Origin of the sequence: Cupriavidus sp. WGlv3, assembly GCF_023952475.1 — a bacterium.
GTDB lineage: Bacteria > Pseudomonadota > Gammaproteobacteria > Burkholderiales > Burkholderiaceae > Cupriavidus > Cupriavidus phytorum.
On the sequence record NZ_JALHRX010000011.1, the window covers coordinates 169,447 to 225,378 of the forward strand.

General features: G+C 65.1%; 53 protein-coding genes (2 of these 53 cut by a window edge). 36 read left to right on the forward strand and 17 right to left on the reverse strand.

The genetic code is table 11. From position 1 onward, the window contains the following. Positions 1–719 carry the 5' portion of a tetratricopeptide repeat protein gene (locus tag MKD38_RS19125; protein ID WP_252678963.1) on the reverse strand. Its footprint begins 607 nt before the window's first position, so 719 of the gene's 1,326 nt are visible here — the first part of the coding sequence; the start codon lies at positions 717–719; its stop codon lies beyond the left edge, outside the window. 218 nt (positions 720–937) lie between these two features. Between MKD38_RS19125 and MKD38_RS19130 the strand changes: the two genes are divergently transcribed. The 3 genes from MKD38_RS19130 (at position 938) to MKD38_RS19140 (ending at position 3,897) form a co-directional block, all read left to right on the forward strand. Further along, positions 938–1,741, forward strand: a complete 804-nt coding sequence (locus MKD38_RS19130) for an AraC family transcriptional regulator (protein WP_252678965.1) — start codon at positions 938–940, stop codon at positions 1,739–1,741. Between the two features lie 23 nt (positions 1,742–1,764). Next, a complete protein-coding gene (locus MKD38_RS19135; RefSeq protein ID WP_252679067.1) occupies positions 1,765–2,427 on the forward strand; it encodes a GntR family transcriptional regulator in 663 nt (220 codons plus the stop codon). Positions 2,428–2,694: 267 nt separating this feature from the next. Next, the gene (locus MKD38_RS19140) at positions 2,695–3,897 is read left to right on the forward strand and encodes a mandelate racemase/muconate lactonizing enzyme family protein (RefSeq protein WP_252678966.1); all 1,203 of its coding nucleotides are present in this window, start codon (positions 2,695–2,697) and stop codon (positions 3,895–3,897) included. Positions 3,898–3,931: 34 nt separating this feature from the next. Here MKD38_RS19140 and gcvA read toward each other — a convergent pair whose 3' ends face one another. Continuing rightward, positions 3,932–4,852 carry a transcriptional regulator GcvA gene (gcvA, locus tag MKD38_RS19145; protein ID WP_252678967.1) on the reverse strand — a complete coding sequence of 307 codons (921 nt, stop codon included), beginning with the start codon at positions 4,850–4,852 and terminating at the stop codon, positions 3,932–3,934. Positions 4,853–5,154: 302 nt separating this feature from the next. On the opposite strand from gcvA, the gene MKD38_RS19150 reads away from it, so the two are divergent. The 7 genes from MKD38_RS19150 (at position 5,155) to MKD38_RS19180 (ending at position 10,908) form a co-directional block, all read left to right on the forward strand. Continuing rightward, complete coding sequence (locus tag MKD38_RS19150) at positions 5,155–5,928, forward strand: SDR family NAD(P)-dependent oxidoreductase (protein ID WP_252678969.1); 774 nt, start codon at positions 5,155–5,157, stop codon at positions 5,926–5,928. Between the two features lie 67 nt (positions 5,929–5,995). After that, positions 5,996–6,277, forward strand: coding sequence for a hypothetical protein (locus MKD38_RS19155; protein ID WP_240071532.1), 282 nt, complete (start codon positions 5,996–5,998; stop codon positions 6,275–6,277). 47 nt (positions 6,278–6,324) lie between these two features. Next, entirely contained in the window at positions 6,325–6,666 is a 342-nt protein-coding gene (locus MKD38_RS19160; RefSeq protein ID WP_252678970.1) for a carboxymuconolactone decarboxylase family protein, read from the forward strand. Positions 6,667–6,737: 71 nt separating this feature from the next. Further along, positions 6,738–7,418: a cupin domain-containing protein gene (locus MKD38_RS19165; protein ID WP_252678971.1), complete on the forward strand. Its 681-nt coding sequence runs from the start codon at positions 6,738–6,740 to the stop codon at positions 7,416–7,418. Further along, positions 7,412–8,545: a flavin monoamine oxidase family protein gene (locus MKD38_RS19170; RefSeq protein WP_252678972.1), complete on the forward strand. Its 1,134-nt coding sequence runs from the start codon at positions 7,412–7,414 to the stop codon at positions 8,543–8,545. The genes MKD38_RS19165 and MKD38_RS19170 overlap by 7 nt, the downstream gene beginning before the upstream one ends. A gap of 49 nt (positions 8,546–8,594) precedes the next feature. Continuing rightward, positions 8,595–9,623, forward strand: coding sequence for an alcohol dehydrogenase (locus MKD38_RS19175; RefSeq protein ID WP_252678973.1), 1,029 nt, complete (start codon positions 8,595–8,597; stop codon positions 9,621–9,623). 40 nt (positions 9,624–9,663) lie between these two features. Then, positions 9,664–10,908, forward strand: a complete 1,245-nt coding sequence (locus MKD38_RS19180; RefSeq protein ID WP_252678974.1) for an MFS transporter — start codon at positions 9,664–9,666, stop codon at positions 10,906–10,908. A 40-nt stretch (positions 10,909–10,948) separates the two neighbouring features. Here the strand turns inward: MKD38_RS19180 and MKD38_RS19185 are convergent, their stop codons facing one another. Next, positions 10,949–11,854, reverse strand: coding sequence for a LysR family transcriptional regulator (locus MKD38_RS19185; RefSeq protein ID WP_252678976.1), 906 nt, complete (start codon positions 11,852–11,854; stop codon positions 10,949–10,951). A gap of 105 nt (positions 11,855–11,959) precedes the next feature. Between MKD38_RS19185 and MKD38_RS19190 the strand changes: the two genes are divergently transcribed. Both MKD38_RS19190 and MKD38_RS19195 read left to right on the forward strand, forming a co-directional pair. Then, a complete protein-coding gene (locus tag MKD38_RS19190; RefSeq protein ID WP_252678978.1) occupies positions 11,960–13,159 on the forward strand; it encodes an amidohydrolase in 1,200 nt (399 codons plus the stop codon). Positions 13,160–13,247: 88 nt separating this feature from the next. Continuing rightward, the gene (locus tag MKD38_RS19195) at positions 13,248–14,558 is read left to right on the forward strand and encodes an MFS transporter (RefSeq protein WP_252678980.1); all 1,311 of its coding nucleotides are present in this window, start codon (positions 13,248–13,250) and stop codon (positions 14,556–14,558) included. Between the two features lie 19 nt (positions 14,559–14,577). Here MKD38_RS19195 and MKD38_RS19200 read toward each other — a convergent pair whose 3' ends face one another. Next, a complete protein-coding gene (locus tag MKD38_RS19200; RefSeq protein ID WP_252678982.1) occupies positions 14,578–15,465 on the reverse strand; it encodes a LysR family transcriptional regulator in 888 nt (295 codons plus the stop codon). 127 nt (positions 15,466–15,592) lie between these two features. Here MKD38_RS19200 and MKD38_RS19205 point away from each other — a divergent pair, with 127 nt between their 5' ends. From MKD38_RS19205 to MKD38_RS19225, 5 genes are all read left to right on the forward strand, one after another. Then, positions 15,593–16,840, forward strand: a complete 1,248-nt coding sequence (locus MKD38_RS19205; RefSeq protein WP_252678984.1) for a MalY/PatB family protein — start codon at positions 15,593–15,595, stop codon at positions 16,838–16,840. A gap of 139 nt (positions 16,841–16,979) precedes the next feature. Then, positions 16,980–18,404: an amino acid permease gene (locus MKD38_RS19210; RefSeq protein WP_252678986.1), complete on the forward strand. Its 1,425-nt coding sequence runs from the start codon at positions 16,980–16,982 to the stop codon at positions 18,402–18,404. A gap of 7 nt (positions 18,405–18,411) precedes the next feature. Beyond that, complete coding sequence (locus MKD38_RS19215) at positions 18,412–18,624, forward strand: DUF7706 family protein (RefSeq protein WP_252678988.1); 213 nt, start codon at positions 18,412–18,414, stop codon at positions 18,622–18,624. A 187-nt stretch (positions 18,625–18,811) separates the two neighbouring features. Beyond that, the gene (locus tag MKD38_RS19220) at positions 18,812–20,083 is read left to right on the forward strand and encodes a Zn-dependent hydrolase (protein ID WP_252678990.1); all 1,272 of its coding nucleotides are present in this window, start codon (positions 18,812–18,814) and stop codon (positions 20,081–20,083) included. A 29-nt stretch (positions 20,084–20,112) separates the two neighbouring features. Then, positions 20,113–21,336, forward strand: coding sequence for a diaminopropionate ammonia-lyase (locus MKD38_RS19225; protein WP_252678991.1), 1,224 nt, complete (start codon positions 20,113–20,115; stop codon positions 21,334–21,336). A 40-nt stretch (positions 21,337–21,376) separates the two neighbouring features. Here the strand turns inward: MKD38_RS19225 and MKD38_RS19230 are convergent, their stop codons facing one another. Together MKD38_RS19230 and MKD38_RS19235 are read right to left on the reverse strand one after the other, a co-directional pair. Then, complete coding sequence (locus MKD38_RS19230; protein WP_252678992.1) at positions 21,377–21,841, reverse strand: Lrp/AsnC family transcriptional regulator; 465 nt, start codon at positions 21,839–21,841, stop codon at positions 21,377–21,379. 271 nt (positions 21,842–22,112) lie between these two features. Beyond that, a complete protein-coding gene (locus MKD38_RS19235; RefSeq protein WP_252678993.1) occupies positions 22,113–22,649 on the reverse strand; it encodes a dihydrofolate reductase family protein in 537 nt (178 codons plus the stop codon). Between the two features lie 226 nt (positions 22,650–22,875). Here MKD38_RS19235 and MKD38_RS19240 point away from each other — a divergent pair, with 226 nt between their 5' ends. The 6 genes from MKD38_RS19240 (at position 22,876) to MKD38_RS19265 (ending at position 28,218) form a co-directional block, all read left to right on the forward strand. Next, positions 22,876–23,790, forward strand: coding sequence for a LysR substrate-binding domain-containing protein (locus MKD38_RS19240; RefSeq protein WP_252678994.1), 915 nt, complete (start codon positions 22,876–22,878; stop codon positions 23,788–23,790). Between the two features lie 82 nt (positions 23,791–23,872). Beyond that, entirely contained in the window at positions 23,873–24,856 is a 984-nt protein-coding gene (locus MKD38_RS19245) for a Bug family tripartite tricarboxylate transporter substrate binding protein (protein WP_252678995.1), read from the forward strand. 73 nt (positions 24,857–24,929) lie between these two features. Further along, a complete protein-coding gene (locus MKD38_RS19250; RefSeq protein WP_252678996.1) occupies positions 24,930–26,063 on the forward strand; it encodes an NAD(P)/FAD-dependent oxidoreductase in 1,134 nt (377 codons plus the stop codon). After that, positions 26,053–26,400 (forward strand): (2Fe-2S)-binding protein, encoded by a 348-nt coding sequence (locus tag MKD38_RS19255; RefSeq protein WP_371925716.1) that lies wholly within the window; start codon positions 26,053–26,055, stop codon positions 26,398–26,400. Before MKD38_RS19250 ends, MKD38_RS19255 begins: the two co-directional genes overlap by 11 nt. Further along, the gene (locus MKD38_RS19260; RefSeq protein WP_252678997.1) at positions 26,397–27,773 is read left to right on the forward strand and encodes an NAD(P)/FAD-dependent oxidoreductase; all 1,377 of its coding nucleotides are present in this window, start codon (positions 26,397–26,399) and stop codon (positions 27,771–27,773) included. The genes MKD38_RS19255 and MKD38_RS19260 overlap by 4 nt, the downstream gene beginning before the upstream one ends. 85 nt (positions 27,774–27,858) lie before the next feature. Continuing rightward, positions 27,859–28,218, forward strand: coding sequence for a RidA family protein (locus MKD38_RS19265; RefSeq protein WP_240071558.1), 360 nt, complete (start codon positions 27,859–27,861; stop codon positions 28,216–28,218). Between the two features lie 108 nt (positions 28,219–28,326). Here MKD38_RS19265 and MKD38_RS19270 read toward each other — a convergent pair whose 3' ends face one another. From MKD38_RS19270 to MKD38_RS19280, 3 genes are read right to left on the reverse strand one after another with little or no spacing between them, the layout of a single operon-like run. Continuing rightward, entirely contained in the window at positions 28,327–29,349 is a 1,023-nt protein-coding gene (locus tag MKD38_RS19270; RefSeq protein WP_252678999.1) for a porin, read from the reverse strand. 16 nt (positions 29,350–29,365) lie between these two features. Beyond that, a complete protein-coding gene (locus MKD38_RS19275) occupies positions 29,366–30,340 on the reverse strand; it encodes a LysR family transcriptional regulator (protein WP_252679000.1) in 975 nt (324 codons plus the stop codon). A gap of 25 nt (positions 30,341–30,365) precedes the next feature. Then, on the reverse strand, positions 30,366–31,703 hold the full coding sequence (locus MKD38_RS19280; RefSeq protein ID WP_252679001.1) for a nucleobase:cation symporter-2 family protein: 1,338 nt from the start codon (positions 31,701–31,703) through the stop codon (positions 30,366–30,368). A gap of 432 nt (positions 31,704–32,135) precedes the next feature. Here MKD38_RS19280 and MKD38_RS19285 point away from each other — a divergent pair, with 432 nt between their 5' ends. The 11 genes from MKD38_RS19285 (at position 32,136) to MKD38_RS19335 (ending at position 44,222) form a co-directional block, all read left to right on the forward strand. Continuing rightward, positions 32,136–33,101 (forward strand): PDR/VanB family oxidoreductase, encoded by a 966-nt coding sequence (locus tag MKD38_RS19285; RefSeq protein WP_252679002.1) that lies wholly within the window; start codon positions 32,136–32,138, stop codon positions 33,099–33,101. An 8-nt stretch (positions 33,102–33,109) separates the two neighbouring features. Beyond that, positions 33,110–34,189 carry an aromatic ring-hydroxylating dioxygenase subunit alpha gene (locus tag MKD38_RS19290; RefSeq protein ID WP_252679003.1) on the forward strand — a complete coding sequence of 360 codons (1,080 nt, stop codon included), beginning with the start codon at positions 33,110–33,112 and terminating at the stop codon, positions 34,187–34,189. Then, a complete protein-coding gene (locus tag MKD38_RS19295; protein WP_252679004.1) occupies positions 34,174–35,172 on the forward strand; it encodes a xylose isomerase in 999 nt (332 codons plus the stop codon). Before MKD38_RS19290 ends, MKD38_RS19295 begins: the two co-directional genes overlap by 16 nt. A 168-nt stretch (positions 35,173–35,340) precedes the next feature. Next, positions 35,341–36,195: an aromatic ring-hydroxylating oxygenase subunit alpha gene (locus MKD38_RS19300; RefSeq protein ID WP_252679005.1), complete on the forward strand. Its 855-nt coding sequence runs from the start codon at positions 35,341–35,343 to the stop codon at positions 36,193–36,195. A gap of 24 nt (positions 36,196–36,219) precedes the next feature. Continuing rightward, positions 36,220–37,911 carry a Rieske 2Fe-2S domain-containing protein gene (locus tag MKD38_RS19305; RefSeq protein WP_252679006.1) on the forward strand — a complete coding sequence of 564 codons (1,692 nt, stop codon included), beginning with the start codon at positions 36,220–36,222 and terminating at the stop codon, positions 37,909–37,911. A gap of 11 nt (positions 37,912–37,922) precedes the next feature. After that, positions 37,923–38,546, forward strand: a complete 624-nt coding sequence (locus tag MKD38_RS19310; RefSeq protein ID WP_252679009.1) for a glutathione S-transferase family protein — start codon at positions 37,923–37,925, stop codon at positions 38,544–38,546. Positions 38,547–38,657: 111 nt separating this feature from the next. Continuing rightward, a complete protein-coding gene (locus MKD38_RS19315) occupies positions 38,658–40,013 on the forward strand; it encodes a nucleobase:cation symporter-2 family protein (RefSeq protein WP_256505488.1) in 1,356 nt (451 codons plus the stop codon). Positions 40,014–40,109: 96 nt separating this feature from the next. Then, positions 40,110–41,195 carry a porin gene (locus tag MKD38_RS19320; RefSeq protein WP_252679013.1) on the forward strand — a complete coding sequence of 362 codons (1,086 nt, stop codon included), beginning with the start codon at positions 40,110–40,112 and terminating at the stop codon, positions 41,193–41,195. Positions 41,196–41,243: 48 nt separating this feature from the next. Further along, positions 41,244–42,350: an S-(hydroxymethyl)glutathione dehydrogenase/class III alcohol dehydrogenase gene (locus MKD38_RS19325; RefSeq protein WP_252679016.1), complete on the forward strand. Its 1,107-nt coding sequence runs from the start codon at positions 41,244–41,246 to the stop codon at positions 42,348–42,350. Positions 42,351–42,405: 55 nt separating this feature from the next. After that, positions 42,406–43,251: an S-formylglutathione hydrolase gene (gene fghA / locus MKD38_RS19330; RefSeq protein WP_252679019.1), complete on the forward strand. Its 846-nt coding sequence runs from the start codon at positions 42,406–42,408 to the stop codon at positions 43,249–43,251. A gap of 2 nt (positions 43,252–43,253) precedes the next feature. Next, positions 43,254–44,222 (forward strand): LysR family transcriptional regulator, encoded by a 969-nt coding sequence (locus tag MKD38_RS19335; protein ID WP_252679021.1) that lies wholly within the window; start codon positions 43,254–43,256, stop codon positions 44,220–44,222. Here MKD38_RS19335 and MKD38_RS19340 read toward each other — a convergent pair. Together MKD38_RS19340 and MKD38_RS19345 are read right to left on the reverse strand one after the other, a co-directional pair. Beyond that, complete coding sequence (locus tag MKD38_RS19340; protein WP_252679024.1) at positions 44,219–45,664, reverse strand: amidohydrolase; 1,446 nt, start codon at positions 45,662–45,664, stop codon at positions 44,219–44,221. The two genes, MKD38_RS19335 and MKD38_RS19340, sit on opposite strands and share 4 nt — an antisense overlap. A 6-nt stretch (positions 45,665–45,670) precedes the next feature. After that, the gene (locus tag MKD38_RS19345) at positions 45,671–46,660 is read right to left on the reverse strand and encodes a Bug family tripartite tricarboxylate transporter substrate binding protein (protein ID WP_252679026.1); all 990 of its coding nucleotides are present in this window, start codon (positions 46,658–46,660) and stop codon (positions 45,671–45,673) included. 164 nt (positions 46,661–46,824) lie between these two features. Here MKD38_RS19345 and MKD38_RS19350 point away from each other — a divergent pair, with 164 nt between their 5' ends. After that, positions 46,825–47,847, forward strand: coding sequence for a LysR family transcriptional regulator (locus tag MKD38_RS19350; RefSeq protein WP_252679029.1), 1,023 nt, complete (start codon positions 46,825–46,827; stop codon positions 47,845–47,847). Between the two features lie 40 nt (positions 47,848–47,887). Here the strand turns inward: MKD38_RS19350 and MKD38_RS19355 are convergent, their stop codons facing one another. From MKD38_RS19355 to MKD38_RS19380, 6 genes are all read right to left on the reverse strand, one after another. Beyond that, positions 47,888–48,982: a porin gene (locus MKD38_RS19355; RefSeq protein WP_252679031.1), complete on the reverse strand. Its 1,095-nt coding sequence runs from the start codon at positions 48,980–48,982 to the stop codon at positions 47,888–47,890. A gap of 53 nt (positions 48,983–49,035) precedes the next feature. Beyond that, positions 49,036–50,013, reverse strand: a complete 978-nt coding sequence (locus MKD38_RS19360) for a PDR/VanB family oxidoreductase (protein ID WP_252679033.1) — start codon at positions 50,011–50,013, stop codon at positions 49,036–49,038. A gap of 30 nt (positions 50,014–50,043) precedes the next feature. Beyond that, positions 50,044–51,492 (reverse strand): NAD-dependent succinate-semialdehyde dehydrogenase, encoded by a 1,449-nt coding sequence (locus tag MKD38_RS19365; protein WP_252679035.1) that lies wholly within the window; start codon positions 51,490–51,492, stop codon positions 50,044–50,046. Positions 51,493–51,530: 38 nt separating this feature from the next. After that, entirely contained in the window at positions 51,531–52,667 is a 1,137-nt protein-coding gene (locus MKD38_RS19370; protein ID WP_252679036.1) for an aromatic ring-hydroxylating oxygenase subunit alpha, read from the reverse strand. A 133-nt stretch (positions 52,668–52,800) separates the two neighbouring features. Beyond that, the gene (locus tag MKD38_RS19375) at positions 52,801–54,396 is read right to left on the reverse strand and encodes a BCCT family transporter (protein ID WP_305882529.1); all 1,596 of its coding nucleotides are present in this window, start codon (positions 54,394–54,396) and stop codon (positions 52,801–52,803) included. Between the two features lie 273 nt (positions 54,397–54,669). Further along, positions 54,670–55,770, reverse strand: a complete 1,101-nt coding sequence (locus tag MKD38_RS19380; protein ID WP_252679038.1) for a tartrate dehydrogenase — start codon at positions 55,768–55,770, stop codon at positions 54,670–54,672. Positions 55,771–55,870: 100 nt separating this feature from the next. Between MKD38_RS19380 and MKD38_RS19385 the strand changes: the two genes are divergently transcribed. Further along, positions 55,871–55,932 carry the 5' end (the start) of a LysR substrate-binding domain-containing protein gene (locus MKD38_RS19385; protein ID WP_252679039.1) on the forward strand. The gene runs 853 nt beyond the window's last position, so the window shows 62 of its 915 coding nt (coding positions 1–62); it begins with the start codon at positions 55,871–55,873; its stop codon lies off the right edge, out of view.

The window sequence follows — 55,932 nt, forward strand, 5'->3', positions numbered from 1 at the left end:
CAGGCGATGTGGCTGTGAAGGACGCCGCTGCGGTCGTAGCCGGGCAGCCAGTCCTCGATCAGCGCTTCCGCCTCGGTGCCAGCGCCGGCTTCATACAACACGTGTGTGAGCGCATGAACCGCGTTGACATTGTTCCGTCGCAATTGCAGCGCGCGCTCGGCGAAGGCGCGACCGCGGACGACATCCCCATTCTCTCCATGCGCCCAGCCGCGATAGGTCAGGAACCACCAGTCATCCGCGTCGAAATGCGCAGCATGATGCTCGCACAGGTCCACGCGTGCCTGGTCGTGGTCGGCCATGCCGGAGAATGCAAGCAAGCCGAAGGCGCCCAGCGGCAGAGAGAGGATCAGGATGTCCCGCGGCCAGCGGTCGGCGTGCTCGAGGGCGCCGGCCAGCGCCGTGGCCGACTGGCCGTGGATGGCCCGCCTCAGGACTTCGACATGGCTGCGCTCGCGCTCGGTGCCATGGCGCGCCGCCAGCTCCTCGGCGACGGCAATCTTCCCCTTGGCGTCGGCCGCCTCGGCGCGGATGGCGTGCAAGCGTGCGCGCGCAGCGTAGGCGAGCGCGAAATCCGGATCGGCCGCAATGGCGGCGTCGAGCGTCGCTGCCGCGTCCGGCCACAGGGACAGCAGCAGGTCGATGCCGGTCCGGTACCGGTCCGCGGCGACGTCAGAGGTCGTGGAGAGTTGCAGACCGTACCGGTCTTCGAAGCGCGCCATAAAACTATTCACTCCTGTGAGATCAAGGCCTGGGGCAAGCGGCAGCCTCCGGGTGCGCGGTGCATGCCGGAGGATCGCCATGCCAACTATTAAAGCCGAAGCCGTGCTGGCCGTCTTTCGACTAACGGTCAATCTATATAGAATAACTGCCAAGGGAGGGCAGGACCATGAGATGGGACACCATTGAGGCACCACACGGCGTAGCGCCGCCGCGGCCAATGACCGTGCGAGCGCAGTCGATTCCGCCACGCCATGCTTTTCCGGATCACGCCCATGCATGGCACCAGGTGGTCTATGCGATATCAGGTGCCTTGACCGTCACCATGCCCGGCGGCTCCTTTGTCATTTCTCCCGAACAGGCAGCTTGGCTGCCCACGGGGCTCCGGCACCGCGTCGGCTCGCTGCTGGGAGCGGAGTTTCGAAGTCTCTGGATCAGTGATGGCGTGGGCGGCGAGTTGCCGTTTGCCCAGGCGACTGTCTTCCGGGTCTCGGCCCTGCTGAAGGCGCTGATCGTCGAGGCGGCCGCGATCGATGGCACAGAAGACGTCGACGGCTACACCGGACGCGTCACGCATCTGATCATTGACCAGCTGCGCAGGGCCGAGGCGATTCCCGCCGCGCTGCCGTGGCCGCGCAGCGCGCCGTTGACGGCGCTGTGCGAGGCGCTGTACGCCGATCCTGCGGACGCCCGCGGACCGGAAGATTGGGGCCAGGTGCTTGGAATGTCGGCGAGGACGCTTTCCAGGCGCTTTGTCGGCGAGACCGGCATATCGCTACGTTCGTGGCGCCGCCGCATGCGCCTGTTCCGGGCGATTGAACTGTTGTGCGGCGGGATGAGCGTGACGCGCACGGCGATGGAGCTGGGCTACGGTTCCACCTCCGCGTTCGTCTACGCCTTCCGCCTCGACATGGGTTGCGGTCCGCAGGCGTTCATGCGCGGACGCGGTGACGAGGGCGACCGCCCTGTCGTGCTCGCGCCTGCGGCGATATCATCTGGCGCGCGCCGGTCATTGCCGGTTTGAGACTCGGGGAGACAGCCGTGCCAATGCATCTGGAAGAGGCCAGCCACGAACTTGAGATACAGGAGCGGATCAAGTCGCTGATCGTCCAGGGCGAGTTCGAGATGGGCCAGAAGGTCAGCGAGGAACAGCTGGCCCAGCGCCTGGGCATCGGCAAGGCGCCGGTTCGCCGTGCCATTGCATCGCTCGCCGCGATCGGCATCATTCAGGTCAGGCCGCGCATCGGCACCTTTATCTTCTCGCTGGACGAAGCGGAATTCGATCAGCTGAACCTGGTCAGGGCGTTGCTCGAATGCGCAGCCATCAGGCTGGCAATGGCCGCGGATGCGCGCGGATTTGCACAGGCCATGCGCCTGAACGTTGCCCGCGCGCAGGCGCTGGATTTCAAGGACAACTACCGGCGCGCCTACCGCGAGCTGGACCGGGAATTCCACAAGCTGTCCTTCGTCTATGCCGCCAACCCATACCTGACGGACGCCTACGAGACCCTGGACATCAAGATCTGGGCCATGAGGAGTCTGCTGACGTTCCCCGACTCCCACTTTCAATCCTCGCTCGCCGCGCACACGGCCATCGTCGCGTCGCTGGAAGCTGGCGACGTGCAAGGCGCCTGCGACCGGCTGCAGGAACATATCCGCAAGAGCTTCTCGGAGCGCGAACGCAATCTGCTGAGCCAGATCGATTCGTAGCCTTCGCAGCGCGCTGCGCCTTCAGCCCCTGCGCTCGTCAATCAGGGGAAACGTCAGGCCTGACATGTCAGGTCGCGTGCCGGTCAATTGACCATGCGCTCGCCCGATTTCTACACTCGCTCGCGACGAGTCGTGATCGGTGGCGAGTACGGATCCCTGCCCTTGCCACGACATCAGCGACTCGCTTTCCCGGTCCGTAACGCGCAGGCCAGCGCTTCGGCGCACGCACAGAGCGTTGTTGGATAAGCGATCACTCGTGGAGTAGACATGAAGATTACGAAAGTGGAGATTTTCGATTGCGAAGTCAATCGGAAGGATGCATCGATGGCGAAGTTCAACCCGGTCCTGCTCCGGGTGCACACGGATGCCGGTATCAGTGGCATCGGTGAGGTGGGTCTTGCCTATGGCGCCGGCGCCAAGGCGGCCGTTGGCATCCTGCGGGATTTCGCCTCGTTCATTATCGGCAGGGATCCCATGAAGGTCGAAGCCATCTGGGAGCTGCTGTTCCGCACCACCTACTGGGGCGCCGGCGGCGGGCCCGTGATCTACGGCGGCATGAGTGCCATCGATATCGCGCTGTGGGACATCCGCGGGCAGGTAATGGGGCAGCCGATCTATCAGCTGTTAGGCGGCAAGACCAATGATGATCTGCGCACGTACGCCAGCCAGCTCCAGTTCGGCTGGGGCGATGTGTACTCGCAAAACGTCACGCCCGACCAGTACGCGGCCAGCGCCCGCGCTGCCATCGAGGAGGGCTACGATGCGGTCAAGGTGGATCCGCTCCAGATCGGACGGGATGGCGTGAAGACGGGCGTCACCAGGATCAACCAGAAGCACTATGGCCTGTTGAGCCATGCCGAGCTTGAGATGGGCGTCGAACGCATCGCGGCGATTCGCGAAGCGGTCGGTCCCGGTGTGGATATCATCTGCGAGATTCATTCGCTACTGGGAACAAACTCCGCGATCCAGTTTGCCAACGCGATCGAGCCGTACAACATCTTCTACTACGAAGAGCCGGTGAACCCGCTGAACGCGAAGAACTTCGAGAAGATCGCCAGCAAGACGTCGATTCCGCTGGCGACGGGCGAGCGCTCCTATACCCGTTGGGGTTATCGCGAACTGCTCGAGAAGCAGGCGCTGGCGGTCGTCCAGCCCGACCTGTGCCTGGCAGGGGGCATCACGGAAGGCAAGAAGATCTGCGACATGGCCAATGTCTATGACGCCACGGTCCAGATCCACATCTGCGGCGGGCCGGTGTCGACGGCTGCGGCCCTGCATGTCGAAGCCGTTGTGCCGAACTTCGTGATTCATGAACATCATACCTATGCCTTGAAGTCATGCGTGCGCGAACTGTGCGTGCATGACTATCAGCCGGAAAGGGGGCGTTTCACGGTGCCTGATGCGCCAGGCCTCGGTCAGGCATTGAACGATGAAGTCGTGAAGGACTACCTCGCTTATTCGATCGAATAAAGTTTCGAGCCGGCGCCGCTGCAACGGGATAGGGCTATTCGCTGGGTAAGGCCGCTTCACTCAGCAGCCAGTTCCGGAATGCCTGCAACCGCGGCAAGCCGGCGCTCTCCGGCCGATAAACGACGTAGTAGGCCAACTCGGAAGGGAATTTCAACTTTGGGAAAAGCCGAACCACGCGCCCGGCCGCCAAATCGTCGCGAGCCATGACGCTGCGCGCCAGCGCCACGCCGCGTCCTTCGCTTGCTGCCTGCAACACGGCTGCGGAGTTGTTGATCTTCATGCCGCGCGAAGTCGCTACACCGGAGACGCCCATTTTCTGAAACCACTGGCTCCATGTGGGGAAGCCCGCATGGCCATCCATGGAGAGATCGTGAATAAGGGTGACGCCATCCAGATCACCGGGGCGGCGCAGCTTTCGATGCTGCCGCAGCAGCTCGGGCGAGCAAACCGGGTACACCTCCTCCTCCATGAGCTTTTCCGCAGTCAGTCCGGGCCACGTGCCGGTACCGTACCGCACGCCGATGTCCACCCGCTGCGCCACGAAGTCCACAGGCTTGAGGTTGGTTTCCAGCCGAATATCAGTATCAGGGCAGATGGCCTGGAAGCGCTCAAAGCGTGGCAGCAGCCATTTGGCAGCGAAAGCGGGGCTGACCGTGACGGTCAGTACTCCACGGACGGAACCCTCCTGCAGCCGTTCCAGGCCCAGGGATAGCCTGTCAAATCCGGCTCGGATGTCCGGCAATGCGCGCAGTGCGGCATCCGTGGCAGAAAGCCGTGCCCGACCACTGTTGCCCCGGACGAACAGCGGGGAGCCAAGCCAATCCTCCAGGCCCCGAACCAACTGACCAACGGCGGCAGGCGTGACGTTGAGCTCCTCCGCTGCTGCGGAGAAGCTCTCGTGTCGTGCGCTGGCTTCAAAGGCGCGCAGCGCGTTCAGATGGACCGGAAGCTTCATCTCGGTAAATTTTTTCTTTCAATCGCGGAAATTTTATCTCGTTTGCCGGGGGGTTGGGTTTAGCGAAGAATTGGCGGTTATGGAGCACAGATGATGATCGGATGGTCACGCATCCCGAGAGCCGATGACGCATCCATGGGCGGATAGTTTCCCTTCCAGATGGCATTGGGCCATCGATGATGGCGGCACGCTGACTCGACGCATGTCGGTCGCTCAGGTCAGGACATCAAGTTGCATGACCTGCCTCGCCGTGCTCCTTTTTTAAACCCGATTTCGTTATCGGACAGGCAGAGGGATTTCATATGAGCAATCAGTTCAAGGGCAAGAAGCTGCTGGTCGTCGGCGGCACCAGCGGAATGGGGCTGGAGACCGCTCGCATGGTGCTCGCCGAAGGCGGCAGCGTGGTGATCGTGGGCAATCGCCCCGAAAAGACCGAGGCGGCGCGCAGCGAGTTAGCCGCGCTGGGGCGGGTCTGGGCACTGACGGTAAACCTCGCCAGCGATGAGGGCGTCCGCGCACTGCTTGAAGCCGTCGACGGGCAGCATGCCGACATCGACCTGCTGGTGAACGCCGCCGGCGTGTTCTTTCCAAAGCCATTCCTGGAACATTCGGAGGCTGACTACGACCATTACATGAAGATCAACAAGGCGTTCTTCTTCATTACCCAACGCGTCGCAGGCAACCTGGTCGCGCAAGGCAAAACCGGCGCCATCGTCAACATCGGCTCGATGTGGGCCAGGCAGGCGATTGCAGCCACGCCATCTTCGGCGTATTCGATGGCCAAAGCCGGCCTGCATTCGCTGACGCAGCATGTGGCGATGGAGCTGGCCTCCAAAAACATCCGCGTCAACGCGGTGTCGCCTGCCGTGGTCGAGACGCCGATCTACGAGGGCTTTATTCCCAAGGCTGAAGTACATGGCGCCCTGCAAGGCTTCAACAACTTCCATCCCATCGGCCGCGTCGGCACCCCGCGGGACGTTGCCGAAGCGGTCGTTTTCCTGCTCTCCGACAAGGCGCGCTGGGTGACGGGCGCCATCTGGGACGTGGATGGCGGCGTGATGGCTGGCCGCAACTGATGCGTGGGGCGAGCGCTTGCCGTTTGCCTCCCTTGTTTTCCTAACCACCTGACTCGGAGAGCAACGTATGGTCTATCTGCAAATTACCCTCAAGATCGCCAGCGCCAACCGCGCGGCCGCGGCTGGCGTCTACCAAAGGTACAAGGCGCCGTTCCTCAGCACCGTGGCCGGCGCGAAGTCGAAGGAACTGCTGGTGCGCGAGGAAGACGTGCAAGTGCTGCATGGCTTCGACAGCAGGGAGAACGCCGCAGCCTATCTGCAAAGCGAGCTGTTCACGGCAGATGTGGTGGCCGGTCTCGAGCCATTGCTCGGTGCCGCGCCCGACGTGCGGATCTACGAGGTCGCGTGATCTCGCCGCAACCGCCCGCCCACTCATTGACAGCAGGAGCTCAAGACATGATGCAGGACTGGAATGCCTACCGGAATGAATTGAAGACGCGCGTCGGCGAGTTCGCCTCGTTGAACCCGGAGGTAATGGCCGGGCTCGCGAAGCTGAACGAATTCGTTGCCAGGCCCGGACATCTGCAACCCAAGATGCACGAGCTGATTGCCCTGGCCGTCGCCGTTACCACGCGCTGCGACGGCTGCATTTCCGTGCACACGCAGAAGGCAGCGGAGTATGGTGCCACGCGCGAAGAAATTGCCGAGGCGCTCGGGGTTGCCATTGCCCTCAACGCCGGCGCCGCTCTCGTCTATTCGGCGCGCGTGCTCGATACCCACGCACATCTGCCCAGGTAAAGGGTATGGGGTCATCGGGCCGCCGCGGAACGCCGCGGTCCTGTACCCCGTTTGTCTTTGAAGAAGTCTCCATGCTAGTTAATGCGGATCTTGCGCTGCGCGCAGCCGTCACGCCCCCTCAGTACCAGTGGATCGCCTCGCCCCAGCCCGGCGTCGAGCGCGTGATGCTGGATCGAATGGGGGGAGAAAAAGGACGCGCCACCAGCATCGTGCGTTACGCGCCCGAATCCTGGTTTCCCCACCACCCACATCCGGGGGGCGAGGAAATTCTCGTGCTGTCGGGCACCTTCTCCGAAGGAGACATTCACTATCCGGCCGGCTGGTATTTGCGCAGCCCGCCGGGCTCCTGCCACCAGCCCTCCAGCGCCGAGGGGGCGGTCATCTTTGTGAAACTCAGGCAGATGCAGCAGGACGAATCCCGTCCGGTTCGTGTCGACACGCGTGATGTGTCGCGCTGGACGGTCAGGAATGGTCGTGAATGCTGCCCGCTGTTCTCGGACGACATCGAACATGTCTCCCTCGAGCGCATACCGGCGGGCGCCACCGTGTTCGGCGCTCCGGTAGAGGGTGCCGAGATGCTGGTCGTGGAGGGGAGCTTGCAGGAGCGTGCACAGGAATACGAGCGGGGCAGTTGGGTGCGGCTGCCGCCGGGGGCGTATCCGGAACTCGTCGCAGGCAGATTCGGGGCCTGCCTGTACCTCAAGACCGGGCATCTCGCGAACCCTGTCAGTCTGGAAGGCGCGTCATGCTGACCGCGCGCATTGCCATCATCGGCGGCGGCCTGAGTGGCCTGTACGCGGCCTACTTGCTGGAGCAACGTGGCATCCGGGATTACGTGTTGCTGGAAGCGCGCGACGCCTTGGGGGGGCGGATCGTTTCTGTCTCGCCGACGGCCCGTACCGAGGAACAGCGGCCCAGAGAACGGTATGACCTTGGCGCAACCTGGTTCTGGCCCGCTTTGCAACCGGACCTTCAGGCGCTGATGGACGAGCTGGACCTGCAAACCTTTGCGCAGCGAGAAGAGGGAGACATGCTGCTGGAGCGTTCCCCGACGCACACCCCCGTACGCGTCGATGGCTATCGCTCCACGCCTGCAGCGAAGCGGCTGGTGGGCGGCATGGGCGCGCTCGTCGATGCTCTGCATCAGCGCCTGACAGCAAACCGGCTGATGACCCATTGCCATGTGAAGCGGGTGCGCTATCTGGATGACTGTGTCGAAGTGGAGGCTGACGGCCCGCAGGGGCGTGAACTCATGCATCGCGTGGCCCACGTTCTGTTGGCGGTGCCGCCGCGTCTTGCAGCCGGCACCATTGTGTTCGAGCCAGCGTTGCCCGACGCATTGGCCGGGCCGTGGAAGCACTGCGCGACATGGATGGCGTCACATGCCAAGTATCTGGCGGTCTTCGATCGACCCTTCTGGCGCGAGCAGGGGTTATCCGGCGAGGCGCGCAGCGCTGTCGGGCCGATGACGGAGATTCACGACGCCTCGGCGCTGGCTTGCGATGGTGCCCTGTTCGGTTTCCTGGGCGTCCCCGCCCCCGTGCGCCGCCGGATTCCGGAGCAGGAATTGCGGGCGCTCTGCCGTGCTCAGCTGGTTCGCTTGTTCGGCCGCTGCGCTGCATCACCCCGCATCGAATACCTGAAAGACTGGGCGCGCGACCCTTACACAGCGCTGGAGGCCGACAACAAGGTGGGCGCGCACCAGGTGTTGCCATTACCTTCGTGCGCGGCGTCCGGCGTCTGGTGCAACCGGCTCACCGGTATTGCCAGCGAATGGTCGCCGGAGTTTGGCGGGTATGTCGCGGGCGCATTGGACGCTGCCCGGCGGGCTGTGGCCGCTTTGATGGCCGGCAATACCGCAGATTCCCTTTTGCATTGATTTGCCTTTGCGCGCAACGCGGGACCAGAGGAGACATTGGAGTGTCGAGATGAAGCCTACCTATCGAGCCATGCAGATCAGCAGGCCTGGCGTCTTGGAGCTTGTGGAGCGGACTGTGCCACAGCCTGGCGTCGCCGAGGTGCTGATCCGGGTGGAAGCCTGCGGCATCTGCGGGGCAGATGCGGCCGACATCGAAAGAACTGGCCCTGCTACGCAGCCGCCGCGTGTGCCCGGTCACGAGGTGGTTGGCCGGATCCTGGCGGTGGGCCCAGGGACGCCATCGATCTGGACGATAGGACAGCGTGTGGGCGTGGGCCGGCTGGGTGGACACTGTGGCGAATGCGTGCAATGCCGGCAGGGGCGGTTCCAGCTTTGCCTGAACCAGCCTGTGGTCGGTGCCACCGTCGATGGTGGCTACGCCGAGATGATGCTGGCGCGCAGCACCGGTCTCGTAGCCATTCCAGACGGGCTTGGCTCGGAAGAGGCCGCCCCTATCCTGTGCGCGGGTATCGCTACCTTCAACGCCTTGAAGAAGTGCGGCGCGCAAGCCGGCGACACGGTGGCTGTCCTTGGCATCGGCGGCCTGGGGCACATGGCGCTGCAATATGCACGAAACATGGGTTTCCGGGTCGTGGCGATCGGGCGAGGTAACGAAATCGCCGGCGACGCGCTGGCGCTGGGCGCACATGTCTATATCGATAACAGCCAGGAAGATGCCGCTGCGCGGCTCAAGGCCACGGGCGGCGCGCAGGCCATCGTGACCATGATCGATCATGCCGAGGCAATTTCGGCGCTGCTGCCCGGCCTGGCACCCGAGGGGCGGCTGGTGGTCCTCAACCCCGCCAGAAGCCCGCTACACATTGCCCCAGGTCTGCTTGTCGGCGGACAGCGCAGCATCCTCGGATCGCTCACGGGTACGCCTTACGACAACGAAAAAACGTTGAACTTCAGTATGCTAGCGAATGTGCGACCTCGGATAGAGACCATGCCGCTGGAGCAAGCAGCTCAGGCCTACGAGACGATGAAATCCGGTAGCGCGAAATACCGCATGGTGCTGACGATGGATAATCCGCGTTGAACGCGCTACCGCTCTGTGCAAGGGGCGACCAAATACTAATATGACCAAGTACAACACCCAACCAGCCCTCGACGCATCCGATCTTCTCCCCGACCGCGTCCAGAGCGGCAACATCTGGCGCTTGTCCATCGCCCAGGCACTGGCTGGCGCCAACTCGGTGGTGGTCTATGCCACCGGCGCCATCGTCGGCGACATGCTGGCGCCGATCCCCATGCTGGCTACGTTGCCCATTTCCATCTTTGTGGTGGGCATGGCGGCGTGCATTTTGCCCATCGGTGCGGTCTCCCGCAGATATGGCCGGCGCGCTGCCTTTCTGGTGGGCACCGGGGCCGGTGTATTGACCGGCCTGCTGGCCATGCTTGCTGTCATCCTGGGCTGGTTCTGGCTGTTCTGCCTGGCGACCTTCTTTGGCGGCAGCTACGCCGCCGTGGTGCTGTCCTTTCGCTTTGCGGCAGCCGATGGTGTGGCACCGGCCCGGCGCGCACGGGCACTATCGCTGGTCATGGCAGGTGGCGTGGCTGCGGGCGTGGTGGGGCCGCAATTGGTGACCTGGACCATGGATCTGTGGCCGCGGCATACGTTTGCCATCACCTTCCTGGTGCAGGCCTTCGTGGCAGTGCTCTCGGCGTTCGTCCTGCTCGGGGTAAAGCTACCCCAACCCAGCGTTGCGGAAATGGCCAGCGGCCGTCCGCTCATCGAAATCGCACGGCAGCCGCGTTTCATTGCCGCCGCGATCTGTGGCGCGGTGTCCTATATGTTGATGAACTTCCTGATGACTGCCGCACCGCTGGCCATGCATATCTGCGGGCATCCGCAGGCCTCCGCCAATCTGGGGATGCAATGGCATGTCATCGCGATGTACGCGCCGAGTTTCTTTACGGGTTCCCTGATTGCGCGATTCGGAGCAAGTCGCGTGGCGATCGTGGGCCTGGCGCTCACCGGGCTGTCTGCCGCCGTCGGACTCGGCGGCGTTGACGTGGCACACTTCTGGGCCACGCTGATCCTGCTCGGCCTTGGGTGGAATTTGGGGTTCCTCGGCGCATCGGCGCTGGTGCTGGAGTGCCACCGTCCCGAGGAGAAGACGCGCGTACAGTCCCTCAACGACTTCATTGTCTTTGGCCTGATGGCGATCGGATCTTTCTCGTCCGGCGGCCTGTTGTCCGCCTATGGCTGGAACACAGTGCTGTGGGTCTCCTTCGTCCCGCTGGCGCTGGCCTTGGTGGCGCTCGCCGTGGCGATGAGAAGGAACAAGGCCCATGCCGCCGAGCACCAAAGCATGGCGTGAGTTGCATTGACCGGGCAGCATGCTGCCCGGTCAATGCTCACTAGCCCTGTCTCAATTCCGATCGAGAAGACGAGACTACGCTGATAAAGCGCTGAAGCACGGAGGAGCAACGGTCGCGGCGCCATACCAGTTCCCAATCCTGACGAATCGTCAGGTCTGCCAATGGCATGAAAGCAACGCTCTCGGGAGCAATGCGGCGGGCACCTTCCGGCAAGATTGTGCATCCCATGCCGGCTGCTACCAGGGTCAGCATCGAGGCGGCGTCCACGCCGTGAACCGCGGTGCGCGGGATAAAGCCCGCGTCGAAGAAGCAATGAATCAGCCGGTCATGCCATGCCGGGGCAGCCGTGCGCGGCAGCCAGACGAACTCCAGATCCTGTAGATCCTTCAACACCTTAGGCCGCTTGCCCCTGGGCCATTTCCAATCCGAGGGATAGGCCAACAACATCCGATCCGAGAAGACAGGAATCCCCTCGAAATCCGGGTCGCCGGGTGGACGGAATAGCAGGAAGCCTGCGTCCAGCCTCCCTTCGGCGATCTGCCCAAGCTGAACATCGGAAAGCAGATGGTGCAGGGTGATTCCGACCCCTGGCACTTCCCTTCGATACTTCTTCAGCACTTCGGCGATCTTGGGCGCCAGGTTCTGCATCACGGGCAGCGCGATGGACAAGTGCCCGGATTCTCCGCGCCCGGCACGCTGCGCTCGGTCTTTCGCGGCGATCGCATCGTCAAGCAGCTTGCCTGCATCCTCCAGCAGCTGGTTGCCGGCATCCGTCAACTTCACGCCGCGCGTTGTTCGCTCGAACAAGCGTGTGCCCAATTCGTCTTCGAGAGACTGAATCTGGCGTGTCAGCGCCGGTTGAGCAATGTGCACCGCCTGGGCCGCAATGCTGATGCTCCCATGCTTGGCCACCGCGGAGAAGTAGCGCAACTGACGGAGATCCATGGCTATACCTTTTCGGCATTGGTTGGATGTTGAAAAGGTATTTTACGGCATGACGGCTCGTTTCTACCATTCACCGAAACGCCTCCCCGTTCCACCATCCAGCTTATGCGCTCCAATACTGACACTGCCCCAAATATCGCTCGGCTTACCGCGTTTCGTCATGACCTGCACATGCATCCCGAGTTGAAGTACGAGGAATGCCGCACCGCAGACAAGGTTGCGGCCTACCTCGCGGCGTTGGACATTCCCATGGTGCGCGGCCTGGGTACCACGGGTATCGTAGCCAGCATCCACGGCGAGGGCCGCAGCGCAGACAATCCAGGCCCGGCCGTGGGGATTCGCGCCGACATGGACGCGCTACCGCTGCAGGAAATCAACCAGTTCCGTCATGCGAGCAAGGTCGACGGCCGCATGCATGCCTGCGGACATGACGGCCATACCACCATGCTGCTAGGCGCGGCCGAACTGCTGGCAGCCAAGCGCGACTTTGACGGCACGGTGCATCTGATCTTCCAGCCGGCCGAGGAAGGCGGTGCTGGGGCGCGCGTAATGATGGAAGAGGGCTTGTTTGACCAGTTCCCTTGCCAGGCTGTCTTTGCCCTGCACAACTGGCCCGCGCTGCCGCAGGGACAAATGGGCGTGCGTGCAGGCCCTATCATGGCCGCCGCGCAGCAGTTCCAGATCATCGTGCGAGGCAAGGGAGGCCATGCAGCACTCCCGCACACGACGATTGACTCGATCCTGGCAGCCTGTTTCATCGTCGCCCAATTGCAGACGCTGGTGTCGCGCGGCACGGATCCACTGGACTCTGCCGTGCTTACCGTGGGCAAGATCGAGTCCGGCACGTCAGCGAACATCATCCCGGATGAAGCACGCATCCATGGCACTTGCCGCACCCTGACCGAGGCATCGCAACAGTTCCTGATCGACGGCATACATCGCATTGCGCGCGATGTTGCCGCAGCCCATCTTGCAACGGCCGAAGTCGTCCTCAAGCCAGGCGGCTATCCCAACACCGCCAACCACAAGCAAGCAGCGGTGTTCATGGGCGAGATCATGCGCGAAATGGTGGGCAACGAACACGCGCACACCGACGTGCTGCCCGCAATGACCGCCGAGGACTTCGGATTCATGCTGCAGCAGATTCCTGGCGCCTATGGCTGGATCGGCAATGGCGCGGATGGCAATTCCGGTGTGGGTCTGCACAACCCCGGCTACGACTTCAACGACCACAACCTGGATCTGGGGGCTCGGTTCTGGGACCGCCTCGCGCGGCGCTGGTTCGAAACCCAGGCACGGCGCTGACGCGTACCTTGCGGCAACCCATATCGGCCCGGGCCATCGGGCTTGCCTGTGACACCCCGCAAAAAAATACAGTTTTCAGGAGACAACAATGAGCCAGAACTCTTATATGTGCGACGCAAGTATGCACGCGCTCGATCGGAAGCGACCGACCAGACAACGGTTTTTTCTGGTGGTGATTCTTTTTATCGGGATTTCCATTGCCTACCTGGACCGCGTCAATATCGCAGTCATTGCGGCAAATGCAGGGTTCCTTGCTGATATGGGTATTGCGGGGCAGCCGGTAAAAGTCGGACTCATGATGAGCCTGTTCCTGGGGGCCTATGGCATCTCCAATGTCGTCCTGAGTCCGTTGGGGGATTATCTCGGGCCGCGTAAAGCCATGGTGGTTGCGTATGTGATCATCTGCGTCTCGCTATTGGCGGGCGGCATGGCGCGTACTTTTGGCGTCCTCCTCGCTACGCGCGTCTTGTTGGGAGTCGGCGAGGGACTCTACTATCCTATGCAGAACACCTTCGTCAAGAACTGGTTTCCCCCGAAAGAGCGTGGCAGAGCAAATACCGCCTGGCTTATTGGCCAATCGCTCGCTCCGGCAGCTGCCATGCCCGTGTTCACCTATCTTGTTGCAGCGTTCTCCTGGGAATCGACCTTCCATTTTTCATTTGCTGTCAGTCTTGTTCCACTGGTACTGCTGTGGTTCTTCACGGCCGACTCACCCCACGCGCATAAGCGCGTGAACAAGGAAGAGCTGGAATACATCGAAGCAAATTTGGCCAAAGAAAAAGGGGGTAGCCAAGACCACGCTGTGAAAGAGCCTTTCCTTCGGCTGGCGAGAACCTTTGCTTCCAACTATCGCTTTTGGATGCTGCTGCTAATTCTTGCATCCAATTCAATCTTGTCCTGGGGGGTGGCAACCTGGCTGCCGACATATCTCAACCAGGAGCGAGGATTTTCCTGGGAAGCCATGGGCTGGATATCGTCGCTGCCGTTCATCCTTGGCTTCGTGTTCAAGCTCGCCGCTGGGGTGATCATCGATCGGACCGGAAGAAATGCGCCCGTCATGGCTTTGTCGTCACTGTTGTGTGCAGCGGGCGTGTATCTTGGGGTGACCCTGGAGGATAACTACACGGCTGCCATCGTCATCGCCTTCGGCATCGGTGCCTCGTCCGCGCAGATTCCGGGAATTTTCACGCTGCTGCAAAGATTGGTTCCAAAGGCGGCAATGTCTTCCGCGGCGGGAACCATGAATGGTATCGCCGTCGGTTTTGGAGCGTTATCGCCGGTATTGATAGGCCTGTCCATCAGCGTGACGGGGAACTTTGGCTCGGCCTTGTATTTTATTATGGCAATCGTCTTGTCTGGAGGCGTGCTGGCCACCATTCTGTCTGCGCAAAAGCTATAAGAACATGTCGGGCACACGCCTAGCGGCGCGCTTGCCGCGCCATCTCGACAAAGCCTGCAATGTAGGCGGTGTCTTCGTCGCCGCGCCGGATGCCGAGATTGATATGCTTGCGGATACCGTGCTTGCCCAGCGGCACCGCGCGCAATGGCATGCCCGCGCCTTCTTCTTCCACCAGCCAGTCAGGCAACACGGAAACGCCGCGCCCGGCGGCGACGAGCTGCAGCATCAGGTCTGTCACTTCGGCAGTGCGGTGCCGTCTCGGCTGGCAATGCGCCGGGACCAGGAACCGGGTATAGATGTCGAGACGCTCGATGCTGACCGGGACCGTGATCAGCGTCTCGTCAAGCAGATCCTGCGGCCGTATGTAGGGCTGCGCGGCCAGCGGGTGCGATTCATGAACGACCAGCACCAGTTCGTAATCGATCACCGGGGTGAAAGCCAGCTCCGGCAGCTTGACCGGGTCCGGTGTGATCAGCAGGTCGATCTCATGCCCGAGCAGCGCGGCGACGCCGTCGAACCGGAATGACGTCCTGACATCGAAGTCCACGTCCGGCCACGCGGCAAGGTAATGCGGTGTCAGTCGCGCCAGCCATTTCTGGCAGGGATGGCATTCCATGCCGACACGCAGCGCGCCGCGTCGCCCTGCGGCGAAGTCCGCCAGGACGCGCTCGGCGTGTTCGAGCTGGGGCAGCAGCCGGTCGGCTAGCGCGAGCAGGTATTCGCCAGCCTGCGTGAAGCGCAGGCCGCGGCCGCTCTTGGTCCAGATCTTTACGCCATGGTGGTCTTCCAGCTTCTTCACCATGTGCGAGAGCGCGGATTGCGTGACGTTCAGCTTTTCCGCGGCGGCGGTGACGCTTCCGGTACGGCTTACCGCAACCAGTGCCGCAAGATGTTGGCGATCCAGCACGCATGACTCCTGTTCATTGGTTCATGAAAAGATACCATTTTTTTTCATGCAATGGCGTTGCTATGCTGGCCTCGGTCGAATCCATCTGGCGCCCTTCGGCGCCTTTCCATAGCGAGAAAAGGAAGTCATGAAGGTCAATGCAACGGCAGTGCAAGGCGAGATGTCGGCTGGGGCGGCCGGCCACGCAGGCAGCGTTTTCGACGAAGTCATCGACCGCGCGAACTCGCACTCCATGAAATGGGCCATCCCCGAAAAACTCCTCGCGCCGGACGAGGCTGCCGCCAAGCCGCTGCCGATGTGGGTCGCCGACATGGATTTCCGCTCGCCGCAAGCCGTCATCGATGCGCTGCACGAGGCGGTGGCGCACGGCGTCTTCGGCTATCCCGGCGGCGCGACCGACAGCTATGTCGATGCCGTCGTCGCGTGGCAGGGCAGGCGCTTCGGCTGGGAGGTGGCAAAGGAATGGGTGGTGCAGACCTCCGGGATCATCACCACGCTGAAGACCGCCATCCAGGCGTTCTCCGCACCGGGCGATTCGGTGCTGATTCAGCCGCCGGTCTATGCGCACTTCCATAACGACGTGCTGATGAACGGCCGCCATCTCGCCTTCGCGCCGCTGGGGCGCACCGATGCCGGCTACCGCTTCGACCCGGCGGTCTTTGAAGCGGCGATCCGCGACGATACTAGGCTCTTCATCCTTAGCAATCCGCACAACCCCACCGGCAACGTCTGGTCCGAGGACGAATTGCGTACCATGGGCGAGATCTGCCTGCGCCGCGGGGTGCTGGTCATCTCGGACGAGATCCACCAGGACCTGATCATCAATCCGGAGAAAACGCACATTCCCTTTGCCTCGCTCTGCGAGGATTTTGCCCAGCACAGCATCACCTGCACCGCACCCAGCAAGACCTTCAACCTGCCGGGGTTGCAAAGCGCGAACGTGTTCGTGCCGAACCGGCGCCTGCGCGACGCACTGCGCCGCCAGTACGACCGCAATATGTTCCCGCTGGTCAATACGCTGGGCATGGTTGCCGCAGAAGCGGCCTACGCTCATGGCGAACCATGGCTGGAACAGATGCTGGCATACCTGCGCGCCAATCACGACCATTTCCGCGAGTCGGTGCATCGCGCGACGTCACGGATCCAGGTGCTGCCGGCCGACTCGCTTTACCTGGCATGGATGGACTGCCGCGGCCTCGGCATGGACGCACCGTCGCTGGACAAGTTCATGCTTACCAAGGCACGCCTGTGGCTCGACAAAGGCCAGAAGTTCGGCATCGAGGGCCACGGCTACATGCGCGTCAACCTGGGATGTCCGCGCGCGACCGTGGATAAAGCCATCGGCAGATTGACTGCCGCCGTCGCCGGACTCTGATCCGGCTCAGCGAACGCAAGACGAAACCAACCGGCAGTCGATGGAAAAGGAGCCATCGGCTGCGGACGGCGCTCGCCCGTCGCAACAGCCACCCACAATGACAAGCATCACAAAGAGATGTACCAAAGGAGACAATGTAATGCGCAGGAAAACAGACGTTCAGTCCTATGAGCAGGAAGAGCTCAAACGAGATCTGAAAAGCCGCCATATCCAGATGATCGCCATTGGTGGAGCGATCGGTACCGGCCTGTTCTACGGGTCATCGTGGGCCATCAAGACCGCGGGCCCGGCGATCATCCTGACGTACCTGGTCGCCGCCGTGGCGATCTACTTTGTCATGCGGGCGCTGGGCGAGATGGCGGTCGAGGAGCCGGTCTCCGGGTCCTACATTTCCTATTCGAACCGCTATATCCACCGGTTTGCCGGCTTCCTGAACGGCTGGAACGCATTCATCTTCCTGCTGGCAACCAGCGCGGCCGAGCTGAACGCGCTGGGCAACTACGTGCATTTCTGGTTCCCGGCCATGCCGATCTGGGTGACCGCGCTGATAGCCGTGTCTGTGATGTTCTGCGTCAATATGATCGGCGTGAAGTTTTACGGCGAGGCCGAATTCTGGTTCGCGCTGATCAAGGTGACCGCGATCGTTGCCATGATCGTGTTCGGCGTCGGCATGATCTTCTTCGGCCTGGGCAACAATGGCGAGCCCATCGGCCATCACAACCTGGTGGACCATGGCGGCTTCTTCGCCAAGGGCATCGGCGGCATGGTGCTGTCGATCGTCATGGTGGCGTTCTCGTTTGGCGGCATCGAGAACCTCGGTCTGGCTGCAGGCGAAGCCAGGGATGTCAAGACCACCATGCCCAAGGCCGTCAGCGCAACGTTCTGGCGCCTGCTGATTTTCTACGTCGGCGCCATCGCGGTGCTGCTGATGATCTTCCCGTGGACCTCGCTGACCGCGAAGGGCAGCCCGTTTGTCGATGTATTCACCCGCATCGGCGTGCCCGCCGCGGCCGGGATCATGAACCTGGTGGTCATCACCGCGGTACTCTCGGCCGTGAACGCCAGCGTGTTCACCAACAGCCGCACCTTCTACAACCTGGCCTTGCAGAAGAATGCACCGGCGTTCCTGGGGACCGTCAACCGCCGCAATGTGCCGTCGCGCGCCATCATGCTGGTGTTCGCGACGATGTTCGCGGGCGTCTTGCTGAACTACCTGATGCCGGAGAAGGCGTTCGAACTGTTCTCGTCAATCACCGTGTTCGCCCTGGTGTGTGCCTGGACCTCCATCGTGGTCAGCCACCTGCGGTTCCGCAAGCTCCGGATCCAAACCGGGCAAGTGGACAGCCTGTCCTACAAGATGCCGTTCTTCCCGTATGGCAACTACATTGCCCTGGCGTTCATTGCCGCGGTGCTGGTCTGCATCGCGATCCTGCCGGATATGCGGATGTCGCTGATCGTCTCCGCATCGTGGGTCGCCATCGTCTTTGCCGCCTACAAGTTCTACACCAGGGAAGGGCAGCCGGGCCTGGCCGAGATGCCCAGTGCGGGACCGGGGATGCAATAGGACGGCGATGGCATTAACTTTCCAACTGGCGCTCGACGAGCGGCGCGCAGCCGCTCTGTCGAGGTTGCTCTGCCATGTGACCTGGTCGGATTTAAGCGCATATGCCAGCGATGTCGAGGAAGCCTTGCTGATGCGCGACGCGCTCGACACCATCGGCCGGGCGCTGGTGCTGGGAGAAGCTGGCCGCACCGTGCGGCGCGGTAGTTCGCGCAGACGGTAATGTGCTGCGCATTGCACTACGCAAAGCCGCACCGACGCCGCCGCGGAGATTGCACCGTTGTTGCGTTTGCGCGCCGGGGATAGGGAGCGTGTTTCATCCCGCCGCCTCTACCATGACGTGATCCCCCCGTTGCGACGGCCAGGTCTTCCGCACCAGCGTCCCGGGGGCCGACCGACATGGAGAGTGAATGGAACACACCCCCTCCCGGCGAAACCCGCTTTCGCTTGACGGCGCACGGCTGCTGGCCCAGATCCGTGCGCTTGGCGAAATCGGTGCCGACCCCGAAGGCGGCGGCCGCACCCGCATCGCGCTGACCGACGCCGAGAAAGCGGGCCGCGACCAGGTTGTCCAATGGATGCGCGAGCTGGATCTTGAGGTTCGCATCGACCGCATCGGCAACATCTTCGGGATCCTGCGCTCGGCGGCCGATGCTGGCAGCCAGGCGCCGCTGATGACCGGCTCGCATATCGATACCGTCACCAATGCCGGTGCGCTCGATGGCTGCTACGGGGTGCTGGCCGGGCTCGCGGTGGCGCGCGCCTTCCGCCAGGCCGGCGTCACGCCGAACCGTTCCATCATGATCGGTGCCTTCACCAACGAGGAGGGCATCCGCTACCAGCCCGACATGATGGGCTCGCTGGTGTATGCGGGCGGACTGCCGGTGCGGCAGGCGCTCGACACGGTCGGCACCGACGGCACGCGGCTTGGCGACGAACTGGCGCGCATCGGTTATGCCGGCGACATGGAACCCGGCGCCGTGGTGCCGCACGAGTACATCGAACTCCATATCGAACAAGGTCCGGTGCTGGAGGCCGAGGGGACGCAGATCGGCGTGGTCGAGAGCCTGCAAGGGATTTCGTGGCAGCAGGTGACGGTACAGGGCAACGCCAACCACGCCGGCACCACGCCCACCCGGCTGCGGCACGATGCCGGCTGGGCAGCGGCCGCGGTAGTGGCGTTCCTGCGTGAACTGGCGAACGCGTCGGGTGGCACCACGCTGGCGACAGTGGGTTGCCTGCGCATGGAGCCCGGCGTGATCAACGTGATCCCGCGCAAGGCGGTGTTTACGGTCGATCTGCGCGATCCCGATGAAATCCGGCTGAAACGTGCCGAAGCACGGCTGGCGGAGTTCCTGGCACAAGTCGCCGAAGCCGAGGGCGTCACGATTCGCACCGAGCCGCTCGCGCGCTTCGAGCCGGTGAGCTTCGATGGCGGCATCGTTGCCGCCATCGAAGCCTCGGCGGCGCGCTTTGGCTACGCGCATCGGCGCATGACCTCCGGTGCCGGCCACGACGCCCAGATGATCGCGCGCATCGCCCCCGCGGCAATGATCTTCGTGCCGAGCCGCGGCGGCATCAGCCACAACCCGCGCGAGCACACCGACGACGACCAGCTGGTGATGGGCGCGCAAGTGCTGCTCGATGTCATCCTCGCCCGCCTTGGGCATACCTCTGAGTGATCCCTTCCCCAATGACCGCAGATACCCCCATGCTGACCATCAATTCCCGCGCCCACCTGTGCGACTATCCGGCCGAGCTGAGGCAGCTGATGAGCATCGCCGAAGCCGGGCGCAGCCTCGCGTGGCTGTCGCACTGGGACCAGCTCAACGCCGGGCCCACGCCGCTGCGCGAACTGCCCGGCCTGGCCGCGAGCCTTGGCATCGCGCAGTTGAGCGTCAAGGACGAGTCGGCCCGCTCGCCGCTTGGCAGCTTCAAGGCGCTCGGCGCTCCCATCGCGCTGGTGCGGCTGGTGCTGCGCATGTTTCCGGAGCGCGAGCTCGATCCGTTCGAACTGATCGCCGGCCGCCATGCAGCGCTGCTGCGTGACTTCACCGTGATCAGCGCCACCGACGGCAATCACGGCCGCGCGCTCGCCGCGGCGGCGCGCAGCTTCGGCTGCCGCTGCGTGATTGTGCTGCATGCGAACGTCAGCCAGGAGCGCGAGGACGCGATTGCGGCCTGCGGCGCGCGCATCGTGCGCATCGTCGGCAACTATGACGAGTCGGTCGAGGAAGCCGCGCGGCTGGCCGCGGCCAATGGCTGGACTGTCGTCTCCGACACCTCTTACGAGGGCTATCAGGACATCCCGCGCGACGTGATGCAAGGCTACGGCGCCATTGCAGCGGAAGTGCTGGCGCAGCGTGACGTCGCGCCCGGCGAGCCATGCCCATACACGCATGTGTTCCTGCAAGGGGGTGTCGGCGGCTTGGCCGCCGGCGTGGCCAGCTATCTGTGGGAGCGCTTCGGTGCCGGCCGGCCCAGATTCATCGTCGTCGAACCCGGCCAGGCCGATTGCCTGTATCAAAGTGCGCTCCAGGGGCGCCCCGCGCGGGCAACCGGCTCGGTCGACTCGGTGATGGCGGGACTCGCCTGTGGCGAAACCTCGCCGCTGGCCTGGCGCTTCCTGGAACCCAGCGTAGACGTCTTCATGACGATCGCCGACAGCGACGCCGTGACCGCGATGCATCGGTTGGCAAGCGGCCAGGACGGGGACGTGCCTATCGTCGCCGGGGAATCCGGAGCGGCCGGCGTCGCGGGACTGGCGGTATTGCGCGCGCAGCCGGCGCTGTCCGCAGCGGCCGGACTCGACGCCAGTTCCCGCGTGCTGGTGATCAATACCGAAGGCGCCACCGCTCCCGCGGTCTACCAGCAACTGGTGGGCGAATCCGCGAAATCCGTCGTGGCGCGCCAGGCCGCGTGGCTGGCACGCTGAGCCAGGCGTGCTGACAAGACGCGATGCATGATCGAGCCTATCAGGGCTCGATCGCCACACCCAGCGACACCTTCGCCCGCTGCATCGCGACGTGGGTCTTGAAGTTCTTGACGTTGCCCGAGACAAAGAACAGTTCGCGCGTCAGGCGCTCGTACTCAGTCATGTCCGCCACGGCCAGCACCAGCAAAAAATCGAAGTCGCCAGTCACGTAGTACACCTGCTGCACCTGCGGACACTCGACGAAGCGCTTGCGGACCTCGTCCAGCAAATCCAGCCGCTCGTTCTCCAGCGTCACCTCGACCAGTACCGTGATCATCTTGCCGACCTGCGCGGGATCGACCACGGCGGTGTTGGCGATGATCACGCCATCCGCTTCCAGCGCGGCGATACGCCGGTTGACGGCCGACGGCGACAGGTTGACGGCATCGGCCAGCTGTCGCTGCGAGAGCTTGTTGTTGTCCTGCAGCAGCCGAAGCAGCTTGCGGTCGTACGCGTCGAGTTGCATTGCCCGTCCTCTCTGCGCGCGGGGCTGTGGCCCTGCGCATGGCATGGAACGGCCATTTTCGCATCCCGGGCCGGGGATGGCGGCATCCCCGGCGTCGTCGCCCTCAAATCGCGACGCTTTACCGGGGCAACGGCCGCGCGTGCAACGATGTCCCGGATCGTACGGGCGGAACCGGACATCCTTGCGCCGGGCCGCCCGTATGATCTGCCATGCCATGTGCTTCTCTTGCGGTGCTGAACCATGACTTCTGACGACGACCTGCCTGCACTGCTCAACGCAGCACCCGATAGCACGACTGCACCAGGCCAGACGGAAAGGAGCGGCTCGACTCGAGCTTCAGGCTCACGTCGCACCGCAGCGCGCCGAACAATGGCCTGCCTGCCCCGATCAGCACCGGCACCGTGGTGACCACCATGTCGGCGATCAATCCGTCGCGAAGGAAGGACTGCACCACCTGGCCGCCATCGACGTAGACGCGCCGCACGCCTTCCGCCTCCAGTTGCGCCATCGCGTCCGCGGGCGTGGCATCCGAGAATCGCACCTTGCCTTGCAAGCCCTCGGGCACCGGCTTGCCGACCAGTTGCCGGGACAGCACCAGAACCGGACGGTCGTACGCCCATTCGCCCATCGTGACGACCTTTTCATAGCTGCCACGGCCCATCACGATGGCGTCCTTGTCGGCGATGAAGGCTGTGTAGCCATGGTCTTCAGCGGGGTCATCGCGCTCCAGGAGCCAGCCGATGTCGCCATCGGGGCGGGCGATAAAGCCATCAAGGCTGGTGGCAATGAAGACGTGTCCGGTGATCATTTCTCTTCCATTGAAATACGCCGGGGCGTAGCGTTGGGATGTGGCTGCTGGGGCGGCCCGAGAGCCGCCGTCTTGAGCAAGTCATTACATCGCACGGACCATCTGAAATCGTGTCGCCAGCAGGGGAGCGGCTTGCATAAAGGCGCGTCATCGGTATTCCGTCGGGCCTTTATACTGCGTATCCGTACCGCGACCAGGCGGCACCCGAGCAAGCCTTAGGCGACCTATGTCCGAGAAAGTCATAACCCACAGGATGATCGAGGCGTTTCGCGCCGCCATCGCGCATGGCGGGATGAGTGCAGGCGCCGATGCGCTCGGCATGTCCCAGCCTTCGATGAGCCGCGTGATAGCCGAATTGCAGAAGGCAGTCGGCTTCCCGCTCTTCCTGAAACACGGCCGCACGGTGAAGCCGACCGAGGAAGCCCTTGCGCTCATGACAAAGGTCCAGCAATCTTTTCTGGGGCTGGACGAGATCATGAGATTTTCTGACCAGTTGCGCAAGCAGAAGATGGGACGGCTCTCCATCGCGACCATCCCGTCGATCGGACACTCGATCATGCCCGAGGCGATCGAGTACCTGCGAGGCAAATATCCGGATGTATTCATTACGCTCTCGGTGACGTCGTATGTCGAAGTCGCGCGTGCCGTACGCAATCGCCAGGCAGACATCGGCTTCACGGCGGATATTCTCTCCCTCGGCGATCTCGAGACCGTTGCGGAGTTCAGTGCTGATTGCGTTTGCATCGGGACCCGCAAATGGCTGTCGCCAAGGGCGGCCGCCGTCGAGTTGAAGGACCTTGAGGGCAAGCCCTTCGTCGGCCAGACCGGCACGTTCCAGAAGCGCCTGGACGCCTTGCTGGCGACCACGGGGGTGCAACTGGACATCACCGTCGAGGCCTCGCTGTTCCACTCCATGAGCGAACTGGTGCTGCGTGGCATGGGCGTTTCGATCGTCGATCCCCTGACCGGGGTGCTCCATCGGCAGCGTGGCGGGGTGGTGCTACCGCTGAGGCCGACGCTGAGCTATACCTTCTATGCCACCGCCATGAGCGATGCCCGACTTGGCAAGCCGGCCCGGGATCTGCTCCGATACCTGTCGACGGCGACGGAAAAGGCGCGGACCCATATCGAATCTGAATAGGTTGCTAACGCCGGCGCCATAGATTCAAGGGCCGCACCTTCATAACATCTCCATCATGATTTTTAAAAGAGGGGAGACTGTTGTGAAGTTATCTATCCTGGACATAGGCCGCGCCGCCGTCGGGCTGATGGCGACCTTTGCGGCGTGTACGGCCGTCGCGCAGGGCGACTACCCCAACCGGCCGGTGCGTTTTATTGTCAATGCGGCCGCCGGCGGCGCGGCGGATGTGACGGCGCGCATTCTCACCGCCGCCCTCAGCCAGCGCCTGGGCCAGCCCTTTGTGGTGGAGAACCGGCCCGGCGGCGCGGGCGTGATCGGACTCGAGGTTATTGCCAAGGCAGAGCCGGACGGCTACACGATCGGGGGCGCAAACCTCTCTACCTTCGTCGTCGCCGCGCTTGCCGCCAAACGGCTGCCTTATCGCGCAATCCAGGACTTCACCCCGATTGCAAAGCAATGGACGCAGCCGAATCTTCTGGGCGTGACGCCTTCGCTTGCTGTCAATTCCGTCAGCGACCTGGTGACATACGCCAAGGGTCATCCCGGCGAGCTGTTCTACGGCTCTACCGGTACGGGAACGTCGCTGCACGTGGTGACCGAACTTTTCCGGACCAAGGCCGGCATACAGATCACGCACGTGCCCTACAAGAGCGCGCCCGCGGCGGAATCTGACCTGGCAGCCGGGCAGATCCAGTTGATGATCAGCAACTTCACCTCCATGGAACCGCAGGTACGCGCCGGCCGTATTCGCGCGTTGGCCATCACAGGCCCCAACCGCTCGCCGTTGCTGCCGAATGTGCCAACCATCGCGGAAGCCGGATTTCCCGCCGTCGAAATGGTGACCTGGGGCGGGGTGGTCGGGCCGGCTCGCATGCCCGCCGCCATCGTCCAGAAGCTGAACGCCGAGATCAACGCGATCCTGGCCGATCCGCGCATCGTAAAGCAGCACGAGAGCCTGGGCGCCACCGTTGCCCCCGGTACCCCCGCGCAGTTTGCCGACCTAATCAAGGCCGATGCCGCCAAATGGGGCGCGGTCATCAAGGCCGGTCACATCAGCATTGATTGAAGCAACCACGCCGCCCGTCTCGCAAGAGAACGCATTGTGCCGGACTGAAGGATCGGGCGGCCGAAGGACAGACATGCGCAAGGAAGAAGTCATCGTTGTGGGGGGCGGCGTGGTGGGCGCGGCCATAGCCTTCGGGGCCGCGAAAGCCGGGGCGCCGGTCACGTTGCTCGACCAGGGCGACATCGCGAACCGCGCTTCGCGGGGAAATTTCGGGCTGGTATGGCTCCAGAGCAAAGGCGACGGGTTTCCCCGCTATGCGCGCTGGTCCCGGGATGCCATCGATCATTGGCAACCGCTCGCGGCCGAGCTGCTGTCCCTCACCGGGGTCGACGTCGATCTGCAACAGGCGGGCGGCTTCTGGATAGGGTTCAGCGAGACCGAAATGCGCGCTCGCGAGACGCTGCTGGAGCGTCTCAGGCACACGGGTGCGGGCGTGCCCTACCGGATGATGGAGCATGCCGAGCTGAAGACCCATCTCCCCGCCATCGGACCGAAGGTGGCTGGCGGCAGCTGGTGTCCGCTGGACGGGCATGTCAATCCGCTCAAGCTGCTGCACGCCTTGCACGCGGGTCTGAAAGCGCTGGGGGCACAGGTGTTTTCGGGGGTGGATGTGACTGCCGTGCGCCATCGGGCCAACGGCGGCTTCGTCGTGGCAGGTTCGGACAACCGGAGCTGGAGCGGCGACCGGCTCGTGCTGGCGGCCGGACTCGGCAACAAGCAGCTTGCACCGCAGGTGGGGCTGCACGCGCCGGTCGAGCCAAACCGCGGCCAGGTCCTGATCACCGAGCGGCTCAGGCCGTTCTTGCCCTATCCGACCAACAAGGCGCGGCAGACGGCGGAAGGGACGGTGCAGCTTGGCTATTCCGTCGAGGATGTTGGCTTCGATGATGGCACCACCGTATCCGCCATCGAGTGGATCGCACGGCGTGCCGTGGACACCTTCCCGCTGCTTGCCAACGTGCGCCTGGTCCGCGCCTGGGGCGCGCTGCGCGTGATGACGCCGGACGGACACCCGATCTACCAGGAATCCCGGTCATGTCCGGGCGCATTCGTCGCGGCCAGCCACAGTGGCGTGACGCTTGCGGGCACGCATGCCTATGTCGTCGGGCCATGGATTTCGGGACTTGGACCCGCACCGGACGATATCGAAGAATTCGCCGGGGATCGTTACCTCGACCCCACCAGGAGCTTTGCCAATGCCCACTAAAGACCACGCCGCCGGTGCACCGCTGTTCATGGCGGTCGAGACCGATCGATCGTCCACCGTCACCCTGACGTTCGAAGGCCAGCCGCTGAGGGCGCCAGCCGGTGCCACCGTTGCCGCGGCGCTGCTGCTGAACGGCGTGACGCCGTTCCGCACCACACCGGTGACATCCGCCCCGCGTGCGCCGTATTGCATGATGGGCGTCTGCTTCGAGTGTCTGGTCGAGATCGACGGAAAGCCCAGCCGCCAGGCCTGCCTGACCGCGGTCCGGGACGGCATGGTCATCAAGCGCCAGCAAGGTGCCTCGGCAATTGCTATCGAGGAAGAGGTTGAAGCATGAACGGTGCAGTGTTCGATGTGGTCGTGGTTGGCGCGGGCCCGGCTGGGCTATCCGCAGCGATCGAAGCGCGGCAGTGGGGGCTGAGCGTCGCCGTGCTGGATGAACAGCCGACGGCTGGCGGGCAGATCTATCGGAATGTCGACGCGGCAAGCCCGACGCTGCGCGCGGTCCTTGGCGATGACTATGTTGCCGGCGCGGCGCTGACAAAGGCCTTCGCCGCATCCGGGGCGCGGCATATCGCTGGGGCCTCCGTGTGGAACGTCGGCCGGGACCGGAAGGTCAGCTACCTGCAGGACGGTGCCAGCCAGGCCGTCGAGGGCAGGTCCATCGTGCTGGCCAGCGGGGCCATGGAACGTCCCTTCCCCGTGCCAGGCTGGACGCTGCCCGGCGTGATGGGCGCCGGGGCGGCGCAGATCCTGATCAAGAGCGCGGCAGCGCTGCCGCGGCAGCCGGCGGTCCTGGCAGGGTGCGGGCCGCTGCTGTATCTGCTGGCCGTGCAATATCTGCGCGCGGGCATCGAGCTCAAGGCCGTCGTGCACACCACGCAGCGCGCTGACTATCTGCGCGCGGTGCCCCATCTGCCGGCGGCTTTGCGCGGTTGGCGGGACCTGCGCAAGGGCATGGACATGTTCAGGCAACTGCGGCGCCATCGCGTCCCGGTGTATGCGGGGGCGCAAGCCCTCGCCATCCAGGGCGAAGCTTGTGCCGAAGCCCTGTGCTTCACGCACCGGGGCGTCGAGCGTCGTATCGACACCTCGCTGGTACTGCTCCACCAGGGTGTCGTGCCCAATACCCAGATCAGCTGGGCGCTGCGGGCCAGGCACAACTGGAGCGATGCCCAGCTGTGCTGGATTCCGGAGACGGACGAGTATGGCGAGATTGAAGACACGCGCATCTATATCGCGGGTGACAGCAGAGGCATTGTCGGTGCCAGGGCATCCGCGGTGCAGGGAAGGCTGGCCGCGTTGTCGATTGCTTCCAGGTTGCAGCGACCCGGCGTGGGCGAGCGGCGGGTGAGAGAGTCATCGATGCGTGCCGAGCTGCAAAGACATTTGCGCATCCGCCCCTTCCTGGATGCGCTGTACCGCCCCAGCGACTCGCATCGCATGCCCGCGGATGACGCGGTCATTGTCTGCCGCTGCGAGGAAGTGACGGCGGGGACCGTCAGGAAGTATGTCGAGGTGGGTTGCCATGGCCCCAACCAGGCCAAGGCGTTTGGACGCTGCGGAATGGGTCCGTGCCAGGGGCGCCTCTGCGGCCTGACCGTGACCGAACTGATCGCGCAGGGACGCGGCGTGGCGCCACAGGAAGTGGGCTATTACCGCATCCGCCCACCCATCAAGCCCGTCACGCTGGGCGAGCTGGCGGGATAGCACCGCGGCCTGGCCGGGGCCATGGCATCGCCCCGCCGGCACACCGGTTCTGCATGACTATCAACAGCCTGAACCAGGAGGACCTATGGCTGAAATCCGGCGAATCGCTACGGACCAACGACGTAGCCGCGCGGTGGTGTACAACGGCATGGTATTCGTGGGCGGCCAGACGGCCGATGACCGCAGCCAGGACATTCGGGGCCAGACCCGGCAGACGCTTGCCAAGATCGAGAAGTTCCTCGCCGACGCTGGCACCGACAAGCGACGCCTGCTGACCGCACAGATCTGGCTGAAGAACCTCGAGCGGGATTTCGAAGGCATGAACGAGATCTGGGACGCATGGACGGCGCCGAACGCCGCGTCTACGCGAGCGACCGCGCAGTGCGAACTGGGGCATCCGGACATTCTGGTGGAGATCATTGTCACCGCCGCTACGGCGGACTGACGTGTTGGCGAGAGCGCTCTTGTCGCGAAGCCCTGAGCGCTCCGCATCGCCATTTCCGGCGAGCACGCCACGGTGCTCCCGCCCGTCCGCCTGGGTCGGTGCCATGCATCAAAACCTGTGCCGAATCCCCAGGCCAACGCTGTTGCCGGTGGCCAATCCGCTGACCTTGTCGTACATGTAGTTAACGTAGACATCCGTGCGCCGGGACAGGTAATAGTCGTAGCCGATGGCAGCCGTGTTCCTGCGCTGGACCTGTGCCTCGCCAAGGCGGCGCGACGTGTGTGCCCACGCGACCAGCACATTGCCCGCACCAACCGGTGTCGACGCGCTGAGGGCAAAGGTATGGTCGCGCAGGGCGTTGTTGCTGCTGGCGTACTGGTACTGCGCGAACAACCTGGTCACGGTGAAGTCATAGGAGATGCCGCCCTGGACCGCCTTCTGGGTCGTCGCGCCGTTGTTGAGCAAGGGCGCGATGGCCACGTACTGCGCCGCTAGCGTGGCGCCGAACTTGCCGCCCGCGTACGTCAGGTTGGCGCCGTAGTTGGCTTGCCCGGCGTGGCCCGGCGCTTCGCCGAGTGCGTAGATGACATTGCCGGTGAAGCCGCCCAGCGACGGGGTGGTGACCAGCACCGAGTTGCTCCATGCCGTGTCGCCCTGGATCGAGGGCCTGCCCAGTCCCGAAGCAATGAAGGTATGCAGCATCATCGGCGAGAAGGTGAACGAATCGCGGAAGGCGTTGAAGCTCAGGGTCGAAACGAAATAGGGGTTGGCATTGCGCCCCAGCGCGATCTTGCCGGGCCTGCCGTCCATGCCCACATACGCGCCCCGCGCAAACAGCGGATCGCCGTTGAAGCGGCCCGAGGCGCCCTGGTCCACCCGCAGATAGCTTTCGAGGGCGAAGAAGACGCCCACGCCGCCGCCCAGATCCTCGCGGCCGCGCAAGCCGAAGTAGGAGGTGGTCATGCCGCCGTTCTGGATGGCTGCGGTGTGGGCCGGGGCGCCGCTGGGCTTGAGCGAGCCGGCGAATACGTCGGTCAGTCCATACAATGTCACTGCGCCTTGCGCCTGCGCGCCAAAAATCTGGCACGCGAGCACCCCTGCCGCCGCGGCGGCATATCGATTGCTTCGCATGTTGTCTCCGGTTTGGTTAGGTGACCGTTGGGGTCATGGGTGCGGCACGGGCAGGCCCTGGTGGGCTTTGCTGAAAGCCGACAATGGCTTCCGCGACGGCCTCCCGCAACAGACGGCATGCGACCGAGCGGTGCGTCCGGTCATGCCACAGCAGGTAGAAGCGCATGGGCGGGAAGGGCAGTGGTGGCGCGACCACCGCCAACGGCAGCGCTGCCGCATGCGCTTGCGCGAAGCGGCGGCTGGTGGTGAAGATCAGGTCCGACTGCGTCAGCAGGTCCGGCACGTTGTTGAAATAGGGCAGCACCACCTTGACATGGCGACGCAGCCCCAGTTGTGCCAGGTAGGCGTCGATTACGCCGAGCTGGTTCACGTTGAACGGCAGCAGGCCCAGGTGGTCGCAGGCCAGGTAGTCCGCCTGCGTGAACTCGGGCCGCTTCAGGATCGGGTGCCCCTGCCGCATCAGGCACACGATCTCGTCCTCGAACAGCGGCAGCAGGTGCAGGTGCTCCGGTGGCGTGCCCCAGTTGCCGACCACCAGGTCCAGCGCGCCGGATTCGAGCGCTTCCAGGTAATCGAAATCCATGGTCAGCGAATGCACTTCCACCGAGGCGCCTGGCATGCTGCGCAGGATCCTTGCAATCACCGTTGGGATGAAGCGCGAGCTGACATAGTCGAGCGAGCCCAGGTGAAAGGTCCGGTTGATCTGTGCGGGCCCTGACACCGGAAGCGGCACGCACAGCGCATCCAGCTCCTCCAGCGCACCCTGCATGCGCTCATAGAGCGAGGCCATGCGCTCGGTCGGCACCATGCAGTTGCGGCCGCGCACAAAGAGCGGGTCGTCGAAGATGTTGCGCAGCCTGGACAGGCCGGCACTGACCGTCGATTGCGGCAGATTGAGCCGGCCGGCAGCGCGGGATACGCTCTTTTCTTCCATGACAGCCACCAGCAGGCGGAGCAGGAATCCATCGAGTTGGTCGCTCGGATGCTTCATCGGTGTCAACCCAGATGTTGGTCGCTCAGACTACCAGTGCGGCCTGCTCCGCGCCTTTCCTGGACTTGCGATTGAACACCGCATTCAGCACGATGGCGGTCAGGCACCCGGTCGTAATGCCGCTGTGCAGGAAGATTCGCAGCGTGCCGTCGACGTGCTCGTAGAAGTTCGGCACCGCCACCGTTATCAGGCCGATGCCCAGGCTGGCGGCAATCACGATGGTGTTGTTGCCGTCGGTCAGGTCCACCTTGGCCAGGATGCGCAGGCCCGTGGTCGCGATCATGCTGAACATGACCAGCCCGGCTCCGCCGAGCACCGCCAGCGGCATCGACGCGAACACCGCCGCCAGCTTCGGGAACAGTCCCAGGGCCAGCAACAGCACGCCGGTGGTTGCCACCACCCAGCGGCTGCGCACGCCCGACATCGCCACCAGGCCCACGTTGGCGTTGTAGGCGCAATAGGGGAAGGTATTCAGCAACCCGCCGATCACGGTCGAGAAGCCATCGGCGCGCAAGCCGCGCGCGATCGCGTGGTCGTCGATCTCCTTGCCGACCATTTCGCCCACGGCGAAGAAGTCCGCGGTGACTTCGGTCAGGATCACCAGCATCGCCACGCACATCAACACCACCGAAACCGGGTCGAACACGGGCATGCCGAAAGCAAGCGGGCGGATCACCCCCAGCCATGGCTCATTGCCGAGGCTGGAGAAGTCTGCCTTGCCGATGGCCATGGCAAGTCCTGTTCCGGTCAGCAGGCCGATCAGCACCGCGGCGTTGCGCAGCAGGCCGCGCCCGAAGCCGAACACCAGCAGCACCGTGGCCAGTGATACGCCGGCCAGCATCAGGTTGACCGGCGAGCCGAAGTCGGGGGCCTTGGGCGAGCCGCCGGCGGACCAGCGCACCGCCACCGGCAGCAGCGACAGGCCGATCAGCAGGATCGTCGTTCCCATCACCACCGGCGGGAAGAAGCGCCTGACCCGGCCGAAGAAGGGAGCAACCAGCATGCAGAAGATGCCGGCGGCGATGGTGGCGCCGTAGACCGCCGGCATGCCGTGTTCCTTGCCGATCAGGATCATCGGCGTCACCGCGACAAAACTGCAGCCCTGGATCAGCGGCAGGCGGATGCCGAACTTCCAGAAGCCGACCGACTGGATCAGCGTGGCAATCCCACAGGCAAACAGATCGGCATTGATCAGCATCACCAGCTGATCGTGGGACAGCCCGATGGCGTTGCCGACCACGATCGGGATGGAAACCGCCGCGGCATACATGACCAGCAGGTGCTGTAGCGCCAGGACCAGGTTCTTGCCGGGCGGCAGCCAGGCGTCGACCGGATGGACCCGGTCGGCTTGGGGGGCGTTCATAGTCTCACTCCAGGAATGGATGGGAAGTCTGCTGCTTCCTCATGTCGATGATTGGGCATCGGTGTGCCTGCATATTCCGCATTCGGCCAGCGCAAGGCAAGCCGCCAGCGCGGATGCTGCGATGCGGCATGGTACGGCAAACCGGATGCCACGCATGGCGCACGCGTGCAACGGGCGGGCGCCTCGCCAGCCAGGCAGTTCCCGTGTGCGGATGCGGAAACCTTGCCAGTATCGGCTTTATCGATTTCCTAAGTCGGCATTCTCGGTGGCCGTGCCGGCTGCCGGCGGGATATCGGATTTCTCGCTAGTCATTATCGAGCCAGGCTGGATGCCTGAGGCCGCGCCGCTTCATAGACTCTCCCTCATCGTTGCATTGACGATGAAACGGGCCGCAGGGCGTTCGCCGCCGCGGCCCGGAATGGAGACCGATCAATGAGTGGTGACAAGTTATCCCTGGCCGTGGCAGCCATCCGCGGCATCACGCCCGAGGTGAAGGAATTCACCTTGCGCAATGCCGATGGCGTAACCCTGCCGCCCTATGCAGCCGGCGCGCATTTGCGTTTCATGCTCGATGTGGGTGGGGTGCGCCATGAACGCTGCTATTCCTTGCTGGACGCATGCAATCGCTCGAACCTCTATCGCATTGCCGTGCACCGTGCCCCGCACAGCCGCGGCGGCTCGGCGTTCATGTGCGAGCAGGTTGCGGTGGGCAGCGTGCTGGCTTGCGCGGCACCGCGCAACGATTTCCCGCTGGCGCCGGATGCCAGCCACCATGTGCTGATCGCGGGCGGCATCGGCATTACCCCGATCCTGGCCATGGCGAAGGCATTGCAGGCGGCGGGAAAGTCGTACGAGTTGCATTACGTTGCGCGTACCCCCGAGGCCATGCCGTACCGCGACTACATCGCGGCGCAGCTCGGGGCGCGGGCCCGGCTCTATTTCGATCACGGCGAGCCGGCGCGGGGCATGCCGATCCGCGACATCGTCGATGCGCCCGCAGCGGGCCGGCATCTCTATGTCTGCGGACCGCAAGCGATGATCGACGCAACCCTGGCGCTTGCCACCCGACACGGCTGGGCGCGGGCAGCCGTGCACTTCGAACTGTTCGGCAATGCCGCGCGCGCCGACGACAAGCCGGTCGAGCTGCAACTGGCGCGAAGCCAGCGCACGGTCCACGTCGCGCCCAACGAGAGCCTGCTGGACGCCTTGCTGCGCGACGGGCTGGACCTGCTCCACGACTGCCGTCGCGGTGAATGCGGCGTCTGTGCCGTGCCGGTCCTCGACGGCATTCCGGACCATCGCGACTACGCCCTCAGCGAGGCGCAGAAGGCGACCAACGCAAGCCTCTGCGTGTGCGTGTCGCGCGCCCGCACGGCCACGCTGAAACTCGACCTGTAGGAGCCAGCATGAAATGGATTAGAAACCGTTGGTACGCCGCGGCACTGAGCCAGGAGCTCGGCAGTGCCATGATCTCGCGCCGGCTGTTCGGCGAAAACATCGTCCTGTTCCGCGACGCCGCGGGCCGCCCGGCGATGCTCAGCGACCGTTGCCCGCACAAGGGTGCACCGCTGTCGCGCGGCAAGCTCTGTGACGGCGTGGTCAGCTGCCCGTATCACGGCTTGCAGTTCGATGGCACTGGCAAGTGCATTCATATTCCAAGCCAGGGCAATATTCCCCCGACGGCACGGCTGAAGGCCTATCCTTGCCTGGAGCGCTATGGCATTGCCTGGTTCTGGCCCGGCGACCCCGAACTGGCGGACCCGGCGTTGCTGTGCGACATCCCGAACTACGGTGCGGCCGGCTGGGAAAACTTCCACGGTCCGCACACGCTGTTCCCCGCCAGCATTGGCAACATCCTCGACAACCTGGTCGACCCCGCGCACACGACCTTTGTCCATCAAGGCACCATTGGCGGCGCCGATGCCAGCGAGGTCCCGCTGGTGGTCGAGCAGCACGATACCCGGATCACCGTCGGCCGCTGGATCGAACAGTCCGAACCGGTACCGGTGATGCAGCGCTATGGCGGCTTCCGGGGGCGCGTGGACCGCTGGCAGTTCTACCACCTGTACGCGCCGAACCTGTCGCTGGTCGACATGGGCGCCGTCGACGCCGGCGGCGCGCGCGACGAGGCCAGCATGAACCGGCAGTACCGCACGCTGTCCTATGCGGCGCTGACGCCGGAGAGCGACCACACCACGCACTACTTCTGGTTCGTGCTGCGCACGTTCGCGCTGGGCGAGGCCGCCGTGACCGATGAAATGCGCCAGGCATACATCGTTACCTTCGATGAAGACCGTGCCTTGCTGGGCGCGATCCAGGCGAACACGGGCGACATGCTTGGCAACCCGCTGCGGCTTGCCATCGACAACGCTTCGATCCGGCTGCGCCGCGTCCTGGACCGGCTGCTGGAGCAGGAGCAGGGCACTGGCGCCCAACCCGTTTCCATCCCCATTCCTGTCGTGGAGCAGGCATGCACGAACTCCTGATCGGCTGCAACGGACGCAGCGCGCAGCACGCCCCGGGCAATGCGCCCTCGATCGACGAGCAGTTCCGCATGGTCAAGGCCGCCGGCGTGTTCGATTTCTTCGACCGCCTGCCGCAACCGGGGCAGGAAGAAGCGTACCTGCGCGCCTCGGAAAAGCATGGCCTGCCCATCCTGACCGGGCTGTGGACCTATACCGCCGGCAAGGACGAGGCCCTGCTGCGGCAGAACCTGCGGCTCGCCAGCCGCGCCGGCAGCCTGTGCCACAACATCATGCTGTTCGACGCCCACGCCGACGGCCATTCGCTCAGCGACGACGAGGTCGTGGCGTTCTATTGCCTGGCGTTCGAGGAAGCGGCGCAGCTGGGTATCGAGATCACGTTCGAAGTCCACATCTACATGTGGTCCGAAGACTTCCGCCGCGTGCTGGCGGTCGCGCGCAAGGTGCGCGAACGCGGCCTGCCGTTCAATTTCCTGCTCGACCACAGCCACGTGCTGCTCAAGCTGGAGTCGCCCGCGGAGCAGGACCGGTCCGGCATCCGCGAGGACGTGGAAGCGGGCCGGCTCATCCTTGATCCGTTCGAGCCCGGCAATATCGTCGATGCCTGGATCGCGGAGAACATGACGCTGTGGCATTCGGTGCGGCCGGTAGCGCCGAATGGCCCGCTGAACCAGTGGGCCAGCCATCCGGACGGCAGCCCGGGCCGGGCGTGCCAGTACCCCTTCCTGAGGCCGCGGCCGGGCGAATGGCACAGCGACTGGTTCGCCTACAAGCTGGAGCCATCGAAGGAGGTGGTGCGCAAGGTGCTGGCCGCGCACTTCCGCAATGCCGACAGCCGGCTGCGCTACGTCACCACCGAAATCATCGACTTGCCCGACTACGGCGACGGCGCCAGGTATTCGCTGTTCGAGCATAGCGTGGCGCTGGCGCAGTGGTTGCGCGCCGAGGTCGACAAGGCGAAGTCGGCATCCGCCGCGCAACCGTAAGCCCTGTGCACGCCGGCCGCGCGTGCTGGCGGCGCGGTAAACACGACCGTGACGCCAGGGGCCTCCAATCGATTTCCTTCATACCAGAAATTCGCATTGCGCCGTTGTTGCGGGCCGGCGGTATCCGTATCTTGCCTCTGACAACGACATACCAAAAAAGGGGGCTGGATGAGCAGCATCGAAGCAAGCGTGTGGAACGAGTGGTACCCGGTCGCGGTCGTGGAAGACGTTCCCCGCAATACCCGCCAGCAGACGCGCCTGCTGGACGTGGACATCGAATTCAGCCGGGATGACAGCGGCGCATTCTCGGCGCGCCGGCTCGACCACGGCACGCCGTGCCGCGCGATCACGCGCTTTCATACATGCTGGGTTTCGCTTGGCAACCCGGATGACAGCTTCTTCGCCATCAGCGAATTCGAAGAGGCGGATCGCCGCGTCCTGGGCCTTGGTTCGGTGCAGATCCATGCCTCCGGCCTGCGGGTGGTCGAGAACTTCCTGGACATGGCGCACTTTCCCTATGTGCATGGCGGAATCCTGGGGGAAGTGCCGCATACCGACGTGAGGCCCTACCGCGTGGTGGTCGACCGCGACCACGACGAAATCCTGGCCGAGGACTGCAGGTTCTACCAGCCGATGGCGGGAGCGGCCGCAACCGAAGGGATCGACGCCCACTATGTCTACCGCGTTGCCCGTCCGTTCGTCTCGATCCTCTACAAGACCAGTGTCGCGGATGCGGCCAGGCGCGATGTGATCTGCCTGTTCGTCCAGCCTGTCAGCGAAGACATTTGCGTTGGCCACTTCCTGATCGCCTGCGTCGACAAGGAACACACCGACATCGAGCTGCGCCTGTTCCAGCAGACCATCGTCGGCCAGGACCTGATGATCCTGACCAACCATCTGCCCAGGACCCTGCCGCTGGCGACGGATTTCGAAGTGCCGACGCGTGCCGACGCGATGTCGGCCGCATACCGCCGCTGGCTGCGCGACAAGAACATCCACTATGGAACCTACCGCGTCAATTGAGCCGGCGCTATGGAGACCGACGGAATGAACCCGCAAACGACCCCCTGGCATGCCGTGGCACAACCGGCAGACCTGCCCCCGCGCCATGTCTTTCACGCCCAGTTGCACGGCATCGAACTGGCGCTGTGGCGCGCCGACGATGGCACCGTGAATGCCTGGGAGAACCGCTGCCCGCACCGCAGCGTGCGTCTCACGCTGGGCGTGAACACCGGCCAGACGCTACGTTGCCAGTACCACGGCTGGCAGTACCAGAGCGGCGATGGGCACTGCAGCTTTATCCCCGCGTCCAGCGATGCGCAGCCGCCGGCCAGCCTGTGCGCACGCCGCTTTGCCGTGGCGGAGAAGAACGGCTACGTCTGGGTCAGCCTGGATCCCGCACAGGCCGGGCAGGTGCCTGACTTTCCCGGGCTTCCGCTGGCGCTACGGGCGCTGCCGGTTCGCGCTGACGTCGACACGGTGGCTGCCGCATTGCTGGCGTACAGCGACGGCCCGGCGAGCGCGACCCGGGCGGGCAGCATGATCGATGCGCGCTGGCAGACGCCGGACGGAAGCTGCGCCATGCGCTTCTGGTTGCAGCCCGCCAGTCCCGGCCTAACCGTCGTGCATGCGGCGATGGACTCGGGCAGCGGCAATGCCGCCGCGGCGCGCCGCTGGTTCAATCAGCGCCTGTCGGCGCTGCGCCGCGGGCTGGAGCGCCAGGCGCAAGCTGTGGTGCAACCAGCGCAGCGGCCCGAGGTGCTCTCGTTCCTGCCGCCCGCCGGGATAGCCGCGCCGCGGCGCTTGCTGCGCACCACGGTGGTGTCGCGCTGGATGACGACGCCGGACATCGTCGGGCTGCGGCTCGCCCTGCCCGAAGGCGAGCGTCCGGACATGCCTGCCGGCGCGCATGTCGACGTGCATACGCCCAACGGGTTTGTGCGCCCGTACTCGCTGGTCAATGCGCCCGACGAGCGCGACTGCTTCGTGCTCGGCATCAAGCGCGAACCGCAGTCGCGTGGCGGCTCCCGCGACGTGCATGAGCAGGTCAAGGTCGGCGACACACTGACCGTGTCGGTACCGCGCAATCATTTTGGACTGGTGCCGCAGGCCGGCGCAACCTTGTTTGCCGGCGGCATCGGCATCACCCCGATCCTCGCGATGGCCGCGCAGCTGCAGCATGCGGGCCTGCCCTTTGCGCTGCATTACTTTGCGCGCGGTGCCGAGCATGTCGCGTTCAGCGAGCGGCTCGAGCGGCTGCGCAACGTCCGGCTGCATCTCGGGCTTTCCAACGATGGCGCGCGCGATGCGCTCGATGAGGTGCTGCGCCAGGTCCCGGCCAGCCATCACCTCTATGTGTGCGGGCCGCTCCCGTTGATCGAACTGGTCCGCGAGCGCGGCCGCATGCTGGGCATCGTCGCGGACCGGGTCCACAGCGAGCTGTTTGCCAATGAAGTGTCGCATGACGCGGACCAGCCGTTCCGGGTCCGGCTCGGGCGCAGCGGCGGCGAATTCGTGGTGCCGGCCGGCGTGGCGCTGAGCGATGCCATTCGTGCGCGAGGCATCGCGCTCGCCACCTCGTGCGAGCAGGGCGTGTGCGGATCGTGCCTGACCGCCGTCGCCGAAGGAACGCCCGAGCATCGCGACGTCTACCTGACCGCCGAGGAGAAGGCCAGCGGACGCTGCCTGCTGCCGTGCGTGTCGCGCAGCCAATCCGAGCTGCTGGTGCTGGACCTTTGAGAGACCCACGCATGATCACCCTCTACGACTACGAGTTATCCGGCAACTGCTACAAGCTGCGCCTGTTCATGAGCCTGACGGGCGTGGCTTACCGCAAGCAGGGCATCGAGTTCTTTCCCGGCAAGGAACACAAGCGGGATGCCTTTCTTGCGCTCAATCCGCTCGGGCAATTGCCTGTGCTCGATGACGACGGCTTCGTCATGCGCGACGCCCAGGCCACGCTGAGCTACCTGGCCGCGCGCTACGACCCGAGCGGCCGCTGGTATCCGACGGACGATCCGCAGGCGCTGGGCGAGGTCAATATGTGGCTGGCCTTCGCCGACGGCATTACCGCCACCGCATCGGCGGCACGACTGCACGACCTGTTCCGCTATCCGTTCGACGTGGACAAGGCACGGGCCGGCGCGCACGAACTGTTCCGCGTGCTGGACGAGCAGCTGTGGTTCTCCGAGCAGGACCATGGCGGCTGGGTCTGCCGTGGCGAGCACCCGACCATTGCGGATATCGCCTGCTTTCCCTACGCGATGCTGTCGGACGAAGGCGGCATCTCCCTGCAGGAGTACCCGGCCATCCGGCGTTGGACGGATCGGGTCAAGCGCTTGCCCGGATTCGTCGCCATGTCGGGCATTTTCTAGGGCGGCGGTCGGCGCCGTCCATACAAAACAGGGCTGCAAAAGCCCGTCGAGGAGACCAAGGTGGAGACCAGATCCTATAAGCCAGCCGGCTCGCGCAGCCCGGCGGATGAAATGCTGCCGTTCGGACGCCTTGCGGTACTGGGCTTCCAGCATGTGCTGGTGATGTATGCCGCGGCCATCGCGGTGCCGCTGATCATCGGCGGGGCGCTGCGCCTGCCCCGGGAGCAGATCGCCTTCCTGATCAGTGCCGACCTGTTCGTGTCCGGACTGGTGACCATCGTGCAGACCGTCGGCGTGCGCTGGTTCGGCGTGCGGCTGCCGATCATGATGGGGGTGTCCTTCACCGGCATCGGCACCATGATCGCGATCGGCGCCAAGCCGGAACTGGGGCTGCCCGGCATCTTCGGCGCCATGCTGGTGGCCGGATTGATCGTGATCGCGCTGGCGCCGTTGATTGCGCGCATGCTGCGCTTCTTCCCGGAGGTGGTGGTCGGCACCATCCTGGTGGCCATCGGCGTGTCGCTGACGGAAGTCAGCGTGACCTGGGCCGGCGGCGGCTATGGCAGCCCGGACTTCGGCAATCCCGCCTACGTCGCGGTCGCGGTCGCGGTGCTGTTGTTCATCCTGCTGGTGACCCGGCATGCGCGCGGATTCGTCGGCAACGTGGCAGTGCTGCTGGGTATTGCCTTTGGCCTGGCCCTCAGCCTGGCCATGGGCAAGGTCGACTTCTCCGCGGTCAGCGAAGCGCCCTGGCTCGGCCTGGTGCTGCCCTTGCACTTCGGCATGCTCAAGTTCGATTTCTGGTCCATCGTCAGCATGACCATCGTGATGCTGGTCAATGTGATCGAGACCGCGGGCGTGTTCGTCGCGGTAGGGCGCATGACCGGCAGGACCATGTCACGCGACGACATGGTGCGCGGCTTCCGCGCCGACGGCCTGGGTTCGGTGGCCGGCGCCATCTTCAATATCTTTCCCTATACCTCCTATTCGGAGAATGTCGGCCTGCTCGAGGTGACCGGTGTGCGCAGCCGCTGGGTGTGCGCAATGGGCGGAGTGTTCCTGATCCTGCTGGCGCTGGTGCCGAAGCTCTCGGCCGCGGTGGCCGCGATACCGGTATTCGTGCTCGGTGGCGTCGGCATGATCATGTTCGGCATGATCGCGGTGACCGGCATCAAGATGCTCAGCCACGTCGACTTCATCAACCAGCCGATGAATGGCTTCATCGTTGCGATCAGCGTGGGTGTTGGCCTGACCCCGGCATTTTCCAAGACCTTCTTCGACAAGTTCCCCACCGAGCTGGCGCCGCTGCTGCAGAGCGGCATCGTGCTGGCGGCCATCTGCGCGGTGCTGCTGAACTGGCTGCTCAATGGCGTCGGCGAGGAAAGTGCCGCGCCGCAGGGTGTGAACGGCGCGAATGGCACGAACGGTGCGAGCGGTGCGGAGGAGGCCGGTGCCGCATCCCAGTGAAGCCGGGCAGCGCACCGCATACAACACGGCGGCCACGGCGCGCGGCGCGGTGGCTCCGGCATCGATAGCCTGAAGATATTCCGGGGAGACTTCAAGATGACCAAGCAATGGGCGCGGCCACGCGTTCTGGTGGCGCTCGCCGCCACGATCTGCGCGGGGACCGCAGCAGCGCAGTCGAGCGTGACGATATATGGCCAGGCCGACATGTTCGTCGGCGCCGTCAAGGCGCCGGGCACGTCGTCGCGGGCGCTGGTGGCCGACAGCGGCGGCATGCAGACCTCGTACTGGGGCATCAAGGGTGCCGAGGACCTGGGCGGCGGCATGCGCGCGGTGTTCGACCTGAACGGCTTCTACCGGACCGACAGCGGCCGGACAGGCCGCTTCGACGGGGATGCCATGTTCAGCCGCAATGCCTTCGTGGGGCTGGAGAGCGACAAGGCGGGTTCGCTCAAGGTGGGCCGCACCACGGCGCCCTATTTCATCTCGACCATCCTGTTCAACCCGCTGGTCGATTCGTTCGCATTCTCGCCGACCGTGTTTCACACCTATCTCGGCGCGGGCAACGGCAGGGTGCTGGACCCGGGCATCATCGGCGATTCCGGCTGGGACAACTCGCTGCTGTACAGCTCGCCGGGCTTTGGCGGGCTGACCTTCAACCTTATCTACGGCCTGGGCGAAAAAGCCGGCGACGCCGCGCAGAACAAGTGGGGCGGCAACGTGATGTATTTCAGCGGCGCATTCGCGGCAACGCTGGCGTTCCAGCAGGTGAAGTTCGACAGCACGCCGGGCGATCTCGCCAACGCCGGCAATGCGTTCCTGGCCGGCTTCGGCAAGCAGACCGCGGTCCAGGGCGGCCTCAGCTATGACTTCGGCGTGGCCAAGCTGTTTGCCCAGCTTCAGTACATCAGGACGGATGTCAACGACAACCCGAATGGCGATATCAAGCACAGGAACGGGCAGGTCGGTGCCTCGGTGCCGCTGGGTGCCGGATCGTTGCTGGTCTCCTATGCGCATGGCAAGACCGACAACGCGCAGAGCAGCTTCCGGCGCAACACCGCCGCCATCGGCTATGACTACAACCTGTCCAGGCGTACCGATGTCTACGTGGCCTATTTCTACGACAAGATCCAGGGCCTGAGCCACGGCGACACCTTCGGCGCCGGCGTGCGCCACAGGTTCTAACCCGGCTGCCGCAGGCAGCCAATCCATGTACTCCGGAGAGATATCGAGATGAAGACAAGAGCCGCCGTGGCCTGGAAAGCAGGCGAGGCATTGACGATCGAGACGGTGGACCTTGCCGGCCCCCGCGAAGGCGAGGTGCTGGTCGAACTGAAGGCAACCGGCATCTGCCACACCGACCTGTACACACTGTCCGGCGCGGACCCCGAAGGGTTGTTCCCGGCCATCCTGGGCCATGAAGGCGCGGGCGTGGTGGTGGACGTCGGACCGGGCGTCAGGTCATTGCGCAAGGGCGACCACGTGATCCCGCTCTATACGCCGGAATGCCGCAACTGCAAGTTCTGCCTGTCGCAGAAGACCAATCTGTGCCAGGCCATCCGCACCACGCAGGGCCGCGGGCTGATGCCGGACGGCACCAGCCGGTTCTCGCTGGACGGGCAGTCGATCCTGCATTACATGGGCACCTCGACGTTCTCGAACTACACCGTGCTGCCCGAGATCGCGCTGGCGAAGATCCGCGAGGACGCGCCCTTCGACACGGTCTGCTATGTCGGCTGCGGCGTGACCACGGGCCTGGGCGCGGTCATCTTCACCGCCAAGGTCGAGGCGGGCGCGAATGTGGTGGTGTTCGGCCTGGGCGGCATCGGCCTGAACGTGATCCAGGGCGCGCGCATGGTGGGCGCGGGGCGGATCATCGGGGTCGACCTGAATCCCGAGCGCGAGGCCATGGCGCGCCGCTTCGGTATGACGGATTTCATCAACCCGAAGACGGTCGAGAACGTCGTCGACACCATCATCCAGATGACCGACGGCGGTGCGGATTACTCGTTCGAATGCATCGGCAACGTCCACACCATGCGCCAGGCGCTCGAGTGCTGCCACAAGGGCTGGGGCCAGTCGGTGGTGATCGGCGTGGCCGCCGCCGGCGAAGAGGTGCGCACGCGGCCGTTCCAGCTCGTGACAGGGCGCGAGTGGAAAGGCTCGGCCTTCGGCGGCGCCAGGGGGCGCACCGACGTGCCGAAGATCGTCGACTGGTACATGGAGAACCGCATCAACATCGACGACATGGTGACGCACCGGCTATCGCTTGAGCAGATCAACGAGGGCTTCGACCTGATGAAGCGCGGCGAGTCGATTCGCTCGGTGGTGGTGTACTGAAACCAGGGATTGGCAGCCTGCGTCGGCGTGGGCTGCCAGCCGTTTCCATTCAACTATGGACATTCTGAGCCAACACCTTTGCCATGGCGGAAGCCAGGGCTTCTACACCCACCAGTCCGAGGCGATCGGACTGCCGATGCGGCTGTCCGTGTATCTCCCGCCCCAGGCCGCATCGTCGCCGGTGCCGGCGGCAATCTACCTGGCCGGGCTGACGTGCACGGAAGAGACCTTCATGATCAAGGCCGGGGCGCAACGGGTCGCCGCGGCGCTGGGGCTCGCGCTGGTCGCTCCCGACACCAGTCCGCGCGGTGCGGGCATAACCGGAGAGGATGCGGACTGGGACCTCGGCACCGGTGCCGGCTTCTACCTGGACGCGACACAGGAGCCGTGGCGGCGCCACTACCGGATGGCGAGCTATGTTGCCGAGGAACTGCCGGTGCTGCTGGCCTCGGCTTTCCCGATCGATGCGGACAGGCTGGGGCTGTTCGGCCACTCCATGGGTGGACACGGTGCCTTGACGCTCGGGCTGACGCACCCGGGGCGATTCCGGTCCTTGTCGGCGCTCGCGCCCATCTGCGCGCCTTCACGCGTGCCGTGGGGCAGGAAGGCGTTTGCAGCCTACCTGGGCGACGACCATGAGGCATGGCGCCGGCATGATGCCTGCGAGCTCATCCGATCGCAGCGCAAACCGTATCCCGGCACCATCCTCGTGGACCAGGGCCTCGACGATCCGTATCTGGGCACGGAGCTTCGTCCCGACCTGCTCGAGGCCGCGTGCGCGCAAGCAGGGCAGCAGGTGACAGTGCGTCGGCATACTGGCTATGATCACGGCTACTACTTCATATCCACGTTCATCGCGGATCACCTGCACCATCACGCGGCCGTGCTTGGAGACGTCTAGTCATGTGGCCGCCCGGTGGCTACAGCGAGGCGTCTGCGGCTGGGGGCTGCGTGTACAACATCGATCGAAAGTCGCTGCTTATCTTTGCTGCACTGCTGAAGGAGGGCAACGTGACGCGCGTTGCCCAGCAGCTCGAAGCCACCCAGTCATCGATCAGCCATACGCTGGCCAAGCTGCGGGAACTGTTCGGCGACCCGCTCTTCGTCAGCGCCGGACGCGGCGTTGTGCCGACTCCGCGCGCACTGGAGCTGCGCGAGCCGTTGCGGCAGGCGCTCGATGCCATGGACGCGCTGGTCCAGACCTCGCGCCCGTTCGATCCGGCCGCCTTCGAAGGCGTATTCCGAATCGCCACCACCGACTACATCGGCTTTATCCTGCTGCCCGGCCTGGTGCGGCGCCTGGGCGAAGCCAGCCCGGCGCTGGAGCTGCAGATCCGGCCGCTGCGGCCCAGCGACGACATGGATGCGCTGCGGCGCGACGAAGTGGACCTGGTGCTGTGGAACGAGAAGTCGGCACCGCAGAACTTCTTTTCGCGCAAGCTGTTCTCCGATCGCCTCAAGGCGATCGCGCGCATCGACCATCCCGACATACAGGGCAGCCTGTCGCTGGAGCAGTTTCTGGCCGCGCGGCACCTGCGCATCAGCAGCCAGCACGGTGCCGTGAAGGAAGCGGTGGAGGAAGCCTCGGAAAAGCACAAGGCGCGCGGCAAGACCGCGGTGGTGGTGCCGCACTTCCTGCTGGCCTACAAGCTGGTGGCGGAGTCGAACCTGATCGGCACCATCGCCGAGCTGACGGCGAAGCGCATCGCCAGGGAGCTTCCGTTGCAGATTCTCGAGCCGCCGGTCGACCAGATCCGCTTTACCGTGTCGATGGTCTGGCATGAGCGCCGCAACAGCGATGCGGCGCATCGCTGGATCCGGGGCGAAGTCGTTGCCGTGGCGGATGCGATCCAGGCGGAGCAGCGCGCTTAGGCGCTGGTGCGCCCCGGGTTTCTGGCGATCGGCAAGGCCACGTCGTCGGGAATCGGGCAGACATATGGCTTGCCGCCGCGCCGCGCGACCAGTTCGTCGCGCGCCGCGGCCAGCAGTTCGGGCTGCTCGAGCAGGCGGATCGCCGTCGCGGCCATCGACTTGGCCGCATGGACCATGCCGATATGCGCCAGCGACGACGTCCCTTGCGACACCATCTGCCAGGAATGGAAAGGCGTGCCGAAGGCATAGCACGCCACCCAGCACTGCGCGGTCGGCGTGATCCAGCTGACATCGCCGACGTCGGTGGAGCCGTAGAGCAGTTCGGTGTCGTCGGGGTCGAACGGCCGCAGGCCATCGAACAGCGCGGGCGGCTTGCCGCGCAGCACGCTGGCCAGCGAGCGGCCGGCCTCGGCCACGTCGCTGTCGGGCAGGGTGGCATGGTGGCGCGCCGCCTCCTCTTGCTCGCGCGCGCCGACCGGCAGGCTGCCGAGTTGCTGCATCTCGGCGTACATGACGCGGTTGAGCGCCGTGTTCTGCATCAGGTTGGAACAGGCCTTGTCGAAGCGGATCTCGACCTCGCAGCCGGTCATCAGCGCGGCGCCGCGGGCGATGTCGCACACCCGCGCGTAGAGCGCCGCGGCATCGTCGTTGCGCGCAGCGCGGATCAGGTAGAGCACCTCGGCGCGGGCCTGCACCACGTTGGGCGACAGGCCGCCGCTGTCGGTGATGGCGTAGTGGACGCGCGCATCGGGCGGCATGTGCTCGCGCAGGTAATTGCTGCCCACGTTCATCAGCTCCACCGCGTCCAGCGCGCTGCGGCCGAGGTGGGGCGAGTTGGCGGCGTGCGCGGCACGGCCGTGGAAAACGAAGCTGGCCTGGATGTTGGCGAGCGTGGCCTGGCTGAACACGCCGGTGTAGCTGGCCGGATGCCAGGTCAACGCGGCCGACAGGTCGTCGAAGGCGCCCGCGCGGGCCATGAAGGTCTTGCCCGAGCCGCCTTCCTCGGCCGGGCAGCCGTAGAAGCGCACGCGCCCGGGCAACTTGTGTTCGCGCAGGTACTGCTGCACTGCCAGCGCCGCCAGGTGCGCCGCGGCGCCCAGCAGGTGATGGCCGCAGCCGTGGCCGTTCGGGCCGGGGCTCTGGCTCGACGGCATGCATTGCAGCGCGCCGCTCTCCTGGTTCAGCCCGGACAGCGCGTCGTACTCGCCGAGCAGGCCGATTACCGGACCGCCTTCGCCGAACTCGGCCTGGAATGCGGTCGGGATCCCGGCAAGGTCCGGCTGCACGCGGAAGCCGGCATGCGCAAGCCCTTCGGCATGCAGGCTGGCGGAGGCCTGCTCGGCATAGCGCAGTTCGGCCAGCGCCCAGATCTTGTCGCTGAGTTCGGCAAAGCGCGGCGCTTCGCGTTCGAAGAAGTCGTGAAGTTGTGCGATGGGATGCATGCGGCCTTACTCCACCTTGATGCCCGCGCGCTGCGCGATGGCACGGTTGCGCTTGAGCTGGGTGTCGATCAGCGCCTGGAAGCGTGCCTCGTCGCCACCGGCGGGGCTGGCGCCCATTTGCTCCAGCCGTGCCACCACGTCCGGCGCCTGTACCGCCTTCAGCGCGGCGGCGCGCAGCTTGTCGGCCACCGCGGCCGGGGTCCTGGCCGGGACCGCCAGCCCGAACCAGCTGTTACCCAGGTCGCTCAGCTCACCATGGCCAAGTTCCCTGAGCGTGGGCACTTGCGGCAGCTGGGGCACGCGCTTGTCGCCCGCGACCGCCAGCGGCACCAGCTTGCCCGCCTTCACGTGCGGCAGGGCCGACGGCAACTGGTCGGGCAGGATCTGCACCACGCCGGCGAGGGTATCGTTGAGTGCGGGTCCGATGCCGCGGTACGGCACCACCGCCATCTTCACGCCCAGCTTGTCGTTCATGGCCTCGACCAGCAGGTGCCCGAGGCTGCCGACGCCGGGCACGGCGCTGCTGTAGGCGCCGGGCTTGCGCTTGAGCTCGGCGACGAAGCCGGCAAAGTCCTTCGCCGGCATGGCCGGATTCACGGTGATCACCGCGGGCATGCTGACCAGCATCGCCAGCGGGCGCAATTGCTGGTTGGTCCGGGCGGCCTTGTCGTAGAAGATCGGATTGACCGCCATGGTGCTGACCGTGGCTAGGCCCAGGGTATAGCCGTCCGGTGGCGCCAGCGCCACCGCCTCGGAGCCCATCATGCCGCCCGCGCCGGCGCGGTTCTCCACCACCACGGGCTGGCCCAGTTCCTTGCGCATGCGCTCCGCCACCACGCGTGCGATCAGGTCGCTGGAGCCGCCGGCGGCAAACGGCACGATCAGCCGCAGCGGCTTGCCCGGGAAGGCCGGCTCGGCGGCAGACGGCGACGGCAACAAACAGAAGGCCAGTGCCGGCCAAAGAGCGGCAAGCTTGCGCGAAAGGGGGAACGACATGCGAACTCCGACTGGAATGGGAGAAGTTGCGGATACGGCGCTGCCGCCGTTTGATCGGCGCGGCCGTGCTATGCTCGTTCGCTAATGTAGGAACGGCAGGTGGCTGCCACCAGCCGCTTTTCCCCCTCAGCTATCGGCAATATCAATAGCTCCGCGCCCGCCCGATGCCTCGCATTGCCAGCGATTCCCCATCCTTGCCACCGGCCTGGCCGGACCTGGCCGACGCCAGCACCGCCGCGCTGGCCAAAGTGCTCTACACCCGGCTGGTCACCCACGGCCGGCTGCGGCAACTGCAATTGCTGGTGGCGGTGGATGACTGCGGCAGCATCGCGCGTGCCGCCGGCGAAATCCATATGAGCCAGTCGGCCGCGACGCAGGCGCTGGCCGAACTGGAGCGCATCTTCGGTACGCAGCTGTTCGAGCGCCATGCACGCGGCATCCGGCCCACCCCGGCAGGGCGGGCATTGATTGCCGCGGCGCGCGGTGTCATGGCCAGGCTGCAGCAGGCCGCGGAGTCGCTTGCCGCGATCCGGCAGGGCGCCAGCACCGCCTTGCGCATCGGCGCGATCCCCGCCGCCTCGGGTGCGCTGATCGCGCCCTTGCTGGGCGCCTTCTACGAAAAGCACCCCGAGGTCCATCTCGAACTGCAGGAAGACAGCGGCTCGTCCCTGCTGCCGCAGCTTGCCGGCGGCAACCTCGATGCGGTGTTCTGCCGGACGCCGCAGCGGCTGCCGGCCAGCCTGGTATTCGAGCCGTTGCTCGACGACGATGTGGTGATCCTGGCCGCGCCCAGCCATCCGCTGGCCGGGCGGCGCGACCTGCCGCTGCAGGCGCTGGCCGACGCGCGCTGGGTGCTGCCCGCCGCCAGCATCCAGTTGCGGGAGGTCTTCGAGACCGTGGTGCTCGGCGCGCTGCCCGAGGCCAAGTGGTTCCCGGTGTCGACGCTGTCGCTGCCCGCGCAGGAAGGCCTGCTGCAGCAGCCGGGCGCGGTCACGCTGATTCCGCGTAGCGTGTCGGCCGGCATGCTCGCGGGTGCGCGCGTGTGCCGGCTCGACGTGGCGCTGTCGGTGCCGCTGTCGCCGCTGGGGGTCGCGCATGCCGCGCAGCATGCGCCGGGCTTGCTGCAGGACTTTCTGGCGCTGCTGCGCGAGCGGCTTGCGCGGCAGGGTCCGGCCGGCAGCCAGTGAAGCCGGCCGCGCAGCGCTCGCTGGTACCGATGAAGTCCCCTCAGAACACGTGCCGGATCCCGGCCATCACGCCCACGCGCGTGGTGCTGCGGACATCGGTCACCGGCGTGCCGGCCCAGTACTCGGTTTCTCGCCCGACCGTGCCGCCGCGTGCGAAGGTGGCGTCGGCCTCGAGGAACAGGCTGGTGCGTTTCGACAAGGCATAGTCGGCAACCGCCGCGATCGCATCGGCATTGCCGCTGCCCAGCACAAGCGGCGTGGCCTGGAACTGGGTGGTCACCGTGCCGCTCTGTTGGTAGCGGTAATAGGCGCCCGACAGGTGCAGCGCCGGCGTGAGCTGATAGCCGAGGCCGACGAAGGCAATCCAGAAACGCGCGTCCGGATTGGTCTCGCGGCGGCCCATGTAGCCAGCATAGCCGGTGGCCTTGCCGACCACGTAGGAAGCGCCGACGGAGTAGTTGTGCAGCGTGTTGTCGCCGCTGCCGGGACGCTGCTGGTCATAGGCGACGCCCAGCGCCAGCGGCCCGTCCTGGACCATCACGCCGCCGCCGAAGGTGGCGCCGCGCGCCATGCTGCCGGGGCGCTCGCCGAAGCCGTAGTCGAGCTGCACGCTGACCGGCCCGAATTTCTTCTTGTACACCACGCTGTTGTCGACGCGGTAGCCCTGGAAGAAGACGTCACCGCCGGTGTAGAGCGGGTCGGACCAGAAGTTGCCCCAGCTCTGGTCGAGCGGATCGAAGGACCAGGCGATGTTGTTCAGGGCGTTGTACTGGCGGCCGAAGGTCAGCGTGCCCCAGTCGCCGGACAGGCCGACGTATGCCTGCCTGCCGAACAGCGCGTTATAGGCGGTCTTGCCATCGTCGGTGCCAAAGCCGTTCTCGAGCAGGAACACCGCCTTGTTGCCGCCGCCCAGGTCTTCGTCGCCCTTCAGGCCCCAGCGGCTGCCGCCGATGCCGCTGGAGACCAGTTCGCCCTGGTCGTGATGGCGGCCGTCGATGTTGGAGGTGTAGCGCACGGCGGTGCTGATCACACCGTAGAGCGTCAGGCTGGACTGCGCATACGAAACGGACGAAACGGACGAAAGGGCGGGCAGCAGTGCGCCCGCCAGCAGCCACAGGCTGGCTGATTTCCTCATGGGGTCTCCTCGGTGATGCCGGCCGGCGTCCGATGCGCCGGCCTGTTGTTGTCTTACAGGTCGAGCACGAGCTTGCCGCTTCGGGCCCGCGAGACGCAGATCATCATGGTCTTCTGCGCCGACTTCTCCTTGTCGCTCAGGTACTGGTCGAAATGGATCGCCTCGCCTTCCAGGATGCGCGTCTCGCAGGTGCCGCACACGCCTTCGCGGCACAGGCATTCGACCGGCACGGTGCCGTCGCGCTCGATCGCCTTCAGGATCGACTCGCCGGCGCCAACCTCCACGGTCTTGCCGGATTTCGCCAGCACCACGGTGAAGGCGTCGCCCGCCTGTTCCGGCGCGGCGAACTGTTCCCAGTGCACGCGAACCGGATCGACGCCCCCGTCCTCCGCCGCCTGGCGCACGGCGTCGATCAGCGGGGCCGGGCCGCACACATAGACATGCGCGCCGGCATCCATGCAGCCCAGCAGGCCGGACAGGTCCAGCTTCTGCCCCTTGCTGTCGACATAGAAGCTGACGCGGCCCCCGGAAGACTGCTGCGTGAGCGCCGCCAGTTCATCGCGGAACGCGCCGTGCTCGTCGGCGCGGAACGCGTAGTGCAGTTCATGCGATGCGCCGCGCTTGCGCAGCTCGTGCATCTGCGACATGAACGGCGTGATGCCGATACCGCCGGCGATCAGCACGTGGTGATGCGCGCCATGGTCCAGTGCGAACAGGTTGTTCGGCGTGGTGATGGTGAGCGCGTCGCCTTCGGCCACGCGGTCATGCAGGAATGCCGAGCCGCCTTTGGACTTCTCCTCGCGGCGCACGCCGATCTGGTAGCTGCCGAGCGCGTCGGGCGAGCTCATCAGCGAATACGCGTTGCTGTACTGGCGCTCGCCGTCGCGCATCTGCACGATGACGTGGCTGCCGCCGGTAAAGGGCGGCAGCTCGCGGCCGTCGATCGCTTCCATGGTGAAGCGCTTGATCAGCGGGGTCACGTGCTCGATGCGCGAGACCCGCACCTGGAGGGTCTGGTAGAAATTGCCCATGCTGCTGTCTTCCGGGTGTGCTGCCGCGCGTTACAGCGCCATGCAGAGGTATTTCATCTCGAGGTAGTCCTCGATGCCGTACTTCGAGCCCTCGCGGCCCAGGCCCGACTGCTTCACGCCGCCGAACGGCGCCACCTCGTTCGAGAACAGGCCGGTGTTGATGCCGACGATGCCGTACTCGAGCTGCTCGGCCACGCGCCAGACCCGGCCGATGTCGCGGCTGAAGAAGTAGGCCGCCAGGCCGTAGATGGTGTCGTTGGCCATGCGCACCACGTCGGCCTCCGAGGTGAAGCGGACGATGGGCGAAACCGGGCCGAAGATTTCCTCGTCGAGCACGCGCATGCCGGGTTTGACGTCGGCCAGCACCGTCGGCGCGAAGAACTGCGCACCGGCCTCATGCACGCCGCCGCCGATGGCAATGCGCGCGCCCTTGCTCACGGCATCCGCCACCAGCTCGCCGACCTTGGCAACCGCCTTGTCGGTGATCAGCGGACCGATCTCGCTGCCCGCCGTGAAGCCGTTGCCGACGCGCAGCCCGGCCACCTTCTTCACGTAGCGCTCGACGAACTGGTCGTAGACGGCGTCGTGGATATAGAGGCGGTTGACGCAGACGCAGGTCTGGCCGGCGTTGCGGTACTTGGCCTGGATTGCCCCTTCAACCGCCGCGTCGATGTCGGCATCCTCGAACACGATGAAGGGCGCATTGCCGCCCAGCTCGAGCGACACCTTCTTGACCGTGCCGGCGCACTGCTGCATCAGCAGACGGCCGACCGGCGTGGAGCCGGTGAACGACAGCTTGCGCACCAGCGGGTGGCCGGTGAACTGGCTGCCGATCGCCGCCGCGTCGCCGGTGACGACGTTCAGCACGCCCGCGGGGATGCCGGCGCGCAGTGCCAGCTCGGCCAGCGCCAGCGCGCTGAAGGGGGTCTCGTTGGCGGGCTTGACCACCATGGTGCAGCCGGCCGCCAGCGCGGGCGCGGCCTTGCGCGCGATCATCGCCGCCGGGAAGTTCCACGGCGTGATCGCGGCGCACACGCCGATCGGCTCGCGCACCACCACCAGGCGCTTGTCGGCGGCGGGGGAGGGGATCACATCGCCGTAGAGGCGCTTGGCTTCCTCGCCGAACCACTCGATGAACGAGGCGGCGTAGCGCACCTCGCCGCGCGCTTCGGCCAGCGGCTTGCCCTGCTCGCGCGTCATGATGGCGGCAAGGTCGTCCTCGTGCGCGATGATCAGGTCGAACCACTTGCGCAGCAGCGCGGCGCGCTCCTTGGCGGTGCGGGCCTTCCAGCCGGGCAGGGCGGCATTGGCGGCCTCGATCGCGGCCACGGCGCCGGCCTCGCGCATCAGCGGCACGGTGCCGACCAGGTCGCCGGTGGCGGGGTCGGTCACGGCCACGGTGGCGGCGTCGGGGGCGTCGGTCCATTCGGCGCCGATCAGGGCCTGCTGGCGGAACAGGGCGTTGTCCTTCAGTTGCATGGGTCTGGTCTCCGTTTCGGGTTCGGCTGTACCGGCGCTCACGCGCCTTCGTATTCCCTGGCCACCTTGCGGTGGAAATGCACGATGCCGTGCTCGCTGATGCCGCTGCGCTGGCGGTCGACCATGATCCGGCCCTGGCCGCGATAGCCGCGCGACTTCAGGCCTTTCTGAACGCTTTCGACCAGGCGCAGGTCTTCCGGGCGGAACACGTCGCGATACCACTCGACCAGCTTCTGCTGTTCCTCGGTCAGTTCCTTGTTCAGGAAGTAGATCTCGTAGTGCTGGAGCGTGACTTCGGCGCTGGCCGGGAACTCGTAGATCACCGTCATGAAGTTGGCGCCCGGCGGCACGTTGAACATCGTGCAAGGCCAGGCCCAGAAGCCGCTGAAGCTGGGGTCCTTGATCGACTCGTCCAGCTTGAAGGACTTCTCCGACGACTTGGCGTGGCCGAACTGCAGGGTCCAGTTGCCATGCAGCGTGTGGGTGTAGCGGTCGACCTGCACCGAGTCCGAGAAGCCGGGGTGGGCCGGGCCGCAGTGGTAGCACTCCATGTAGTTGTCGACGATGGACTTCCAGTTGGCCGGCGTCTCGGTGACGAAGCGCGCGCCGAGGTGGAGCTCGTCGATCACCGGGCAGGCGGCGCGCATGCGCGCTTCCAGGCCGGGCAGCTGTTCCTCGACACTGCCGGCGTCCGGGTTCATGTTGATAAAGACGAAGCCGGCGTATTCCTCGACCCGCACCGGCACCAGGCTCGACTTGCTCTTGTCGAAGTTGGGCACGTTGTCGCAGTTTCGCGCCAGCGCCAGTTCGCCATCGAGCTTGAAGGTCCAGGCGTGGTACGGGCAGGTGATGACGTTCTTCGCACGGCCGCTGCCTTGCAGCAGCTGGTGGCCCCGGTGCGGGCAGACGTTGTAGAAGGCGCGCAGCACGCCTTCGCGGTCGCGCAGCACGACGATGCTTTCGCCGATGATCTCGCGCGTCACGTAGTCGTTCGACTCGGCCAGTTCGCTGCGGTGGGCGACGCAGATCCAGCTGTTGGCGAAGATCTTTTCCTTCTCGTACTCGAATACCGCGTCCCGGGTGTAGAAGGAGGCGGGCAGGGTCCAGGCGTTTTCGTCGTCGGCGCAGAAGCCGTCGGGCAGCTTGACGGCGGCGGTGTCCAGGGTCTTCTCCATGATTCCGTTTCCTTGGTTAATTTATGGTTACCGGTTAAATATCGTTTAACAACAGGGCGTAAAAAAAGAGCCGTAGGGCGGGCAAATTTCCAGGATGCGAGGGGACCGCCGAGGCCGGTCCCCTGTGGCGCGATCAGGCCTTGGCGACGGCGGTTTCGCGCTCGGTGGTCACGGTCACGCGGTCGGTTTCAGGCCGGGCGGTCTCGATCAGGTGTGCCGGGGTGTCGGCGTAGTCCTGCATGAGCCAGCGAAACAGGCCGAACAGCTTGATGCCGAGGATCACCAGGAATGGGATCGCGGTCAGCACCACGGCGGTCTTCATGGTCTCCAGCGAAGCCTTGATGAACAGCATCGCCAGCGGCACCAGCGTCAGCATCACGCACCAGAACACGCGGCTGGTCGGCGACGGGTCCTGTCCTTCCTTCAGGTTGCGGGTGGTGGTGGCGGCCACGGCGTAGGCCACGGCGTCGACGTGGGCGGCCAGGAACACGATCATGATCGCCAGGTACACCGCCAGGAACACCTTGCCGGCCGGCAGCGCGCTCAGCAGCATTTCCACCGCGGCCTCGCCGCCATGTTCCTTCAGGATGCGCGGCACGTCGATGGCGCCGGTGATGAACTGGTGCATGCTGTAGCTTTCCAGCGCGCCGAAGAAGAACCAGCATCCGACGCTGCCGCCCAGCAGCAGGGCGTAGATGACTTCCTTGATCTTGCGGCCCTTGGACACGCGCGCCACGAACATCGCCACGCCCGGCGAGTACGACACCCACCACAGCCAGTAGAACACGGTCCAGCCGCGGCTGAAGGCGCCGTCGCCGGTGGGATCGGTGAACAGGCTCATGTGCACGTAGTTCTGCAGCATCAGGCCCAGGCCGTTGACGATGTTATTGCCGGCGAACAGGGTCGGGCCGATCGCGAACACCACCGCGGCCAGCAGCAGCGCACCCCAGCACACCATATGGCTGAGGCGCTGCATGCCGCCATCGATGCCGACATAGGCGCTCGCCGAGAACAGCACCGACACGCCGACGATCACGACCAGCTGCGTCACGAAGGTGTCCGGCACGCCGAACAGGCCGGACAGCCCGCGCGTGAAGGTCGACGCGGTCAGCGCGATCGAAACCGTCAGCGCCCCGAACATCGTCAGCAGGAAGATCAGGTCCACCAGCCGGCCCACCGGTCCGGTGGCGCGGAAGCCCGTGATGGCCTCGACGATGGACGCCAGGTTCAGGCCCTTGTTCTTGCGCACATGGAAGTGGTACGCCATCGCCAGCGACGGCAGCGCATACACCGCCCACGCGCTCAGGCCCCAGTGGAAGAACGAGTAGCTGATGGAGTGCTCCAGCGCTTCGCGCGTGCCGGTGGGCACGTTCAGGCCCGGCGACTGGTAGTAGTAGACCCACTCCATCACGCCCCAGTACATGGTCGACGAGCCCATGCCCGCACAGATGAACATGAACACCCAGGACAGCGTGGAGTACTCGGGCTTGCCTTCCCCCAGCCGCACGTTGCCGTACTTGCTGAAGGCCAGCACCAGGCAGGCGATGACGCAGCCGAAGACAAAAATCTGGACCAGCGAGCCGAACGAGCGCGTGGACCATTCGAACAGCAGGGTCGCGGTGGCGGCCGCTTCGGCGGGCCAGCGGACCATGGCGATGACGGTGACCAGCACGGCGGTGAGCGTGCAGGCGGTGAGGAAGCCGTCGAGGCGGGGCGTGGGAGTTTTCAAGTGCGTCTCCTCCGATGCGTCTTGGCGCATGGCTTGGTTTTGTGGTGGAACTTGTCTGCCCGGCGCGGGCGGTGCCCGCGTTTCAGATTGCTTGTATTTTGTTAACCAATGGTTTACAGTAACTATTAGTTAACGGAAACTCTATGCAAAATTCCGGACATGCACAAGCTCCGCGTGGAAAAAAATTGCGGGTGTGACGGACGGTGCGCGCTGCGTTGCGTGAACACCATGCCGGGCGCGAACCCGGCATCACGTCCCGCTCGCCGCGCAGGTTCAGAGCGCGCCCGCGATGGCCTTGCCTACCTCGCTGGTGCCGGCCTTGCCGCCGGCATCCGGTGTCAGCGGGCCTTCGCGCAGCACGGTCTCGATGGCGGCGAGGATGGCATCATGCGCCTGGCGTCCGGCTTCGCCGCCCAGGAAGTCCAGCATCATCGCGCCCGACCAGATCATGCCGATCGGGTTGGCGATCTGCTTGCCGTAGATGTCCGGCGCCGAGCCGTGCACCGGTTCGAACAGCGACGGGAACCTGCGCTCCGGGTTCAGGTTGGCCGAGCCCGCCAGACCGATGGTGCCGGTACAGGCCGGGCCGAGGTCCGACAGCAGGTCGCCGAACAGGTTGGAGGCGACCACCACGTCGAAGCGCTCCGGCTGGAGCACAAAGCGCGCGCACAGGATGTCGATGTGCTGGCTGTCCCATGCCACCTCCGGGTACTGCGCGCCCATTGCCGCGGTGCGCTCGTCCCACCACGGCATGCTGACGGCGATGCCGTTGGACTTGGTCGCCGAGGTCAGCTTCCTGCGCGGACGGGATTGCGCCAGTTCGAAGGCGTATTTGAGGATGCGGTCGGTGCCGTGACGGCTGAAGACCGACTGCTGCATCACGATCTCGCGCGCGGTGCCTTCGTACATGCGGCCGCCGACGGGGCTGTATTCGCCCTCGGTGTTTTCGCGGACCACGTAGAAGTCGATGTCGCCGGGCTTCTTGCCGGCCAGCGGGCACGGCACGCCGGGCAGCAGGCGCACCGGGCGCAGGTTGACGTACTGGTCGAACTCGCGGCGGAACCTGAGCAGCGAGCCCCACAGCGAGATGTGGTCGGGCACCTTGTCGGGCCAGCCGACGGCGCCGAAGTAGATCGCGTCGAAGCCGTCGAGCTGCTGCTTCCAGTCGTCCGGCATCATTTTGCCGTGGCGCAGGTAGTAGTCGCAGTTGGCCCATTCGAAGTGGCGCACTTCGATCGGCAGGTTGAACTTGCGCGCGGCGGCTTCGACGACGCGCAGCCCCTCGGGCAGGACTTCGTTGCCGATGCCGTCGCCGGCAATGGCGGCGATCCGGAACGGAGCAGGGAATGGTGTGGTCAAGGCGGGTGTGGTCATGGCGGTGTCTCGCTCGGGTCTGGTGGTCAGGTGCGATCGAGAATGCCGCGAAAGCCGGCGCGGATCATCCGCGCAAGCGTGGATACAGGAAACACGAATCGTGAATAATCTGCCCCCACTGGAAGACCTGCGGGTGTTCTGCCTGGTCGCGCAGCGCGCCAG

What these genes read in the sequence shown, in the direction of transcription:
- MKD38_RS19155 (WP_240071532.1), top strand. Translation starts at nt 5,996, where the DNA reads ATGGTCTATCTGCAAATTACCCTCAAGATCGCCAGCGCCAACCGCGCG.
- MKD38_RS19225 (WP_252678991.1), top strand. Translation starts at nt 20,113, where the DNA reads ATGCTGACCATCAATTCCCGCGCCCACCTGTGCGACTATCCGGCCGAG.
- MKD38_RS19150 (WP_252678969.1), top strand. Translation starts at nt 5,155, where the DNA reads ATGAGCAATCAGTTCAAGGGCAAGAAGCTGCTGGTCGTCGGCGGCACC.
- MKD38_RS19260 (WP_252678997.1), top strand. Translation starts at nt 26,397, where the DNA reads ATGAACGGTGCAGTGTTCGATGTGGTCGTGGTTGGCGCGGGCCCGGCT.
- MKD38_RS19255 (WP_371925716.1), top strand. Translation starts at nt 26,053, where the DNA reads ATGCCCACTAAAGACCACGCCGCCGGTGCACCGCTGTTCATGGCGGTC.
- MKD38_RS19185 (WP_252678976.1), bottom strand. Translation starts at nt 11,854, where the DNA reads ATGGATCTCCGTCAGTTGCGCTACTTCTCCGCGGTGGCCAAGCATGGG.
- MKD38_RS19130 (WP_252678965.1), top strand. Translation starts at nt 938, where the DNA reads ATGACCGTGCGAGCGCAGTCGATTCCGCCACGCCATGCTTTTCCGGAT.
- MKD38_RS19360 (WP_252679033.1), bottom strand. Translation starts at nt 50,013, where the DNA reads ATGGGCAATTTCTACCAGACCCTCCAGGTGCGGGTCTCGCGCATCGAG.
- MKD38_RS19335 (WP_252679021.1), top strand. Translation starts at nt 43,254, where the DNA reads ATGTGGCCGCCCGGTGGCTACAGCGAGGCGTCTGCGGCTGGGGGCTGC.
- MKD38_RS19285 (WP_252679002.1), top strand. Translation starts at nt 32,136, where the DNA reads ATGAGTGGTGACAAGTTATCCCTGGCCGTGGCAGCCATCCGCGGCATC.
- MKD38_RS19195 (WP_252678980.1), top strand. Translation starts at nt 13,248, where the DNA reads ATGAGCCAGAACTCTTATATGTGCGACGCAAGTATGCACGCGCTCGAT.
- MKD38_RS19270 (WP_252678999.1), bottom strand. Translation starts at nt 29,349, where the DNA reads ATGCGAAGCAATCGATATGCCGCCGCGGCGGCAGGGGTGCTCGCGTGC.
- MKD38_RS19175 (WP_252678973.1), top strand. Translation starts at nt 8,595, where the DNA reads ATGAAGCCTACCTATCGAGCCATGCAGATCAGCAGGCCTGGCGTCTTG.
- MKD38_RS19300 (WP_252679005.1), top strand. Translation starts at nt 35,341, where the DNA reads ATGAGCAGCATCGAAGCAAGCGTGTGGAACGAGTGGTACCCGGTCGCG.
- MKD38_RS19140 (WP_252678966.1), top strand. Translation starts at nt 2,695, where the DNA reads ATGAAGATTACGAAAGTGGAGATTTTCGATTGCGAAGTCAATCGGAAG.
- MKD38_RS19180 (WP_252678974.1), top strand. Translation starts at nt 9,664, where the DNA reads ATGACCAAGTACAACACCCAACCAGCCCTCGACGCATCCGATCTTCTC.
- MKD38_RS19345 (WP_252679026.1), bottom strand. Translation starts at nt 46,660, where the DNA reads ATGTCGTTCCCCCTTTCGCGCAAGCTTGCCGCTCTTTGGCCGGCACTG.
- MKD38_RS19205 (WP_252678984.1), top strand. Translation starts at nt 15,593, where the DNA reads ATGAAGGTCAATGCAACGGCAGTGCAAGGCGAGATGTCGGCTGGGGCG.
- MKD38_RS19325 (WP_252679016.1), top strand. Translation starts at nt 41,244, where the DNA reads ATGAAGACAAGAGCCGCCGTGGCCTGGAAAGCAGGCGAGGCATTGACG.
- MKD38_RS19350 (WP_252679029.1), top strand. Translation starts at nt 46,825, where the DNA reads ATGCCTCGCATTGCCAGCGATTCCCCATCCTTGCCACCGGCCTGGCCG.
- MKD38_RS19165 (WP_252678971.1), top strand. Translation starts at nt 6,738, where the DNA reads ATGCTAGTTAATGCGGATCTTGCGCTGCGCGCAGCCGTCACGCCCCCT.
- MKD38_RS19210 (WP_252678986.1), top strand. Translation starts at nt 16,980, where the DNA reads ATGCGCAGGAAAACAGACGTTCAGTCCTATGAGCAGGAAGAGCTCAAA.
- MKD38_RS19315 (WP_256505488.1), top strand. Translation starts at nt 38,658, where the DNA reads ATGCTGCCGTTCGGACGCCTTGCGGTACTGGGCTTCCAGCATGTGCTG.
- MKD38_RS19230 (WP_252678992.1), bottom strand. Translation starts at nt 21,841, where the DNA reads ATGCAACTCGACGCGTACGACCGCAAGCTGCTTCGGCTGCTGCAGGAC.
- MKD38_RS19290 (WP_252679003.1), top strand. Translation starts at nt 33,110, where the DNA reads ATGAAATGGATTAGAAACCGTTGGTACGCCGCGGCACTGAGCCAGGAG.
- MKD38_RS19220 (WP_252678990.1), top strand. Translation starts at nt 18,812, where the DNA reads ATGGAACACACCCCCTCCCGGCGAAACCCGCTTTCGCTTGACGGCGCA.
- MKD38_RS19265 (WP_240071558.1), top strand. Translation starts at nt 27,859, where the DNA reads ATGGCTGAAATCCGGCGAATCGCTACGGACCAACGACGTAGCCGCGCG.
- MKD38_RS19170 (WP_252678972.1), top strand. Translation starts at nt 7,412, where the DNA reads ATGCTGACCGCGCGCATTGCCATCATCGGCGGCGGCCTGAGTGGCCTG.
- MKD38_RS19160 (WP_252678970.1), top strand. Translation starts at nt 6,325, where the DNA reads ATGATGCAGGACTGGAATGCCTACCGGAATGAATTGAAGACGCGCGTC.
- MKD38_RS19310 (WP_252679009.1), top strand. Translation starts at nt 37,923, where the DNA reads ATGATCACCCTCTACGACTACGAGTTATCCGGCAACTGCTACAAGCTG.
- MKD38_RS19365 (WP_252679035.1), bottom strand. Translation starts at nt 51,492, where the DNA reads ATGCAACTGAAGGACAACGCCCTGTTCCGCCAGCAGGCCCTGATCGGC.
- MKD38_RS19340 (WP_252679024.1), bottom strand. Translation starts at nt 45,664, where the DNA reads ATGCATCCCATCGCACAACTTCACGACTTCTTCGAACGCGAAGCGCCG.
- MKD38_RS19280 (WP_252679001.1), bottom strand. Translation starts at nt 31,703, where the DNA reads ATGAACGCCCCCCAAGCCGACCGGGTCCATCCGGTCGACGCCTGGCTG.
- MKD38_RS19380 (WP_252679038.1), bottom strand. Translation starts at nt 55,770, where the DNA reads ATGACCACACCCGCCTTGACCACACCATTCCCTGCTCCGTTCCGGATC.
- MKD38_RS19190 (WP_252678978.1), top strand. Translation starts at nt 11,960, where the DNA reads ATGCGCTCCAATACTGACACTGCCCCAAATATCGCTCGGCTTACCGCG.
- MKD38_RS19250 (WP_252678996.1), top strand. Translation starts at nt 24,930, where the DNA reads ATGCGCAAGGAAGAAGTCATCGTTGTGGGGGGCGGCGTGGTGGGCGCG.
- MKD38_RS19370 (WP_252679036.1), bottom strand. Translation starts at nt 52,667, where the DNA reads ATGGAGAAGACCCTGGACACCGCCGCCGTCAAGCTGCCCGACGGCTTC.
- MKD38_RS19240 (WP_252678994.1), top strand. Translation starts at nt 22,876, where the DNA reads ATGTCCGAGAAAGTCATAACCCACAGGATGATCGAGGCGTTTCGCGCC.
- gcvA (WP_252678967.1), bottom strand. Translation starts at nt 4,852, where the DNA reads ATGAAGCTTCCGGTCCATCTGAACGCGCTGCGCGCCTTTGAAGCCAGC.
- MKD38_RS19320 (WP_252679013.1), top strand. Translation starts at nt 40,110, where the DNA reads ATGACCAAGCAATGGGCGCGGCCACGCGTTCTGGTGGCGCTCGCCGCC.
- MKD38_RS19235 (WP_252678993.1), bottom strand. Translation starts at nt 22,649, where the DNA reads ATGATCACCGGACACGTCTTCATTGCCACCAGCCTTGATGGCTTTATC.
- MKD38_RS19295 (WP_252679004.1), top strand. Translation starts at nt 34,174, where the DNA reads ATGCACGAACTCCTGATCGGCTGCAACGGACGCAGCGCGCAGCACGCC.
- MKD38_RS19135 (WP_252679067.1), top strand. Translation starts at nt 1,765, where the DNA reads ATGCATCTGGAAGAGGCCAGCCACGAACTTGAGATACAGGAGCGGATC.
- MKD38_RS19305 (WP_252679006.1), top strand. Translation starts at nt 36,220, where the DNA reads ATGAACCCGCAAACGACCCCCTGGCATGCCGTGGCACAACCGGCAGAC.
- MKD38_RS19275 (WP_252679000.1), bottom strand. Translation starts at nt 30,340, where the DNA reads ATGAAGCATCCGAGCGACCAACTCGATGGATTCCTGCTCCGCCTGCTG.
- MKD38_RS19355 (WP_252679031.1), bottom strand. Translation starts at nt 48,982, where the DNA reads ATGAGGAAATCAGCCAGCCTGTGGCTGCTGGCGGGCGCACTGCTGCCC.
- MKD38_RS19215 (WP_252678988.1), top strand. Translation starts at nt 18,412, where the DNA reads ATGGCATTAACTTTCCAACTGGCGCTCGACGAGCGGCGCGCAGCCGCT.
- fghA (WP_252679019.1), top strand. Translation starts at nt 42,406, where the DNA reads ATGGACATTCTGAGCCAACACCTTTGCCATGGCGGAAGCCAGGGCTTC.